Genomic DNA, 57,671 nt, shown 5'->3' on the forward strand with positions numbered 1-57,671 from the left:
ATATACGGTAGAACAATAATTTTCTGTCCGTCTTTGGTCTGCGACTGCACACGCCATTCGATTTCCTGCGTAGTGATCGGAGCGGTTAAGATGTTTAATTCCATTAGTAGATGCGTTAAGATTGCCCTGTAAATATACGAGGTTTTTATATTTTTACAATGTTTTGAAAAATGTTTTGATTAAAAATATTAAAAATGTTTTTATAGCTTTGAGTCATGGAACAGGAAACTAAGCGCAGAGGTCGGCACAAAAAGCCCGATGCCTCTAAAAAGAAAGCTCACCAGGTATACGCTACCGATAGTGAATGGCAACAGATCGTTAGTCGGGCTGGCGAGGCTGGCAAAGAAATAAGTCCTTACATTATTGAAAAAGCCCTCACCTAGTTGCGTCAGGAATAACCTTACCTTTGCTGAATAATTAACGGACTGTCGTTCGGGTTTCGCCAATCGCTTACATAACGATTACAGTAGCCTAAATTAAAAACAAGGCTAATCTACTATGAATCAATCAGTTATTACCTCAAATCTTGACCTTACAAATAAATCTCTTCTGATTACGGGTGGCACCGGCTCATTCGGCAAGAAGTTTGTCGAAATGGTGTACCAACGTTACCCGGATGTTAAACGTGTCGTTATTTACTCGCGCGACGAGCTCAAGCAGTTCGAAATGTCGCAGTATTACCCACAGTCGAAATACAAATCCATCCGTTTTTTTATTGGTGATGTGCGCGACGGTGAACGGCTCAAGCGGGCCTGCGAAGGCATCGACATCATTATTCATGCTGCCGCGCTGAAACAGGTTCCAGCCGCCGAGTACAATCCGATGGAGTGCATCAAAACCAACGTATTCGGAGCAGAGAACGTAATTAATGCCGCATTAGACAACGGCGTTCAGCGCGTAGTAGCTCTCTCGACCGACAAAGCAGCCGCGCCCATCAACCTCTACGGAGCGACTAAACTTTGCTCCGATAAACTATTTGTTGCCGCCAACAATATGAAAGGCCGACGCGATTTGCGCTTTTCGGTGGTACGTTACGGCAACGTAATTGGGTCGCGGGGATCGGTTGTTCCGTTTTTTCTGGACAAACGGAAAGATGGCGTTTTGCCAATAACCCATCCCGACATGACGCGGTTTAATATTTCACTGGAAGATGGTGTCGAGATGGTACTGTATGCGCTCGAACACGCCTGGGGCGGTGAGATTTTCGTTCCGAAGATTCCGTCGTACCGCATCACCGAAATGGCCGAAGCCATTGCTCCCAACGCCGAGCAACGTATCGTGGGCATTCGGCCGGGCGAGAAACTGCACGAGGAAATGATTACCGAAACCGACTCGCTGAACACCATCGAAACGGATAAGTACTACGTCATCACGCCCGCAGCTCCGCTTTGGTGGACAATGGAAGAATATGCACAGGCTTTTAACGGAAAGATGGTGGAGATGGGTTTCAAGTACAATTCTGGCACCAATACCGACTGGCTCAACGTAGCACAACTGCGCGATCAGATTCGGGAGCATGTTGACGCTGATTTTAGTGTATAATCGGGGCCGCCCGTGCGGTTGAATGTAAAATGAATAATGACTTGCACCTCATTCTACATTATTCATTAACCATTATTCATTTATGAACTCAATTCCCTACGGACGCCAGCACATTACCGACGATGATATTGCCGCCGTGAATGCTGTGCTACGTTCCTCGCACCTGACGCAGGGCCCGAAAATTGGCGAACTCGAAGAGGCATTTGCCCGCTACGTTGGTGCTACGTATGCCGTTGCTGTTGCCAATGGTACGGCAGCCTTGCACTTGTGCTGTATGGCGCTGAATGTCGGGCCTGGAACGCGGGTCATTACGACGCCTATTACGTTTTCGGCTTCGGCCAATTGCGTGCGCTATTGCGGTGGTGAAGTTCATTTTGCTGACATAGACCCTGACAACGTACTACTTGATCCCAAAGCAGTACGTTCGCTACTTGAAAGTCATCCGAAAGGTTATTTTTCAGGGATAATTCCGGTCGATTTTGCGGGATATCCGGTCGATATGGCTGCTTTTCGGGAATTGGCGGATGAGTTTGGGCTTTGGATTATTGAAGATAGTTGCCATGCGCCGGGTGCTACGTTCGTTGATAAAAATGGAGTGACGCATCGTTGTGGCGACGGGTCGCTGGCGGAACTTGCCATCTTTAGTTTCCATCCTGTCAAACACATCGCGGCTGGCGAAGGAGGCATGATTACAACCAACGATAAAGAGCTTTATCATCACCTGCTTCGGCTTCGAACCCACGGTATCACAAACAAACCTGAAGAACTGACTCAGCCTTACCCCGACGAACCCGAACGCGGAGGCTGGTACATGGAACTTCAGGAATTAGGTTATAACTACCGCCTGACTGATATACAAGCTGCCCTTGCACTGAGCCAAATGAACCGCGTCGACGCCATGCTCGACCGTCGACGCGAGTTGGCTGCCCGCTACGATGCGGCTTTTAGTGAAGCCGCTACCAGTGGACTTCCGATACAAATTATAGTTCCCCCGGCTGGCATCGGGCACGCTTACCACCTGTATGTGATTCAAACGCCAGACCGCAAAGGTTTGTACGATTCGTTACGGACGAAAAACATCTTTGCGCAGGTGCACTATATTCCGGTTCACCTGATGCCTTATTACCGGCAGTTCGGCTGGAAACCCGGCGATTTTCCGCATGCTGAGCATTATTATGCGCAGGGTTTGAGCCTGCCGCTGTTTCCAACATTGACAGACGACGAGCAGAATTATGTAATAAATCAGGTTTTGGGATTTCTACACGTTAAATCATTTATAAACCCGAACTGAACCGATGCGCACGTACCAGAGTCATCTTCAGGCCACCCAAAGTGCGGGCGAGACGTTAGTGGCAAATCGAAAGCCAGTGCTACGTTCGTCGGCGATTTTTCCGGTGCTGCATACCAATGTGTATTCCAGTAAAGTCATCTTTATGGGGTATTGGCTGCTGAAACGTAACATTCGCGAAGTTGGTCTGCTCTATACGCTACGTAATCAGGCTGGTACGTTGCTTTCGCGAAAATACGTCCTGATTGACTCTGCCAAAGCCTGGTCGGTGCAAATGAGCGAATACGCTGATTTACTACGTAAAAATGATGAGGCCGAAAACTTTACAGGTTCGCTCGAACTGGAGATTTTCTCGACGCAAGATTTAGTATTCCCATATCCGGCCTTTGTGCTGGTTTATTATAATGCTACGTCCAGCAGTGTGGTGCATACGGTTGGACGCGTCTACAACGACATTGAAGACCTGCAACAAAACACTGAATACCAAGTAAGTGAATCCGGTTTTGATATTTATGGCCGGGATGAATTAGCCCCATTTCTCAGTTTTACGAACGGACCACTACCTTCTGAGCAGCCAACCGTTACTTACGAAATCGTTGATACCCAGCATCGCACTACATCTGGTACGTTCACTTTACCTGATCTTAAGCCCTACGAAACTGTTTTTTTATACCTAAAAGAATATATCGACCTAAAATCGCTGCTTGGTGACGAGCCGGGTATGATTCGGTTTGGGCATAATTTTTCGGGATTTTTCCCTCGTTTTCTGGTGGGAAATCTGGACCAGAAGGCACGTAGCGTGAGCCTTACGCACTCCTATTACGACAGTTCGAGCGTGGCCGATAGCAAAGCGTACTGGCCCCGACAGGACGACCGTTTTTGGGATTCGTCGATGTCCATTCCCTTGTATTTGACCGATGGCTTTTTCACCAAATTGGTCGTTTATCCTGTTTTCTCGCCCTCCGATTTTTCGCTGTCATTCCGATTTTTCGACGCAGATGGAAAGCTTTTGGGGGTAGTGTCTGACGCAGAACATTTCCATTCAGGTAGTAATCAGTACGTTCAGATTGATTTGGGCGATCTGGCAAATCAGGCGAACGTATCATTCGAACGGGCCAAAACGGCACAGATAGTTGGCCATTGGCCGGATGAAACGCGCATTCCAACCCGGCTCAAATTCGGCCTGAACGTAGGACAAAACGGGCGTCTGTCGGGTTTGCCGAGTAACGTTTGTTTTTCGCCCCAAGTGGGCAATCCGAAAATTCTGGACAAACCCGGTACGTTCAAATGGGCACCGTTTGTGAATGTAGGAAACTCAGAAATCGCTCTGACCAACTCGGCTCCCTTACGCGACTACGACCGGCGGGCCAACGTAACGCTGTCGTTTTATCGCGAAGCCGACGAAACGGTGTTGGAACGTAGCTGCGTCGTGCCGCCAAACGGTCTATACACCATTCGATTGTATGACGACAATGAACTTCGACAATTTTTCGGAGACACCAGTGGCTGGATGACCGCCCGCGCCGACAACCCGTTTCTAAACGGCTATTACTTTGATTTCCACCCAGAAGGCGCTGTAGCCGCCGATCATTTATTTTAAATTCATGATTCAACTGCCCGATTTCTCCCGCTCATTCGAGTACGAAAATAATTATTACTGGTCTTCGGACGTCAACCGAATGGCGAAAGTGATGGCCCATTACGAACTGTATAAACAGACAATCGACGTACCAGGTGCCATCGTGGAGTGTGGTGTGTTTAAGGGCGCATCGTTGATTCGACTCGCTACGTTCCGGCAGTTACTGAATAATCCGGCTGCCAAGAAAATCATCGGATTTGACGCCTTTGGCCCATTCCCTGAAACTGAATTTGCGGATGACAAAGCCTGGCGCGAAAAATTCATCAGCGATTCGGGCGACGAAGGCATTGATACTGAGCAACTCATGACTGTGCTTCATCATAAAGGCATTGGCCAGAACGTTGATCTGGTTCAGGGCGATGTTTGTCAGACCATTCCGTCCTATCTGGAAAAGCATCCCGAACTACGTATCAGCCTGCTCAACATCGACGTCGATGTATACGAACCGACGAAGGCCGTTCTCGAACATCTTTACGACCGGGTTTTGCCAGGGGGCGTGATTATGCTGGACGACTACGCCAACGTATTTCCCGGTGCGAATGCGGCTGTTGAAGAGTTTTTCAAAGATAAATCGGTTGAAATCAAGCGTTTTCCTTATGCCGTAACGCCCTGTTATCTTGTCAAAAAATAATCCAAACCATCCGGCATGAGTAACGTAGCGATCATTACGGCGCGGGGCGGCAGCAAACGGATTCCGCGCAAAAATATTCGCCCTTTTCTCGGAAGGCCCATCATCGCTTACGTCATTGAAACCGCTCTTGCGTCTCATCTTTTCGACGAAGTCATGGTATCGACCGACGACGAGGAAATTGCGGACGTAGCACGCCAGTACGGTGCCTCGGTTCCGTTTTTGCGAGCGGCCGTAACCTCTGATGATTTCGCTACGACTGGTGACGTATTGAATGAAGTACTAAGTGACTATAAACAGACAGGTAAAGTGTTCGATTTTGCCTGCTGCCTCTATCCTACTTCCCCTTTCATAACGTCGGACCTTCTGCAACGAGCTTTTACGTTACTTACTGAAAAGCAGTTTGATACGGTATATCCTGTGCAGCATTTTGGATTTCCAATTCAACGGGCAGTGATGCTAAAGGATGGGCAAGTAGAATGGTTTCAGCCTGAACACGCCCTGACACGCTCGCAGGATTTGGAACCGGCTTACCACGATGCCGGTCAGTTTTATTTCTTCAACGTAGCAGCGTTCCAACGAAAGCAGCTACTCATTACAGATAATTCCGGAGGTATTGTCATTTACGAAATGGCGGCACATGATATTGATAATGAGACCGATTGGCAAGTTGCGGAACTCAAATACAAAATAAACAACGAATCTCGCTAGTTTTCGAAAGCCCATGTCCTCATGAAGAAACTCACTTTTCGTGCTGATGGGAATGCGCAGATTGGAATGGGGCACGTTATGCGGTGCCTGGCGCTGGCCGATATGCTGAAAAGTGAGTTTTCGATGCAGTTTGCAATCACGGAGCCTGACCATTCCGTTCGTTCATTGGTCGAGCAAGCCGGCCTGAGCGTTGTTACGTTACCTAATTCAGAAAATCAATCCTTTTTTTTGAGCCAGATTCATCCGGAAGATATAGTCGTTGTGGATGGCTATTCGTTCGATGAAACCGCTCAGCGTTCTATTCGGGGGCGAGCTAAAAAATTAGTCTTTATCGATGATTTGATCACAGGTCATCAAGTGGCCGACGTAGTAATTAATCACGCCGGTGGCGTTACGTCGCAGGATTATGATGCTGAAGCGTACACACAGTTTTGTCTAGGGCCTTACTACGCATTGCTACGTCCCGAATTTCTACGTAGCGAAGGCTTTGGTACGTTCCCCGATGATGGTCACATTTTTGTTAGTTTGGGCGGTGCCGATTCACAGAACGTATCGCTCACAGTTTTAAAAGCTATTCAACAGGTCAACGCCGGCTTGCCCGTTCATCTGGTTTTGGGGCCATTTCACCCAAATCGCCCAGCTATTGAAGCCTTTCAAAGTCAGTTAACGAACCTTACAATTCTGCAAAATCTTACGGCGAGTCAAATGGTCAACGAGATACAGGGGTGCCGACTGGCTATTACGTCTTGCAGTACCATTAGTTATGAGGTTTGTGCGGTAAATCGACCTCTAATCGGCATTGTTACTGCCGAAAACCAAGACCGGCTAGCAGGGTTTCTAGCCGAAGAAAAACTGGCGCTATCAGTCAATTTCCCGACTCTGCTAACACGACTCACACCTGTGCTGGCTCTCGACCAGATGCTGAAATTAGCCATTCAATCGTTTACGTTCTCACCCGAAATGATCGCCCAAACAGTAACCAATCAGGGTCGTTTTTTTGATGGTCGTTCACCAGAGCGATTTCGGAAATTATTTCAAGAATTAAGTGCTTAATTAGTCGGGCAAAATCACGAGCCCTGTCATGTTTACCTACCGAACCGCTCAACCTGCCGACTCCCGTCTTTACTTCGCCTGGGCAAACGACCCCGATACGCGAAAATGGTCGTTCAATTCAACGCCAATTTCGCTGGAGACACACACGGCCTGGTTCACCCGTAAACTCACCGACCCAAACACGCTGTTGTTTCTCTTTTTCGATGAAGCGAAACAGCCTGTTGGTCAGGTACGTTTCGAGCGTAAGTCAGTAGCGGATATGCCCGACGAAATTATTATCAGTACGTCTGTCGATGCTCGCCAGCGGGGGAAAGGTTATGCCACACAACTCATTTCACAGGGTTGCGCTATTTGCCGGAAACAGTGGGGTGTCGTTACCATTCACGCTTACATTAAGCCTGAAAATCAGGCGTCGATACGTGCCTTTGAACGGGCAGGTTTCAAATTGTCGGGCGAAAGCAGTAAATTTGAGGATTCTGCTTTGCTTTACCTTAAAACCTTTTAGCCGGGCCGCCATAGCGGTATTTGAACCGCAAAAGGTTTGTTGAATATGACACATTCTCAACCGATTCAGGTTGCCCAGTTTACCATAAGTCCGTCGCATCGGCCGTTTGTGATTGCCGAAATGTCGGGAAACCATAACCAGTCGCTGGAGCGGGCGCTGGAAATTGTAGATGCCGTTGCCGATGCCGGTGCGCACGCGCTCAAACTCCAGACCTACACCCCTGATACCATTACGTTCAATGGAGCGTCGGAGGAGTTTTACATTCGGGATGCCAAGTCGCTTTGGGCCGATAAGAATCTTTATAAGCTGTATCAGGACGCTTATACGCCCTGGGAATGGCACAAACCGATTTTTGACCACGCCCAGAAGCGGGGCATGATTGCCTTCAGCTCGCCCTTCGATACGTCCGCCGTCGATTTTCTGGAGTCGCTGAACGTACCATTATACAAGATTGCCTCCTTCGAAAATACCGACCACATTCTGCTTAAAAAGGTAGCGCAAACGGGCAAACCGGTCATCATGAGCACGGGTGTAGCCTCTGTAGCCGACCTTGACGAGTCAGTAAAAGTGCTACGTGCCAACGGCTGCAAAGACCTCGTTTTGCTCAAATGTACCAGTACGTATCCGGCCACGCCCGAAAGTACCAATCTGCTCACGATTCCACACATGCGGCAATTATTCGACGTACCGGTGGGTCTTTCCGATCATACGATGGGTATTGGTGCAGCCGTAGCAGCGGTGGCACTCGGCGCAGTCGTACTCGAAAAACACGTAACGTTACGTCGGGCTGACGGTGGTGTCGATTCGGCTTTTTCGCTGGAACCCGATGAGCTGAAAAACCTTGTCATCGAAACCGAACGGGCGCATCTAGCCATGGGGCAGGTTAATTATACCCTAACCCCCAAAGAAGAAAAAAGCCTGCAATTCAAGCGGTCTCTCTACGTAGTGCGCGATATGAAAGCGGGTGATACGTTCACACCCGATACGGTACGTAGCATTCGTCCGGCCAATGGCCTGCACACCCGCTATTACGACAACATCCTCGGCAAAACCGCAACACAAGACATCCCCGCCGGCACTGCGCTGGACTGGAATCTAATTGCGAATGAGTGAATGAGTGAATGAGTGAATAGGGCTGGCGCAAGAATTTCTGCCGAACTGTATTCACTCATTCACTCATTCACTCATTCGCTCATTGAAAAATGGGTATCATAAAACGGCAAACCATTCAGAGTTCGATTTACGCCTACGCGGGTGTAGCCGTTGGTTTTTTTACGCAGGGAATTTTCTTTCCAAATTTGCTTAGTGAAGCGCAGGTGGGGCTGCTTACGCTCTTGATTTCGCTGTCACAAGTACTGTCGCAGGCGTCGAATCTAGGGCTGAACGGCGCGGGTGGACGTTATTTTCCGTACTTCCGCAATGCAGATCGACAACATAATGGGTATCTGCTCATTACATCGCTCATTACATTGCTGGGCTTTGGTATATGCGTGCTGGCACTTTGGCTGGCACGTCCGTGGGTTGTCGATTTTTACCAGAAAGAGTCGTCACTATTTGTCGAATACTATTACCTGCTTATTCCGCTGACGCTCTTTACCGTGTATTTCACTGTCTTTGACAATTACGCCCGATTACTCTATGATCCCGTCACCGGTACGTTATTGCAGCAATTTGTGCAGCGCGTATTAGTTCTAATTGCTGGTGGGCTATACTGGCTGGGCTGGGTTACGTTCCCGCAATTTCTGGGCTTTTGGCTGTTCGCGTTTTTTATGCCGCTTATTCTGATTATTATCAGCGTAGCACGCGACGAAGCTTTGTTTTTCAATCGAACGTTTGTCTCAATCAATGCGAATTTGCGCCGGAATCTGATACGTTACGCCGGGCTGACGCTTACTTCGGCCCTATCGACCCAAATCGTATGGACGATTGACAAGGTGATGATAAACAGTAAACAAGGCCTGGGCGATACGGGAATTTATGGTACGGCGTCCTATTTTGCTGCGGTTATCGCCATTCCAGCGACGGCGCTGTACAAAGTGTCGGGTACGCTCATTGCTGAATCCTGGAAGAGTAACGATTTGAAAAACATCGCTACTATTTATCGCAAAAGTTGCCTGAATCAGCTAATTGCGGGTTGTCTGGTGTTTGTCGGCGTAGCAGCTAATTTGCCCAACGTGTTTCGGTTTCTGCCCGAAAGTTATGCTGCCGGATACTACGTTATCCTCTGGCTCGGGCTGGGCAAGTTGATTGATATGGCTACGGGTGTGAATGGCATAATCCTGTATACCTCGCGGTTTTATGCGTATGATTCGCTTTTTTTTGTGATTCTTATTTTCATTACAATTGCCGCCAATCAGTACTTAATTCCTCTATATGGCATCAACGGGGCCGCTATTGGTGCTGCGTTCGCTACGTTCCTCTACAATCTGGTTCGTACTTTGTTTGTGGGGTTTGCCTTTAAGTTGCAGCCGTTTACCTGGCGGAACGTAGTGGTTATCGCGTTGGCGCTTGGTGTCTGGTGGGTGGCCGTCCAGTTTTCCTACCCGGAAGCTGATTCCCCAAAATGGCGTACGCTTGTCGATATGGGCTGGCGTTCCATGTTGATTACTGGGTTATTTGGTGGTTTAGTTGTCGTTTTGAGATTATCATCGGATATTAATGAGACGGTGGCGGGGTTACGAAAACGTTTTAAAAAATAATTGGGACACAGAGATGCACTAAGACACACGGAGACACACAGCGGTTTTCTATAATTTTCTCTGTGTATCTCCGTGTGTCTTAGTGCATCTCTGTGTCCTAGCAAAACATCATGTGGTTCTTTAAATTTTTATTCACCGAAACCGCCCGGCTGCTACGTTCAGTAGAAGGCCGTCGATTGCTGTGGATGGCATTACGTTACGGCGATCAGCCACGAAATCAGGCGCTCGACGTAACGTTTGGAGCGTATCGGTTTCGGGTGCCGGATGCACTTTCGTTTATCTGGCAGTATCGGGAGATTTTTGTCGATGAGTTCTACCAATTTCCGACGACCAATCCGAATCCGGTGATTTTCGATTGTGGTACTAACATTGGCACCAGTATTGCTTATTTCCGGCAAACGTATCCAAGTGCACGTATCATCGCGTTTGAAGCCGATGAGCAAATCAGCACCATCCTGCAGAACAACCTGAAGCAGAACCAGATTACGGGCGTAGATATTATTACAAAGGCGGTTTGGACTAATGAAGAAGGCATCTGGTTTGGCAGCGATCAGGCTGATTCTGCGTCGATTTACTCGCAAACCGACCGAAAACTGGTTCCTTCGATACGTCTGCGCGATTATCTGCTTCGTGAAACACGCATCGACATGCTCAAAATGGACGTCGAAGGAGCTGAAACCGACGTATTAACCGACTGTCAGGATGCGTTGTCTCATGTCCAGAATATGTTCGTCGAGTTTCACGCTTACCTCGACCATCCGCAAACGCTGGCTGACGTAGTGACTATTCTGGAGAAAAGTGGTTTCCGGTACTACGTCAACACCAGCCAATATCGACACGCACCGTTGGTAAACCGTCGCTACAAAGGCAACGACAGTATGGACCTGCAATTGAATATCTTTGCGTACAGAAAATAGTCGATAGTCATAAGTCGTCAGTCAATAGTGTTATTAACACCACCATACAACTGACTAGTTATTGATGACTGTCGACCGCTCCGGCGGCCCGGTAACGACTCTTTTATGATCGACAAAATTCTTTCCCGTCCTGAGTTTCAACAAGAGCCGCCCGTGTTGGTGGATATTGGGGCGTCGGGACAGTTACATAATCGCTGGAAAACGTTTGCCAAATATTCAGTCTGTATCGCCTTCGACGCCGACGACCGCGATTTTGGCTACGTTGAAAGTGAGTCAGGGCATTTTCGGAAATTGTATACGTTTAACCATATAGTTACCTCGACCGACACGCCAAATGATACGTCCGATTTTTACCTGACCGCTTCTCCCCACTGCTCCAGCCTGCTACGTCCGCGACCTGATTTAATTGAGGAATACGCCTTCGCGCCCAAATTTGAGCCGACAAAAGTTGTTCAACTGAAAACGCGTAGCCTTCGATCGACGCTCGACAGCCTGAATATTGCTCAGGTCGACTGGTTCAAAACCGACTCGCAGGGCACCGACCTCCGTTTGTTCCGCAACCTCGGCGATAATCGTATGAAAAACGTATTGACTGCCGAATTTGAGCCCGGTATTACGTCGATTTATGAGGGCGAAGATAAGTTGTATACAGTGTTGCAAGTCATGGAAGAGACGGGCAGCCACTGGCTGGCTGAATTGCTGCCAAAGGGGTCGCCACGTATTACACCAGCGTTGCTGGATAGTTTTACGGCGAATCCACTGTTGAAAAAATTTGTGCTCTTTTCGCTCAAAAACAGTGCTGTTTGGGGTGAGATGACGTATCTGAATCGCTTTTCGGGCGAATCGACGCTGACATTACGTAACGTATTGCTGGGTTGGGTGTTTGCCACTACGTTGAAGCAACACGGTTTTGCGCTGATACTGACACAAAAGGCAAAAAGCTGTTTCTCAGACCCGATTTTTGCCGAAATGGAAGCTTATTCACGTCGGCGCATCTGGGGACGTGTATTCGGGCTGGGCTTCTGGCCTGAAGTGGTCAAGAAATTCGATAAACTTCTGGGGCGGTGAGAGTTACGCACCTTAGCACGTATCACTTGTTTGGCGGGGCGGCTGTGGCCGCAAACCGGCTTCATCGGGCTTTGCAGAAACAAATCTGGAAAACTCCGTCAGTTGAAAGTACGATGCTGGTTGGTACGCCCAATCGACTGGAAACGCATCGTCCGGAACCGGGTGTTACGTATTTGGCTAACAACTTTCTGGCTGAACAAACTGCTTTTGGGCGTTTCGTAGCCGAACGGCTGTATTTTTTGCCCCACGAACGGGATAATTCCGTTCGTTTTCAGTTTTCGCCAGCACAGTTTGGAGCCAATTTGAGTTTTCATCCGGCTATTCAACAGGCCGACGTATTGCACCTGCACTGGATTAATTTCGGCTTTTTATCCATCAGTACGCTACGTTCACTGTTCGACTTAGGGAAACCCATTGTCTGGACGCTGCACGATCAATGGGCGTTCACAGGTGGCTGCCACTACGCACGCGGCTGCGACCATTTTCTGACGCATTGTCGCCAATGTCCCTACCTGAAAAATCCAGCTGACCAAGATTTATCGTACCGCGTTTTCGAGAAGAAGTTACGTCTCTTTAACAGTGCCAACGTACATTTTACGCCACCAAGTCAGTGGTTAGCGAATGAAGGGCAACGTAGCGCGTTGTTACGTAGTTTTCCATTTACAGTCATTCCGTACGCAATTGACCAGAGCATTTTTCGCCCCATCGAACGTAGCGAAGCCAACGCCCGCTTCGATTTGCCGTCGGTTAATCAACCACGTATTTTATTTGGGAGTGCCAACGTAACGGATACTCGTAAAGGCTTCCGCTATTTTGCCGAAGCCATTACGTTATTGCATCAACAGCAACCGAATCTGAAGCCAGAAATTCTGGTGTTTGGCAAAGGGCGGTCGTATTTGTTCAATGAATTACCTTACCCAATCCGACATCTTGGCGTTTTAACGTCAGAAAATGATATTGTGGCTGCTTACAATGCCGCCGACGTAATGGTAGTACCATCACTGGAAGACAACTTGCCTAATACGGTAATTGAGTCGTTGGCCTGTGGTACGCCTGTCGTTGGTTTCCGGACGGGCGGTATTCCTGAAATGATTGACCACGAGCAAAACGGTTATCTGGCCGACATGCACAACGCTCAGCAGTTAGCCGACGGAATGGCATTTGCACTCACTCACGATAACCCTCAAAATCTACGAAATAACGCACGTCAATCCGCCGAAAACCGCTTTTCTGAAGACGTAGTAGCCCGTCAACATATTGAGTTGTACCAACAAATAATGAGCGAAAGAGTGAATGAGTGAAATCGGCCCGCCGAAGCGGAACGAAGCCATCCGGATGGCTTTCAACATCCGTTACGGCACTCTTTCACTCTTTCACTCTTTCGCTCTTTGCAACATGCCAACCGTCTCTATCATTACCATTACGTACAACGCTGAGCAGTTTCTGGAGCGCACGATTCAGAGCCTTGTCGCTCAGCAGGCAATTGATTATGAATACATTATTGTGGATGGAGCGTCGAAAGATGGTACGTTGGATATTGTTGGAAACTATGAGCAATACGTTACCCGCTGGGTTTCGGAGCCGGACAAAGGACTGTATGACGCCATGAATAAAGGCTTAGCCCTGGCAACTGGTAAATACGTCTGGTTTATGAATGCGGGCGATGAATTGCACGATACCCAAACGCTTCCAAATCTGTTGGCCCGGATAAAAGCCACCCAGGCCGATGTCTATTACAGCGATGCGTTATATGTACGTAACGATGGCACAACTGTTGGGCTACGTAGCAAAGTCACTCCGCATACGTTGCCACAGCAATTGACCTGGCGCGATATGGCGCTCGGCATGAAAGTCTGCCATCAGGCCTTTGTGGCTAAACGCGCTATTGCACCCGATTATCCAACCAACAATCTGAGCGCTGATCTCGACTGGGAAATTCGGTGCCTGAAAGCAGCCAAAACGATTGAGTATCTGCCGTTTGTTTTATGCAAATACCTCGTCGGTGGATTATCTGTGCAACAGCATCGCCGGTCGCTTACCGACCGTTTTAAGGTATTGGTAACTCATTTTGGATTAATGACTACCCTCTGGAACCACTGGCGAATTATTCAACGAGCGAATCGATTCAGCAGAAAATAATTTTGTTCAGCTATTAACTGTGCCGAAATAGTCGTTAATGGCATTTATTCCAGTAGCACATTTTAAAAGACAATGTTGGCAAAACATCATATTGTGCAATTTTTAAATTTTGTATGAAATAGAAGGGATAATTGCAAAACGGATACCTTTAGATTGGGAAATGCGGATAAATTTGCGGGGTTTAATATGACTACCTACTGACCTTTTTGTGATATTTCTTTAAAAAATTGAATTGACCTATGAAACGAATAGCTGTTTTTACCTCGGGTGGCGACGCGCCGGGTATGAACGCCTGTATCCGAGCGGTTGTTCGGGGGGCTGTCTACCACGGTATCGAAATATTCGGCATCCGCCGGGGGTACAGCGGAATGATAAATGGTGATATCTTTCAGATGACCTCGCACTCGGTGAGTAACATCGTCCAGCGTGGGGGGACCATTCTGAAATCGGCCCGCAGTAAAGAATTCATGACGCCCGAAGGCCGCGCTAAAGCCCACGAACAACTCAAAAAGTTTGATATTGAAGGACTTGTAGCTATTGGCGGTAACGGTACGTTCACCGGTGCTACGCTTTTCTACGATGAATACGGCATCCCGACGGTTGGTGCACCGGGTACCATCGACAATGACCTGTATGGCACGGATTACACGATTGGCTTCGATACAGCCGTAAATACCGCTCTGGAGGCCATCGACAAAATTCGTGATACGGCCGACTCGCATGACCGTATCTTTTTCATTGAGGTAATGGGACGCGACTCGGGCTATATTGCCATTCAGTCGGGTATAGCCGGGGGCGCTGAAATGGTGATGGTTCCTGAAGTATTGACACCTATTTCAGAGGTTGTCGAAGCCTTAAGATCGGGCTGGAGCCGACAGAAATCATCGTCTATTGTGGTGATTGCCGAAGGCGAAGAAGCTGGTAATGCGGTGGTTATCTCAGAAAAAATACGCCAGCAGATTGATACAGATATCGATATGCGGGTCACTACGTTGGGGCACATTCAACGGGGCGGCATTCCAACCGCCTACGACCGGATTCTGGCAAGCCGGTTAGGTCTGGGGGCACTGGAAGGACTCATGAACGGCGAGAAGAACGTAATGGCGGGTATCGTCAATAACGAACTCATTTACACGCCTTTCCGTGATACTATTCGCCTACCCAAACCGATTAACGAGGACTTACTGAGAATGGTGAAGATTTTGAGCGTTTAGCAGATGCATGATTGTAAGTTTAAAATGAGTTAGCCCGCTGATGCGGGCTAACTCATTTTAGGGCAAGTTTGGAAAACTAAATTTAACTACCCACCTTTATCCATGAATTTACAAGACTACTAACTATAACTGTTCGTGTGTTCCTCCTGATAGCGTTGTTATCTGCTTAAATCTGTTTCCCAGCATGGCTTCATCAAAACCATCGCCTGTCACCAATTCACCGGAAAACCTAACCCACGTAACGTATCAAATCGCGGGTTTCGACCGGCTTAATTTCGTCAGTGATATTACCCAGGCTGTACCTCAATCTGATAATTACCTCATACGAGCCATTTGTTTCGAGGCTGATGGCGTGCAGGCTAACGGTTTGTTAACCGTACAAATGCAGGGCGATACGTCTTTTGCCGACAAGCTGATTCAGCGGTTGCAATTGGTACGGGGATTAGTGAGCGTACGAACACTGGTTCAGTAATCTAACTTATTTGTTTAGTTTCTTGGTTTTCCTGGCTCGCGTCGGCTAGTTTGCGTAGAGTTGCCGGAATACGTGTTTCATGAATAACAAACAAACGTATGATGCCGTTGTAGTAGGGTCTGGCCCTAACGGACTCAGTGCGGCTATTACGTTGCAACTAGCTGGACTTTCAGTATTATTGCTGGAAGCTAAAGATACCATTGGTGGGGGCCTCCGTTCGGCTCAGCTTACTCAGCCCGGTTTTGTGCATGACGTTTGTTCGGCCATCCATCCGCTGGCCGTGGGCTCACCATTTTTTCAGAAGTTGCCGCTGGCTGAACATGGTCTGGAGTTTATCAATCCCCCAATTTTAGCGGCTCACCCGTTCGATGACGGAACGGCTGCTGCACTCAGGCAATCGCTCCCGGATACGGCCAGTTCGCTCGGAACAGATGCGCTGACGTATTATAGCCTTCTTGAGCCATTAGTACGTAGCTGGCCAACGCTGGCCCCTGATGTGCTGGGACCACTACGTTTCCCCAAACACCCCATCGATTTGGCCCGGTTTGGTTTGGATGCTCTGCTTCCGGCCACGCAATTACTGAAACGATTTACGACTAAAGAAGCCCGTGGACTTCTGGGTGGTATGACGGCTCACTCCATTCAGCCACTCACGAACCTTACTACGTCGGCCATTGGGCTGGTTCTGACTGCTGCCGGTCATCTATACAGCTGGCCCATTCCGAAAGGTGGCTCGCAGGCAATTGCCAATGCGCTGGCATCTTATTTCACTACGTTAGGTGGCGTCATTGAAACAGGAAGATTGGTTCAGTCAATGCAGGATATTCCAAAGGCGCGGGCAGTGTTGTTCGACGTAACGCCTAAGCAACTTATACGTATTGCGGGCGACCGCCTGTCTGCTACGTATCAGAAGCGTTTGGAAACGTATCGATATGGCATGGGTGTATTTAAAGTCGATTGGGCGCTTAGCGAACCTATTCCGTTTACAGCTCCCGAATGTCGGGAGGCTGGTACGGTGCATATTGGTGGTACGTTCGAAGAAATTACGGCGGCTGAACAGGCAACTTCGGATGGTCAACACCCCGACAAACCATTTATTTTATTAGCACAACAAAGCCTTTTCGACACAACCCGCGCCCCCGAAGGTAAGCATACGGCCTGGGCGTATTGCCACGTTCCCAACGGCTCCACCGTCGACCGAACCGACGCGATTGAACAGCAGATTGAACGGTTTGCGCCCGGATTCCGCGATTGTATTCTGGACCGTCATACGATGAATTCAGTACAAATGGAAGCTTATAACCCGAACTACATTGGTGGCGATATCAACGGAGGTATCAGCGATATCGGTCAGTTGTATTCGCGCCCAATCGTTAGTTTTTCGCCTTATAAAACCTCAGCGCCGGATATTTTCATCTGCTCATCATCTACCCCACCGGGTGGTGGCGTGCATGGCATGTGTGGGTATCATGCCGCTCGAGTAGCGCTACATAGCGTTTTCGGTTTGCACGTTCCTGTTACGATTTAAAGAGCGAAAGAATGAAAGAGCGAACCTACCGAACGGCAAATCGTGCCGGATAGCTTTCGCTCTTTGAATCAGTACTTTATCATCAACTCGCTCAGGTTTGTATCTGCATCCAGATTGAGTTTTTTGCGGAGTCGATATCGCTTCAGTTCTACGCTACGGTGGGTGATGTTCAGCAGCTGCGCAATTTCTTTAGTCGACAGGTTCATGCGGAGGTAAGCCGCCAGCTTTAAATCGCCCTGCCCCAAATCGGGGTATTGTTCGAAAAGCCGTTTCAGAAACTGCTCGTGTACTTTATTGAAGTTCGTCTCAAAGATTTTCCAGTCTTGCTCGCTTGATATATTGTTGTCAATCAGCGTATTTATTCTGCCAAAATCATCGCTGGGCAATCGACCGCTCACCTTCGCTTTTGTCTTGTTCAATTCTTCCTTGAGTTGCAGCAGTAATTCGTTTTTCTGAATCAGTGCCATTGTCGAATTGGCTAACTCTTCCGACTTCTGAATCAAGCCCTGCTCCAGTTGTTCTTTTTGCAGGAGAATAATTTCGCGCTGACTTTTTTCTTCCTGCCGACGCAATTTCGTTTCCATCCGCTTCTTCAAACGGCTTTGCTGACTAGCCACCCGACGCAGATGCAGTACATACATCAATCCGCAAAATCCAGCCAACAGCATCAGATACAGAAGTTTACTCCAGGTTGTCCAGTACCAGGGCGAACGTATTTCGAACGAAAGCACACTTTCGGTAGGGCTCAGGTTCGATTTTAAGTGGAATACGTAGTGGCCGGGTGGCAGACTATTAAATTCTTTCTGATGGCCAGTCGTGTAGGACGACCAACCTCTTGTACTGTTTTCAAGCCAGTAACTATACTTGACAGGCTGAGTATAGTAAGGTGTCGAGAACGTAATGAGCAGATTCGATTGGTCGTGGGCAAACGACATCTGAGTAATTAACTGTGTACCCCAGAACATATTACGTTCCTCTTGCTCATCTACGGTTGTGACCATACGAATAACGGGTGCCGGTACTGAACGTAGCGGTCGATGCAATTCGTTTCGGGGTACTAAAGCAAATCCATTCTCACGGCAAAATGCTACGTAGTCAGCATCCAGCTCCGCTATTTTTTCGTAATCCTCGACCCATTGATTGATTTGCACAGGCACATCCGCCGAAACCCGACCATTTGTTTTTGTCCATCCGACCGTACCATCCTGCCGAAGTAGAAATAGACTGGAGTCGGACATGGGGAAGATTTTTCGAATATTATTTTCTGCCCACGGGAACGTACTGGAAGCAGATATGAAACGGTCATTGGGGCTGTCGTAGAGTTGCAAACCTTCCGTCGACGTAACGATAATCCGGTTCTGCACACGGCAAAGATTAAGCGCAGAACCGTGTATCTTATCGTTGCCATAATCTTTGGTCGTTACGGCTCGGGACAAGTCATCGGATAGCCGAATCCGCTGCAAACCCAGATTGGATGCTTTATTGACCCATATAATTCCGGAACTGTCTTCGTTTAACTGACGTACTGGTCCCGAAAAGTCAGCAATTTTATTCAGAAATGCCCATTTTCCCCGCTGGTCTTTCTGATAGAGGCAAAGGCTCGTGTACGTTCCCTGAATAAGCTTATCGGGGTGTTGTTTCATGCGATCTAACACCCATCCCCCTGTTACGTTGGAAAGGAGTTGCGCCTGTGTTCCTTCAATTCGATACGTTCCTTTATTATGACCACAAAGCAATTGATTATCAACCACAGCCAGATCCCAGACTTGCCCCTGCGTTCCCTGAATGAGCGAAAATGGCGTATTAGAGCGCTCCAGAGGCTTTTGGTATAAACCCTGATTTGTTCCCAGATAAAGCGTATTCCCATGTCGGGCAATATCGTAAGGTGTCCCTAAACTACCGTCTATGTCGGAGAAGTAACGTACCGGCGAGCTTAAGTTGATCATGTCGATACCTTTATCCAGCCCTACCCACAAATTGCCATCAATATCAGTACGTAGCGATAAAACCGTATTGTTTTGCAGGCCGGTTTTCTGGTTGATGTGATGCCGTATCTGGCCAGCCGCATTGGTGATGAAAACCCCATTCAGCAACGTACCGAACGCATACAGACCTGGCTTGATTAATACACCCCTATTAAGCTGATCATGCTGTAACAAGGTATTAAGTTGCTGATTGAATGGTTTGAACTCATTACCATCGTAAGAATAAACGGCTCGATCGGTCCCGATGAGCATCTTTTTATCGTCCAGCGGGAGTATTGTCGTGACGGTTTCCCGTCCCAGAAACCCGCTCCCCTTTATTAGCTTATATTCATTACCCCGCAACTCGTATAGCCCCCTGCCCATTACTTCAAGCAAGAGCCGATTATGTACCGGGTGAATAAAGAGAATAGTGGCTGGTGGTGGTAAAAAGTGCATCTGGCCAAGCTCGTACCGATACACGAATGCGAAAGACTGGAACAAAACTCCCTGTTTCGTAATCAGAATATTCCAGATTTCTTCCTGCAAAAACTGCTTTTCCCGAATCAGTGGCACCAGCGAGTGATACGTTAAAGCACCATTCGGGCCGGGAAACCAGTACCCAAATTCGCCCAGTGCGCCTGTAAAGATCCGTCCCTCCGGGTCGATGGCTACCGATCGGACACGTTGTTTTCGAGGCAGTTCGTACACTTTCCAGTTACTGCCATCAAATTCAAGTAATCCTTTCGAATTGGCAAAGTAGATAAACCGGGTTCGTGGATGTTGTGCGGCTCCCCAGTTCTGATTATATGCCCCGTAGCTCTGGCGAGTGTACTGGATTAATTCAGGCTGGCAAAAACTATAGTTTGATTGCGCTGATCCTGGTACCTGAGCGGTAATGAATAGTAACAAAACAAAGCTGAGTAGCCGCCCGGAAGTGCACAATTTACTACTCTTACTATTCTTCATAAAATAGGGCCGAAAGAACGGCATGATGTAATAAAATCATCAAAAACAGGCTAAAAAAGCCGGTATGATGTGGTAATGATGTACCCCTAAATTCACCACGAATGTACTTACTACGTACTTTTGTACAAAAAAATAGTAGAAAAATGTTGCGAATTTTCGTTAGCTATTTTAGCAATCACTTGATGCTGGCTAACTGATGTTACGCGAAGCAACACGAATCTTAACCTGACAACTTATGGAATTTCTTCATCTACCTCTAAAAACAAAAAGGCTGGTGAGGTTGCTCACTACACTTTTTTTCTTTGCATATGCTCAGATGGCCTGGGCTGCACATGCGCCTATTCGGATAGCTGGTAAAGTTACTGAGGCAACTGGTCAGGGGCTTCCGGGCGTTACGGTGCAGGTAAAAGGCACCACGACGGGTACGGTGACCGATGGCACTGGGGTTTACTCGATTCAGGCTGACGAAACCGCTACGTTGGTTTTTTCGAGTATCGGTTTTCAGACAATGGAAGTCGCCGTGGGAGGACGTACTGCTATCGACGTAACACTGGTTGAAGACACCAAATCACTGAGTGAAGTAGTGGTAGTGGGATATGGTACGCAACGTAAATCGGACGTAACGGGTGCTACAGTCACAATCAAAGGTGAAGAACTGGTAAAACAACCTGTCCTGACGGCCACGCAGGCTCTTCAGGGGAAAGCTGCTGGTGTTCAGATCATTAGTAGTGGTCAGCCCGGTACGTCGCCAGTCATTCGGATTCGCGGAACCAGTACGGCGCTGGCTGGAACGGCCGCTCTGTTCGTCGTGGACGGTGTATTGACCGACGATATTTCCAACATTAATACGGCTGATATCACCAATATCGACGTATTGAAAGATGCTTCAGCAACAGCCATTTATGGTGCTCGTGGTGCCAATGGTGTAGTGATTATTACGACCAAGCGCGGCACTGTGGGTAAAATGACGGTGAATTATTCGGGTAATGCGGGCTTTCGCTTACCAACTAACCTGGTTCAGATGGCGAATGCCGCCGAATATGCCAACTACGTCAGTACGGCAAGTGGTACTGTTGTTAGTCCCGGTACTACGTCGACCGACTGGTACGGGCAGATTCTACGTACCGGCTTCCAGCAAAATCATGGCTTGTCGGTGAATGGCGGTACGGACAAATCGACGTACTTCCTGAGCGCGGGCTACTTTACCGATCAGGGTATTGTCCTCAACAATGTCTACAAACGCTTTACGCTACGTGCCAACAACGATTTCACATTCAATAAATTCGTAAAAGCGGGGATAACAGCATCGTATTCAAACGGAAATAACCAGATTGCCAATTTAGGGTCGGCCTACAACAATGCGTATCGGGCCGCTCCCATTATTCAATCGAAAGTTGGCAATAAATACGGCAATACGTCTGTCTATCAAAATGTTGGCAACCCGATTCTGGACATTGACAATAACGATAATAACGAAAAGGATAACCGCCTGTTGGGATCAGCTTATCTGGAACTTAAGCCGGTTGAATGGCTCACGCTACGTAGCAACATGGGGGGTGACTGGACTAACCTGAACAGTCGGGTTTATAATTATCAGTTTAACAACGATACCACTACGTTCATCAATTCCGGTGGGAATCAGCGCAATCCAGACAGTAACCTAAAGTTTGAGAACACGCGTACCTTCCACTGGACCTGGGACAATCTCATTACGTTCAGTAAAAAGGTTAATAAACACGCCATCACAGCCTTAGTTGGAACGACTGCTGAAGAGTATACGCAGGTGAAATTTTCGGCTTATCGAAAAAATGTACCAGCAACCCCCAGCTTATGGTATATCGGTACGGGTAACGCTAATACGTCAACCAACGACGGTACTGGCGACAAATACACCCGAAACTCGTACATCAGCCGGTTAAACTACAATTTCGACGACAAGTACCTGTTTACGGCTACGCTACGTATCGACGGTTCGTCGCGGTTTCCGAGCCAGAATCGCTGGGGCTATTTCCCGTCGGTGGGCGCTGGCTGGTTGATCTCCAACGAGTCGTTTATGCAGAACCAGAACGTGTTCGATGTGTTCAAACTGCGGGCCAGTTGGGGACGGGTAGGTAATGACCGGGTTCCCTCGGATTCGTACACCGTAACGGTGCAACCGAATTTAGCTTATCCGTTTGGCGGGGGCATAGCGACACCGGGTAGCGCGATAACCCAGATTAAAGACCCCAACCTGAAATGGGAAACGACCGAAGAACTCGATTTTGGCGCTGAGTTCTCCGCTCTCAACGGACGCCTGACGGGCGAAATCAACTATTACGACAAAAAAGCCCGTGACCTCCTGATCAACGTAAAAGTGCCTTCAGTAACGGGCGATGCTGATGGTGTAGTGTTAACCAATGCGGCATCGATTGCAAATACGGGTTTGGAGGTGACGCTGAACTGGCGGGGCAAAATCTCGAACGACCTTTCCTATCGTGTGGGTGGAAATGCAACCCTGAACAAAAACAACGTAATAGGTCTGAACGGTGGCCAGCCGATTCTTGACGGGGGCGTTGGAGCTAATCAGCAGTATACGACCCGCACCGATAATGGGCAGCCAGTTGGTAGTTTCTACGTACTTCAGGTGCTCGGTGTTTTCCAGAGCGACGAAGAAATTGCCAACTACAAAAATACGGGTGGTCAGGCAATCCAACCTACCGCTTCACCAGGTGATTTCCGCTATCAGGATACCAATGGCGACGGCCGAATTGACGATAACGATCGAGTATTTGTGGGGTCTTATCAACCCAAAGCTTACTTCGGCCTGAATCTGGGATTGACCTTCAAAGACCTTGATTTCAGCGTTGATTTTTACGGAAACGTAGGCAATCAGGTGTACAATGGTAAGCGGGGTGTCCGGCAGAACGTACTCGACAACGTAGAGCGCACAATGGCATACAATCGCTGGACCCGCTCGAACGCTTCTCAGACCGAACCAAGAGCCAACAGTGGGAATCTGGCTCCGTCGACCTACTTCGTGGAATCTGGCTCGTTTGCCCGGATTAACAACGCTACGTTAGGCTACAAGCTTCCAACAACCTGGCTAAATAAAGTTCATGTGAGTAGCGCGCGGGTATTCGTAACAGCGCAGAACATTCTGACGATGAAGAAATTCAGCGGTTTTACTGCCGAACTGCTATCGGATTCACCGACGAAGCAGGGTATCGAGCTGAACGCGTACCCGACTACACAAACGTATGCCATTGGTCTTAACGTAGGCTTCTAAACTCAACAAACATGATACGTAATACATTCTTTCTATCCGGTATGTTCGTGGCTGCTACGTTGCTGATAGCTTCCTGCTCGAAAAGCTTTCTGGACGTACCGGTTCAAGGGCAAGCGACTACGGCTACTGATCCCAATTTAGCAGTCAACCTGGTGACAGGCGTTTATAACAGTATGTACAACAGCGAAGCGTTTGGCGGGGCTGGGGGCGACGTTCACGGAATTAGTTTCATTGCGGCTACCAACATCATTTCCGATGATGCCGACAAAGGCAGTACCGCTGGTGACCAACCCTCACTGGTTGACATTGATAATTTCGCTACTACGTCCACCAACAATTTCGTAGCGGCTCTGTGGAACGGGTACTATAGTGGAATTTCGCGGGCTAACCAGGCACTAGTCGCTTTAGAAACTTCTTCGTTAACGCCAGCGACAAAAAACCAGTTGATTGGCGAAGTGCGGTTCATTCGGGCATACTATTACTTCAATCTGGTACGTTTCTTCGGGCCGGTACCTAAGGTAATTCGGGTTCCGAAAGATGCGCAGGACGCCAATAATGACCCGGCTTTCCAGACGCGGGCTCCCCTCGATACGATTTATAATGTAATTACACACGATTTGCAGTTTGCGATTGCTAACCTACCGTTACGTGCGCAGTCGGCGGTGGGGCATGCTAACAAGGGAGCGGCTCAATCGCTGCTGGCCAAGACGTATCTATATCGCAAAAACTGGCAGCAGGTACAGGCACTTACGCAGGAAGTGATCAATTCTGGCCAGTATTCGCTGGTGCCCGATTACACGACCATCTGGCGCTACGTCGGCAACAACAATGCTGAATCCATTTTCGAAACACAGAGTGGTACGTTCAACAATGGCGACATTGCCGTTGGCGGCTACTCCACCTGGCAAGGCCCACGGGTAGGTCCGCTGGGCGGCTGGACTGACCGGGGTTTTGGCTTCTGTACACCTTCTACCGATTTGGTCAATGCCTACGAGCCGGGGGACAAACGGAAAGAATCGACCATCATTACTATCGACCGGAGTGGTCGTGGTGTCGGTACGGTATTGTATGACGGCTTCCGCATTCCGAGTGGTGATTCGGTGCAGAACAATTATTACAACTACAAAGCTTACGCCAGCGAAAATCCCAGCATCGAGCCCTATCTGGGTAATCGGGATAAAAAGCAGAAAAACGTCCGTTTACTACGTTTTGCCGACGTATTGCTGATGAATGCCGAGGCCAACAATGAACTGGGACAGACGGCAACAGCTATTACACAACTAAACCGTATCCGTACCCGTGCCGGTTTAGCGGCCACCAAAGCAGCTTCGCAGACTGACGTTCGCGAAGCTATCTGGAAAGAGCGACGTATTGAGCTAGCGATGGAACACGACCGTTTCTTCGACCTCGTCAGAACGGGCCGGGCCGCTCAGGTGATGCGAGCCGCCGGGAAAAACTTTGTGGCTGGCAAGAATGAGTTACTGCCCATACCGAGTCTGCAAATACAGCTCAGCGGTGGTCAACTGACCCAGAATAGCGGGTATTGATTGTTTGTCATGCTGGCGCAGGAAGCATTTTAAGGCTTCCAAACGAGCTAGCAGGGATACTTTAAGAGGCTGCATAACAAACAATCGAAATAAAGTGCATTAACCTGATTATCTAATAAATACAATTCAAAACCAATAAACCATGAAAACCAAACAAATCACAGCGTGGGTGGCGGCTGCAGCAGTAATGAGCACTGTGTTCACTTCATGCAAAAAAGATGACGGCACTGCTACGTTGCCAGACATCGGAGGATACCAGAGTTCGAATGACATTGCCAGCGCTAATCTGCTGGCTCGCTGGACGTTTGAAGGGACTCAAAATGAATTAGTTTCCAGTACTGCTCCGAGCAATACCTATGGTACAGTAAATTATGTCACAGGATCTTCAGGTTCGGGTCAGGCTCTTAATCTGGTTACCGGAGCGGTGGTTTATCCGGCTATACCTAAGCTTAACGCAGCTGACGCGTTGGCAAGTTATACGCTAAGTATGTGGGTAAATGTTAAAAACAACAAACAGTTCTTTACCTCATTCTTTGGGCTTTTCCCAACGGCAAAAAAAGATGCGTTTGGAAACTTAAGTGGTGGTGCTGAAACCGGTTGGTTCGCTGCAAGTGCTACCCCTGATACGTTGGTTCTAAAAGCAAATTATAGTTCCTTGCTTGCAAATGGCAACTTTAATGGGCAAGACAATAGACCTGATCCGAGAGGTAAACCTCCAGTTGGCGTATTTAAAGGTGCAGGTGTATGGAGCCATTTTGTGATACGGTTTGACCCAAATACGCATCAAATCAATGTCTTTGGAAATGGGCAATCAATTGGGGCCTATAATGACAGAGGTGTAAATACGGTCGCTCTCAACATGATGACTCCATGTCAGGCAGTAATCGGAAGTTTAGCAAGTTCTGAGATTGGCTTTGCCGCTGCAGGGCCTTTACCATCCTACACAACAAGGGGGACTTTCGCAATCGATAACATCAGAGTATATAACAAGCCTTTATCTGATGGCGATATCAACTCCTTGTACCAGCTTGAGTTAGCAGGTCGATAAGCTTCAATTAAAAATCAGGGGCTGTTTTCTGAGTGAAAACAGCCCCTGTTACTAACGTTCTGAAAAACGAAATGAATACAACCAACATAGTGGTAATGCTACTGGTTCTCCTTAGTTTCTCGTGCAAGAAAAACGAGGACGTTGAACCGCCAAAACCATTTAATTTCCGTACTGTACAGGTAAACGGTCAGTCGTTGACTACGACTAATTTTCGAAATCTGGGACTGACTCCAACGATCACGGTGTCGTTTTCGGCCCCAGTTCAGAAAGAGAACGTAGCAAACCATATTAAGCTAACGCAGGGCACTACGTCGGTGCCGTTACAGATTGCTTTTTCGGGTGGTGATACGTTGCTAACCATTACGCCCCAAAATCCGCTCAATCCACTGACGAGTTATTCATTCACAGTCTTGCCAGCACTTACTTCGCAGCAGGGTGCCCTATTCAGTTCTACACTTAATCTAGACCTGACAACGGCCCCTGACAACACCGACAAATTTCCACGTATCAGCGACGAAGCTCTGCTTGATCTGGTTCAGAAACAGACGTTTAAGTACTTCTGGGATTTCGGTCATCCGGTGTCGGGGCTGGCGCGTGAACGGGATGCGTCGGGCGACGTAGTGACTTCGGGCGGAACTGGTTTTGGTATTATGGCTATCGTGACCGCTATCAATCGCCAATTTATCAGTCGGGCAGACGGACTAGCGCGGTCGCTAAAAATAGCTAACTTTCTGAAAAACAACGCAAAACGATATCACGGCGCCTTCCCACATTGGCTTAATGGTGCTACGGGCGCCACGGTTCCGTTCAGTGCCAAAGACGACGGCGCTGATTTAGTCGAAACGTCATATCTGATGCAGGGGCTACTCACGGCCCGACAATATTTCAACAGCCCGACCAATGCCGACGAAATTGCGTTTCGTCAGGTGGTCAATGAGTTATGGGATGGAGTCGAGTGGAATTGGTTCACCAAAAATGGCGCGGAAACAAACCTGTACTGGCACTGGTCGCCCAACTACAACTGGGACATGAACCTGCCAATTCGCGGCTGGAACGAAGCCCTGATTACTTACGTATTGGCGGCTTCATCAAATAAAAGTGCCATCGCCAAAACCGTTTACGACAATTCATGGGCGCAGAACGGAAAAATGGCAAATGGCAACAGTTATTACGACATCAAGCTTCCGCTTGGACCCGCTTACGGAGGGCCGCTGTTTTTTTCGCAGTATTCGTTTCTGGGAATTAATCCGCACGATTTAAAGGATGCTTATGCTGATTATTGGGCGCAGAACACAGCGCACTCGCTTATCAACTATACCTACTGCAAAACCAATCCCAAACAATTCAACGGGTACAGTGCCGACTGCTGGGGCCTCACCGCCAGCGATCAGCAGGACGGTTACTCAGCCCGCGACCCCAACAATGATAACGGCACCATTGCACCGACGGCGGCACTGGCAGCCATGCCGTTTACGCCTACTGAGTCGATGCAGGCGCTTCGATTTTTCTATTACAAACTGGGCGACAAAATCTGGAAGCAATACGGCTTTGTGGATGCTTTCAACCTGACTACTATCTGGTTTGCCAACTCGTTCCTGGCCATTGATCAGGGACCTATCATCGTGATGATAGAAAATCAGCGTTCTGGTCTACTTTGGAACTTATTTATGAGTTGTCCCGAAGTGAAAAAAGGTATGAAAAACTTAGGATTTCAAAGTCCGAATCTGAATTGAATGTAATGCGGCCGGGCTAACATCAACCTCTTGTCCGCACAATCACTGAAGTTGCTTAACGATGTAGACAATACGTCCGTATTAGCTTATGAAAACAACGTTATTCTTCTTTTTAGCCCTTTCCATTGGCTTTGCCCAACCGAAGCCATACACGTTAACCAAAACCGATAACACGTTCCTGGATAGCCTCCAGCGCGATACGTTCCGCTTTTTCTGGGAAACCACGAATCCAGAAAACGGGCTTGTACCGGACCGGGCTCCCCGAACAGGCTTTGCGAGCATTGCCGCTGTTGGATTTGGACTAACCTCGTATCTGGTCGGTGTGGAACGTAGCTATATTACTCGCCAGCAGGCCGCCGAACGTACCGTGAAAACACTACGTTTCTTCGCGAAGGCTCCCCAGTCCGACAAAGCGACGAACGTAACGGGCTACCAAGGTTTTTTCTATCATTTTCTAGATATGAAAACTGGCGAGCGGTTCAAGCAGGTCGAACTTTCAACTATTGATACCGCCCTCCTACTCGGCGGAATTCTGAGTGCGCAGACGTATTTCGATAAGAATACACCCGTCGAAACAGAAATCCGGCAGTTGGCCGAGCAGATTTATAAACGGGTCGATTGGACGTGGATTCAGCCCCGAAAACCTTTTGTGTCGATGGGCTGGCATCCTGAAAAAGGATTCATTGACGCTGATTGGAAGGGGTATAACGAAGCCATGTTGCTCTACGTACTGGCCCTGGGTTCGCCCACGCATCCGGTAGGGCCAGAAGTTTGGTCGGCTTGGACGAAATCGTATCCCTGGGCTACCTTTTACGACCAGACACACGTCAACTTCGACCCCTTGTTTGGGCATCAATATTCTCATTGCTGGATTGATTTCCGAGGCATTCATGACGATTATATGCGTAGCAAAGGCATCGATTACGCCGAAAATTCGCGCCGGGCAACCTACGCCAACCGAGCATATTGCCTGAAGAACCCCGCCAAATGGCAGGACTATGGCCCAACAATCTGGGGATTAACGGCCTGCGATGGCCCCAAAGACACAACGGTAGCTGGACGAACATTTTTCTCATATCGGGCACGGGGAACCGCTTCAACGCAAATCGTAGATGATGGGACCATCGCACCTACTGCGACTGGTGGGTCACTAGCGTTTGCGCCGGAGATTTGCCTGCCTGCCCTGCGAGCCATGAAAACAAAGTATGGGGCAAAGCTGTACGGAAAATATGGCTTCCGCGATGCTTTCAACCCAACGTATCGGTACAGATCCGAATTCGCAAATGGCCCAACCACCAAAGGCTGGTTCGATATCGATTACCTCGGCATCGATCAGGGACCGATTCTGATTATGGCCGAGAACCTACGTAGCGGATTCATCTGGAACCTGATGAAGAAGAATCCACACATTCGCAAAGGCTTGCAACGCGCCGGATTCACGGGCGGGTGGCTGAAGTAGGCTCCGACAGGCTCTGGCCGCTTCGGCGGTCCGATGTTGGAGTCGCGCTAGCGACTAATCCTGTAGCTATAACCGACAGCCAGAGCCTGTCGGGGCCTATCAGCGCGTCTTATTCTTCAGCAAAATTAAGGGCAGGTGTGTATCCCAGGTGGGCTTCAAATCCTTCTGGATAATGAATGTCTTTGAAAAATTGCCCAGCACTACGTCGGCGTCTCCATCCTGATCGAAGTCGTTTACGTCCATGCAAATCCAGCGACCATACGTAGTGATTGGTAACGTATGTGGAAGAAACTTCATCGGCTCCTGCTGCTCGAAATACAAGCAGCCCTCGGATGGATTATCCTGAAAGTCAGCGAAAAAAGCGATGGACATGATATCCAGGTCGCCATCTTTGTCGAAGTCGGTGGCTACGGCTTTGGTGCACCCGTTGATCGGATAAAAATACGCCTGCTTATACCGAAAATCGCCCTGATTCAGGTAGATGTAAACACCGTGGTAAGGTTTCAGTATGGGCGAATAATCGCTGTTATCGCCACAAGTGTAGAGAATATCCTGACGACCGTCTTTATTAAAATCCACCAGTTGAAAGCTGGTTGAACCATATACCGCCGGGAAACGTAGCACATTACGTTCGCTAAATCCTCCTTTTTTGTTGTTCAGAAACAGCCAGATGCCTTCGTCAGCATGGGCGAACAGGACCATCAGATCAGACCAACCATCGGCATTGAAATCATTAACGATTGTCTGAAGTGGTCCTGCTACGTCCCGAATGGATTGTCGACTAAATTTTCCGTTTGACTCTTGCTTCAGCCAGTATAAGCCTCCCTTTGAGTGGCCGAAACCACAAACTACCCAGTCGGTCAATCCATCTTTATTAATATCGACCGGAACGGATTGTAGCGGGCGGGGCAAATCAGTGGAAATAGTCGAAGAATCCGCAAGCTGGTTGTCTGAAAGTCCCAGCGAAACGACCTCTCCTTTCATTCCATCAATGGCCCGCATGGTACCCATACTGGTGAATACGCCCTGTCGATTCCCTTTTGCATCGGGAAGGAATTGCACATTTACCGCAGCGGAAGGCAATTGCCTGAACTTTGTCGGTTGAAGTTGTTGATTCCAACGGGTTAAATCACTACGTATACCATCACTGGAAAAGAGTTGATGCCCAGCCGTATCCATCGCAACCAAAGTCGTAATAGCTGTCTGCGACGTATCGACCTGGGGTTTTTGAAGCGAAAAAATCGCCCAGTCTTCTTCCGGATCAACAGGAACCTTAGCTGGTTTGAGTTTAATCGGGGCCAGTGCCTGATAATAAGCCACCAGTTTTTGCCAATCGTTAAATGAAATGGCCGCGTCCCTTCCTGCGTAGTACTGCCCGCCCGGATAAGACTCTAATCCAAGTTTAGGGGCCATGGCAGGTAGTATGTGTTGTATCCAGGTTTCTTTGTCCAGCAAATCAGGCGCTGGGAACTGATGACAGTTACTACAGTGCTTCTGCGCCAGTTGCTGACCTTCTAACAGAATCGGGTCACGTAGTTTATCCGAATTATCGACCCGGCAACTATTTATGACCAGACAAGCGATAATGAAACTAAGCAAATAGGGAGAATAGGAAGTAATACGTCGCTGGCGGATATTCATACACGAAAGTAACAGACTCATACTATTGCCAAACGATTATCCAAAGAATCCGCTAAACGTATCAAAATCACTTGCTTTCCGAATTCGGTACGTTTTCAGAAAAGCTTTCATCTGTGCTGGATTCGATAAATCTTTAATGTCTTTCCGGGTTGCCTTAATGTCCTGTTTTAACGCCCGCACATCGTTATTGAAACTAAATTCCAGGCTCAGAGCAGAACCAACCATCATGAGTGGCTTATTTAATGCTGCCGAAAGTTGACTTTGCAGTCCGTATAATTCCGCGTCAAGCTCCTCGGCCTGTTGTTTCAGGATTTTGTTATAATACCGTAACTGGTCTTCGGCCAGTGTTTCGAGATTCTGCTGGTCAATGCGATTGAATTCAAATTGGAGCCGAAACAAGGCGAGCAGATCACTTTTCTCGTATGCTTCCGTTACGCGCTTCATAATTTCTGTTTTGCGAACTTTCTCATCCTCATCGGGTTCCCGGTCAGGATGGAAAGCTTTCACCAAATCCATGTACAGCGTTCTGACCGCTTTTGTGATGTTACGTTCTTCCAGTTGTTTTTTTGCCTCGCGTTCCTGTTGTTTGGCCGATTTTGGCTTTTTCGCCTTACGTTCTTCAGCTTCCTGCTCAAGCTGCTGATGTTCTGTTTGCTTCGCCCGCATTTGTTCGTCCAGATAGGCCATAAACTTATCCTTCGTGCTGACGTCCACGTCTTCGTCGAACTGAATGCCATACATCGCACTGACCATTTCTTTCATTACTTCCGAAACCTGCTCATCGGCTTCAGCATCAGTAGCATCAAAACCATCGGCATCATACTTATCGAATATAGGCTTAAGCTCCTCCAGACCATGCTCACTAATGAGTTCGTAGGACAGATTCAGAATTAAATCCACGAGTTTTTTGCGTTCGGTCTTTGTGGTTTCGGGCCGATCATGCGCCCGGTCGAACACTCGCACGAGGTCGGCCCGAAGCCTGTTGAAATCACGTAGCAGGGGTTCATATTCCGTATAGATACGTTGCTGAATCTGGGTAGCGGCTGCGCGAAACTGAGTCAGTTCAAGTTCCAGATCGTCAATTTTTTTCGTCAGCCGATTGAATTCTTTCTGCGCTTTTGATAGGGGCGCTTTATCTTTTCCAGGTGTCGGAATACGAACTAGTTGAGGCATACAAGGTTGATTTACAAACGACTCACTTAGGAGCCTGTTTAAGCCATTTTTGTCATGCTGACGAAGGAAGCATCTTAAAGCATGCCAGCTAGTGAGTTAGGAAAGGTTAAGATGCTTTCTTCGTCAGCATGACAAAAATGGCTTATTGTCGAAAGATTAAACAACTAAAAATCAACTTACTGCCGCTCTCCAACCAGATTTAGCATGAAAGCGTATTCCAGAGCTATTTCTTTTAACGCCTGAAACCGGCCCGATGCACCACCATGTCCGGCTTCCATGTTGGTGTGCAGCAGCAGTTGGTTATTGTCCGTTTTCATCGTACGGAGTTTGGCTACCCATTTGGCGGGTTCCCAATATTGCACCTGCGAATCGTGCAAACCCGTGGTTACGAGCAGGTTCGGATAAGCCTGTTTCGTTACGTTGTCGTAAGGCGAATACGACAGCATGTAGTCGTAAGACGCTTTATTTTTGGGATTTCCCCACTCTTCAAATTCACCCGTTGTAAGCGGAATACTTTCGTCGAGCATCGTAGTCACTACGTCGACGAATGGTACGGCAGCCACTACGCCCCGATAGAGTTGCGGAGCCTGATTGACAATGGCGCCCATCAGCAAGCCACCGGCGCTACCGCCCATTGCAAACAACTTGTCAGAGCTGGTATACTTGTTTTTAATGAGGTATTCCGATACGTCGACAAAGTCGTTAAACGTATTTTTCTTCTTCATCATTTTGCCGTCTTCGTACCACCGGCGCCCCATCTCCTGCCCTCCCCGAATGTGGGCGATGGCAAAAATGAAGCCCCGGTCAAGCAGACTCAAGCGCGTGGAACTGAAACCGGGGTCCATCGAAATACCGTAGGACCCATACGAGTATTGAAGCAGGGGCGCTGACCCATCTTTTTTCGTCCCTTTCCGATACACCAAGGATACCGGCACCTTAACCCCATCGCGGGACGTAGCGAATACCCGCTCCGACACGTAGTTGTTCTTATCAAAGCCGCCCAGCACTTCCTGCTGTTTTTTCAGCGTTTTTTCCTTCGTGTCCATGTTATAATCGAAGGTGGAGTTGGGCGTGGTCAGCGAGGAGTACGAGTAACGTAGTACGTTCGTGTTGAAATCAGGATTGTAGCTGATGCCCGCTACGTAGGCCGGTTCACCAAAATCGAGGTATTCGTCGGCTTTCGTTTTCTGGTTGATGACGCGAATGTTAGTCAGTCCCGCTTTACGCTCACCGAGTACAAGATGATTCACAAATACGTCCATGTTGGCGAGGTACACATCCGGGCGATGAGCGATTACTTCTTTCCAGACGGTACGATCGGTGGTTTTGCCTTCGGGCACTTCCATCAGCCGGAAATTTTCGGCTTTCCAGTTTGTGCGGACGTAGAACTTATTCTGGTAATGCACGATATCGTACTCATGCCCTTTTTCGCGGGGCAGAAACACCTTGAATTCGCCCATTGGCTGGCTGGCTTCCAGCAATCGGTATTCGGTCGATACGCCGTTGTGATCAGAGCCGATGGTGATGTATTTCTTTGATTTTGAGCGACCGAGGCCCATATAAAACTGGTTGTCTTTTTCTTCGTAAACCAGTACGTCGGTTTTTGGGTCGGTGCCCAATACGTGCCGATACACTTGATAACCCAGTAGCGTTTGCGGGTCTTTTTTGATGTAAAACAGTGTCTTATTATCAGTCGCCCAGGCAAAACTACCCGCTTCGGTATCGGGAATGATTTCGGGATAAATCTTACCAGTTTTCAGATTTTTGATACGTAGCGTATACAGTCGGCGACTAACGGTATCTTCAGCGAAAATGGCGAGTTCGTCGTTATCCGATACTTCATAACCGCCAAGTTGGTAGTAGTTATGTCCTTTAGCCAGTACGTTCCCATCAAACATTACTTCCTCAGCGCCTTCCAACGAACCTTTTTTCCGACAATAAATCGGGTATTCGCCCCCCGTAACGTAGCGAGTGTAATAAAAGTAGTTGCCTTCTTTGTACGGTACCGATTCGTCCTGCTGCTTGATACGTCCTTTCATTTCATCGAACAGCTTCGTTTGCAGGTCTTTAACGGGAGCCATTACGTGGTCGAGGTACGCATTTTCAGCTTTGAGGTAGTTGATAACCTCCGGATTTTCGCGCTCGTTGAGGTAATAATAATTGTCGATACGTTTATGGCCGTTCGTAATGAGTTCTTTCGGTTTGACAGCCGCTTTAGGCGGAGTTGTTTGTCCGTTAGTCATTGTATAAATCGTAAGTGAAAGGAGAAATGATAGGTAGATTCGATTCATAGTCGTCGGTTGCTGAAATGAAGAAGATTTTTGTAAAATTAAGCTCTATCGAAACGAAACCTAAACAGTGCCAAAAACCTTTTGGGCCATTTTTGTCATTCTGAGGAACGAAGAATCTTAATGTATCCTTACTCTCAAATTAGGGAGCCTCAAGATTCTTCGTTCCTCAGAATGACAAAAATGGCTTTCGGAATATCATCCTGGCACTGTTGAAAAGCTTTTAGATGCTTGAACTTGTAGTTGCTCATTACACCGAAAACCTGAACTGGCTGGGCAATCTACCTGCGGGTTTGCCGGTTACGGTTTATGACAAAAGTCCTATCGATACGTTCCCCGGCGCGATTTCTCTACCTAATATCGGTCGCGAAGCGCATACGTACCTGCACTACATCGTTAGCCGCTACGATTCGTTGGCTGACTGGACAATCTTCTGTCAGGGCAAACCCTTCGACCATGCCTACGATTTCAAGAAATCACTACGTGCCTTTGTTGATGAACCGGAAGCGATTAGCCCGACGGGTTTCCGCTGGCTGGGCCATCTCATTGATACTGATGACAATCAGGGGCATCGACTGTTCAAACCGTGGAGTAAAAACGAGGACGGACGTGGACTCGATTTACAGAAATTTCATCATGCATTATTTGGAAACGACGGGCCTGATACGTACACATTTGTGTTAGGTGCTCAATTTGCGGTGCAACGCAACGTTTTGCGGCAACGCCCCGTATCGTTCTATGAAAATGCGCTGGAAGTTTCCAGTACGTTTCCTGATGCGGCTCACTGTTTCGAACGTAGCTGGGATCACGTATTTGGGCTGGTCGGTATTGATCGGGACTGGCTCGCAGGGCGCTCAACGGTTCAACTGAAACCGATGAAAAATCAACCAAAAACTGATACGTGGGTATAGTTAGTTTTTGTCGATTTTTTCCTATTCTTTTGAACGCTTTTTCTAATTCCTGTGTCTAATCATTCGGTGCTGAAAATCCAGTAAATTTTCCATATATTTAGCAAAGACTTCTACTACCCAACTCATGGCCCGGACACTCTACGTGCCTCTACACCGGCTCGTTCTGTTCTGCATCGGCACTGCCGGTTTCTTAACTGCTTTCCAACCCCCAAAAACTTCTTTCCAGAAAGCCTTTACCCGAATCAATAAGGAGGTATCGGATAATAGTCGCGCCTACGAGACGCTGAGTGATGTTTCGCAGAAAGTAGGTCACCGACTCACCGGTAGCCCCAATGGCACGCGGGCAGAAGCTTATGTATTTGACCTTCTGACTTCGTACGGCTTCCGTGACATTCGTTACGAACCATTCGAAGTAGAAGCCTGGATGCGCGACACCGTTACGTTGGCGGTAGTACCAAACCGGAGCGATAATTTTCGCGACGTACCCGTAGTTGCGCTGGCGCATTCGCCCGTCGATGCCCATGTACAGGGAGAAATTGTGGATGTTGGCAACGGCCTGGAAGGTGATTTCGCGGCCCTGAAAGACAAGCTGAAAGGTAAAGTAGCACTCGTAAATATCGGGCTGGCTGCGCCCACAAAAGGAGCCCGGAATTTGCATCGCTCTGAAAAAACGGCGCTGGCAATTCAACACGGCGCATCGGGCGTGATTATGGTCAATCTGGTGCCGGGTAACGTATTGCTGACAGGTACGGCTTCCGTAACAGGCAAGCTCATTCCGATTCCGTCGGTCTGTATTTCGCTCGAAAGTGGGCAGGCGATACGTGCCTGGATGCAGGAAGAACACGGGAAACTGCACGCGCTGATCAATATGACGAACAAAAGCCGGAAAATTCGTGCCAGGAACGTAGTGGCTACATTGAAAGGTTCGAAATTCGCTGATGAGAAAATTATTGTTGGCGGCCATCTGGACTCCTGGGATTTGGCAACCGGCGCCATTGACAATGGAATTGGCTCGTTCGCCGTCATCGACATTGCCCGTACGCTTAAAGCCCTGAAGGTAAAGCCGAAACGTACCATCGAATTTGTGCTGTTCATGGGTGAAGAACAGGGGCTTCTTGGTTCGAAGGCGATGGTCGAGAATCTAAAAAAAGCGAATCAATTAGACAATGTCCGTTGTATGGTCAATCTCGATATGACCAACGATCCGACGGGCCTTAATGCCTTTGGACGTAGCGACATGGTCCCTTTTCTGAATACTATTGGCGAAGGGATGAAAGACATAGAACCGACGTTTGCCAATCAGATGCAGAATCAGGCCGGCCTTCACTCTGACCATCAGCCGTTTATGCTCGAAGGCGTACCTGTAGTCGGGATGAATGGCCATTTGGCGCGTGAAGTACTCGACTGCTACCACGCCAACTGCGACCGTATCAACCTCGTCAACGCTGATCAGTTAAAGAATACGGTACGTTATTCGAGCATGTTGCTCTACGCCCTCGCCGATAGCGACGACATTCCGACCCGCCGTCAGACGGACACCCAAACCCGTGATTATCTGGTGACGCAAGGGTTGCGCACTCCGTTGCAAATCGCCAATGAGTGGCGCTGGAAAGAGTAATTCACTACGTTACGTAATGGACGTAACAAAAAGGGGTCGGCTAATGATCGACCCCTTTTTGTTACGTGTTACCCCTAAATCCCCTGGAGGGGACTTTACTAGCATTTGGACAAAGTCCCCTTCAGGGGATTTAGGAATTAAAGGCAGGTTTCATTAAAGGGTAACACTAGTAGAGAACGCTACGTAGTGCTGAATAGTAAAAATTCCCAGACTGACTCTTTATCTGTAAATCATCGAAAAAGGCTGCTGAAGCCGTATAGTGTATGTCACACGAAAAAAAATCAACCGTCTCGCGGAGAAATTTTCTCGATTTAACGGTCAAAGGAACGGCCCTTATTGCAGGCTTTCCGACTATCGTACCGGCTTCAGTTTTTGGCAAAAATGCCCCCAGCAACCGCATCAACGTAGCAGCCATCGGTACCGGACGTATTTCGCGCACGCACGATATGCCGGGCGTCTGGCGATACGATAATGCGCTCATCATGGCCGTTTGCGACCTCGACAGCAAGCGGGCCGAGGACGCCAAAAAACTGGTAAACGGATATTACGCCAAGAAATCCGGCAAAGATTACGACGGCGTTCGGGTTTACACGGATTATCGGGAATTACTGCTCAATAAAGACGTTGACGCCGTGATTGTCAGCACGCCCGACCACTGGCACGCGCCCATCGTGGTCGACGCGGTTCGCGCAAAGAAAGATGTGTACATGCAGAAACCGGCTTCACTTACCATTTCCGAAGGCCGAATGATGGCCGACGCCGTGAAGCAAACCGGTCAGATTGTGCAGGTTGGTAGTCAGCAGCGTTCATCGGAACAATTCCGCTACGCTGCCGAACTGGTACGTAACGGACGTATCGGAGACCTGAAAATGGTTTACGTTGGTTTGCCCGGCGACCCGTCTGGCAATGAGGAACCCCAGATGCCGGTTCCCAAAAATCTCAACTACGACATGTGGCTTGGTACTACGCCAGAAGTGTATTATACCGAAAAACGAGTCCATCCACAGGCCGATTACGACCGTCCAGGCTGGCTACGTTGCGAGCAGTTTGGTGCCGGGATGATTACGGGTTGGGGCGCTCACCACATCGACTGCGCACACTGGGCTATGAATACTGAGCATACCGGTCCAATCGAAATCTGGGGCAAGGCCGATTTCCCGAAAAGTGGTCTGTGGGATGTACACGGTATTTTCCGCACGGAAGCGCTTTACGGAAACGGCGTTCATATGGTAGTGAGCAACGAAATTCCGAACGGAATCCGGTTTGAAGGTACCAAAGGCTGGATTTTCGTATCGCGGGGTGATGGTTCAGTGACAGCTTCTGATCCAATTGCCAAGCAGAATGCCGCCAAGAAACTCGACGCCAGCGATCCCAAAATCATGACATCGGTAATCGGCCCGAGCGAAGTACATCTGACGGTCAGCAAAGAACACCACGGCAACTGGCTGGAAAGCATCGCCAGCCGGAAAGAGCCGATTGCCCCTGTCGAAATTGGTCATCGTTCGTGTACGGCGTGTTTGCTTCACCATGCAGCCATGAAGCTGAATCGCAAATTGTATTGGGACCCGAAAAAAGAGCAATTCAAAAACGACCCCGAAGCCAACAAGCTCCTGACGCGCCCACAACGCGCCGAATACGCCATTAAAGCTGTAGCTTCGGCCAAATAAACAATGAGCGAAAGAGTGAATGAGCGAATGCCATCCGGCAGAGTAATTTGCGTCAGCCACTCTTTCGCTCATTTACTCTTTCGCTCTTTAAAAACATGAAGTTATCCCCCATCGTAGGTTGCCTATTCATGGCTACGTTGCTTTCCGCTTGTCAGTCGTCCGAGAAGAACGCTACGTCTAGTGGCGAAATCCACCTGATTACGTTAGATCCTGGTCATTTCCATGCCGCGCTCGTGCAGAAAAATATGCTCGATGGCGTCGATTCGGTTGTGCACGTCTACGCACCCGATGGACCTGATTTACAGCTTCATCTGGATAAAATTCAGGGCTTTAATACGCGGGGCGAAAACCCTACACACTGGAAAGAAGAAGTCTATAAAGGCGACGATTTCTTCGATAAGATGATAAAAGACAAGTCAGGCAACGTAGTGGTGATGGCCGGCAATAACCGTCTGAAAACCGATTACGTTCAGAAAACTGTCGGGGCTGGCTTTAACGTATTGGCCGATAAACCGATGGTAATCAGCGCGTCAGAATTCGACAAACTGAAAGAGTCATTTGCGACCGCTGAGAAAAACAAGGTGTTGCTCTACGACATTATGACCGAACGTTACGAAATCTCGACCATGCTCCAGCGGGCGTTTTCGCAGCAGGCCGGTGTTTTTGGTACCTTGGAAAAAGGCACACCCGAAAATCCTGCTGTTACGAAAGAAAGTGTTCACCATTTCTACAAGAACGTATCAGGCAGCATCCTCACGCGTCCGGCCTGGTTCATGGACGTAGAACAACAAGGCGAAGGCATCGTCGACGTAACGACCCATCTTGTGGACCTTGTGCAGTGGGAATGCTTTCCAGAGCAAGTTATTGATTATCAAAAAGATATTAAACTCAACTCGGCCCGTCGCTGGACAACGGACATGAGTCTGAGCCAGTTTAAAGCGATTACTAAACAGGACGCTTTTCCCGATTATCTGAAAAAGGACGTAGTGAAAGACAGCGTTCTGAGAGTTTACAGTAACGGTGAAATAAATTACCAGCTTCGGGGTGTCAACGCGAAAGTTTCTGTTACGTGGGCCTACAAAGCGCCAGAAGGCGCGGGTGATACGCACTACTCAATTATGCGCGGCACTAAAGCCAATCTGATCATCCGTCAGGGAGCCGAACAGAAGTACAAACCCACGCTGTATATCGAATCTGCTTCGGGTAATAAAACGTTGGAAGCCGATGTAAAAGCAGCCCTTCCGGCCATTCAGCAGGAATTTCCGGGCGTTGAGGTGAAGAAAATCGCATCAGGTTGGGAAGTCGTTATCCCGGAAAAATACAAGGAAGGGCACGAAGCGCACTTTGGCCGGGTAGCTCAGAAGTACCTGGATTACCTGAAAGCGGGTAACCTGCCAGCCTGGGAAGTTCCGAACATGATTGCTAAATATTACACAACCACCCAGGCACTGGAACTAGCGAAGAAATCAAAATAAACTAAGTAGCCTGGACGTCCACGTTCGGGTACAAAAAACCTACTTTCCCCGGACGTGGACGTCCAGGCTACATCTTATGAACGAATCACAAGCCAACCGTCGTAACTTTATTAAAGAGAGCCTTGCTACTGCTGCTGGCTTAGTGACTTTGCCTTCCCTGTCAAACGAAATTATCGGCGCACCTACTATTATCCCAAGTCAGTCGCTGGATATTGCCCGTCAGCCGAAGGGTGCAGCCCGCATTCGATTTTCGGTCATTGGCATGAACCACGGGCATATATACGGACAAGTCGGTGCCGTTACACGTGGTGGCGGAGAGCTTGTATCGTTTTATGCCAAAGAACCTGAATTGGTGGCAGAATTCGCCAAGCGTTTTCCACAGGCCAAACAGGCCAAAAGCGAAGCGGAAATCCTGGACGATAAAAGTATCCAACTGGTGCTCAGTTCAGCCATCGCCAACGAACGTGCCCCGCTTGGCATCCGCGTCATGAAGGCCGGAAAGGATTTCATGTCCGACAAGCCCGGTATCACAACGCTCGACCAATTGGCCGAAGTCCGTAAGGTTCAGAAAGAAACGAAGCGGATTTATTCCATCATGTACAGTGAACGGCTTGAAAATAAAGCCACCGTGAAAGCGGGTGAGCTTGTCAAGGCGGGAGCCATCGGCAACGTAATACAAACCATCGGACTTGGGCCGCACCGCATGAATCCGAAAACGAGACCGGCGTGGTTTTTCGAAAAGAAACAGTTTGGCGGAATTATCTGTGATATTGCCTCGCACCAGTTCGACCAGTATCTGTTTTTCACCGGATCGACCAAAGCAGATATTGTGGCGGCTCAGGTAGGTAATGTCCATTTCCCACAGTACCCAAATTTTGAAGATTTTGGCGACGTAATGCTACGTGGTGATGGTGGTATGGGCTACATCCGTGTCGATTGGTTCACGCCCGACGGTCTGAAATCGTGGGGTGACGGGCGGCTGACAATTCTGGGTACGGAAGGGTTTATCGAGATCCGTAAAAACATTGACCCCGGCGGGCGTGAAGGTGGTAATCACTTGTTTATCACCGATCAAAAAGAAACACGCTACGTCGATAGCAGCAAAGAAAATCTCCCCTATGGCGAACAATTGGTAAACGACGTACTGAACCGGACAGAAACGGCCATGTCGCAGGAACATTGTTTCCTCGCTACGGAGTTATCACTGAAAGCCCAGAAACAGGCGCAAGTGATCAACCTAAAAAAATAACGTTGGCGGCTACCATTCTGATTATTGACGACGAGTCACGGTTGCGTCAGTTGCTGGCGCGTATTCTGGAACTCGAAGGTTATACCGTGCTCGAAGCCGAAACTGCCCGCGCAGGCTTGAAGGTTCTTGAGCGCGACGAAGTGCAGCTGGTTATCAGCGACGTAAAGTTGCCTGACAAAAACGGCATCGAGCTTTCTGCCCAAATCAAGGAGCTTTATCCGGCCACCGAAATCATCGTATTAACAGCCTACGGCACCATCGCCGACGGTGTGACGGCTATTAAAAACGGCGCGTTCGATTACATCACCAAAGGCGACGACAACGACCGAATTATTCCGCTCGTGAGTCGGGCGGTGGAGAAGGCAAATCTTCAATTCCGGATTAAACAACTGGAAGAACAGGTTCGGCGTCGGCACGGCTTCGAGAGCATTATCGGAAATTCGAAAGCCATTCAGCAAGCCATCGAATTAGCGCGAAAAGTAGCGGTTACCGATACAACTGTATTACTGACGGGCGAAACCGGTACGGGAAAAGAAGTATTTGCTCAGGCCATTCACCAGGCCAGTCCGCGACGTGGAGAGCCGTTTGTGGCCATCAACTGCGGGGCACTGGGCAAGGATATTCTGGAAAGCGAGCTCTTTGGTCACCGCGCCGGGGCATTCACGGGGGCCAGCCGCGACCAGAAAGGACTATTCGCCGAAGCCAACAAAGGCACTATTTTTCTGGACGAAATCGGTGAAATGCCGCTTGATTTACAGGCCAAGTTACTACGTGTGCTCGAAACGCATGAGTTTCTGCGTGTCGGCGATACGAAACCCACCCGAACCGACGTACGCGTTATTGCCGCCACCAACCGGAGTCTGGAGCAGGAAGCCAATCTCGGCCATTTCCGACTCGATTTATTTTACCGGTTGTCGGTATTTCAGATTGAACTGCCCCCGCTACGTAGCCGTCCCAACGACATTGTTGATTTAGCCCTCCAGTTTGCCAGGCAGTATGCTACCAAAATTGGCCGCCGGGACGTAGTATTGACCGATACATTCGTGCAGAAGCTCCAGCATCATGCGTGGAAAGGTAATATTCGTGAACTCAAAAACGTCATCGAACGGGCAGTTATTTTATCCGATTCACCGCAAAATAGCCCACTCGAGCTGACGGTTTCGCTGCTTCCTTATGAACTGCAACACGCTACATCGGCAATCGAAAATACGGACGTAGCGGCAATGGATTTAGCGACGGTCGAACGGCAGCACATTCAGCGCGTACTACGTCATACGAACGGCAACAAAACCGAAACGGCCCGGCTACTGGGTATCGGCCTGACAACACTCTACCGAAAACTACAGGAAATAGGATTGGGAGAATAGATATGACTGGACAAAGCTGGAGCGATCTGTTTTCGTCTTAAACTACGTTTATTGCCAGACTTTAAAATGCTTGATAGCAATGCTGATTGACTCAGTATTATCACGAATTCCACCACGGTGCCCAATGAAAAGGCCCACTTTACCCTTTCCGGCCGTTTCCAGAAATTCATCGAAAAGTACTCTACCGTTAACGCTGATCGTTAGAATTTTGCCAAACCGCTCAACACGTAGTAACTGAATATTTTCACTCGCAATCAGGCCACCCAGGTTGTAACTTTCTTCCTCCCCAGCTTCCACGTATAATCGATTGGGCGACGAATAAGCTACCTGATAGCGCGATGGGTTTTTAGTACCGTTTGGTTGACCATCCCAAAAAATTCCGGCATGACAATCTGTACCCCAAATAGCAATCTGTGTTTCAGCCACAAAATCCCCAAAATCACCACTTGAGCTAATAAAATAGTTCTGCGCATTTTGCCCTTTGGTTAGCAGGCCAGAAAATTCAAATTCATTTTTCCCAAATTTGAAATAGCTGATATTACCGTCATTAAAGGCTAGTTTTTCAAATCGGTTGCTGGCAAAATTCTCGTCAATTACGAGTTTGAGTAAGCCTTTTTTCCGTTCGATTTCTTTTCGGGCAGCAGCCTGTTCAATGAGAAGGGCAGCTTGCTTTTTTTCATCCTCTATTTTTTGGATTGCTTCACTAGCGCGTTTTTTCTGTAAAGCCTCAACATTTTCCGGTTTGTTTGCCCATTTTACAAACAGGTAGCCGAGTGCAATAATAACCAGAAGCGTGATGACAAAAATTTTCATGGATGATTTGCTACGTTGTTAATAAACATAAGCAAACCTACAGTAAGTATACCAACGGCAACTGTCGATCTTACTGACCGGCGGCATCGGTATTAATCTGAAAGTTAAAAATCGGCGTTTTGAATTTGCCGTACAGACGAACCCAGATGGGTAGCAGCATTTCGGTTGCGCGGGCGTTTGTGATATCACCCAGGTCGATGATGGAAGCTGATTTCCAGCCAAAAACTTCTAATAGTTTAGCCGTTTCCTGCTTTGCGCCCTCATCATTACCACAGACAAAAACCGCATGATCACCAACTAACAGTGCAGGATTGACCATCAAAGCTGCCGTCATCGTATTCAGTGTTTTCACAACACGTAGCGACGGAAAAGCACGTTGAATTTCTTCAGCTAGTGAATTGGTGTTACAAACTGAAAGCGACGGCGGAAATCCATTCGAAAAATCCAGTGGATTCGCTACGTCGATCAAAATTTTCCCGTCAAGATTCTCGGCACCAGCCGCCGTCAATACGTCTACAGATGCGTCGCCTTTGGTGCAGTTAAACAGAATCGATGCCTGTTGCGCGGCTTCGGTAAAGGTAGCCAGACGTATCGTATTACGTTCCTCCAACCACGTAGTAAGTGGTACGTTGCCAGATGAATCGGTTTTCGTTTTGACCAACGTATCATCGACGTTACGTGTGCCGATTGTTACGTCATAACCCAATGAAGTTAAACGTTCGGCGAAGGTTCTGCCTACTGAACCTGTTCCCAGAATAGCTATTTTTTGTGCCATGATTGCTACTATAATTTTTATAGTGGCAAAACTATTTATAGCTTTCCGGTCATACAATAACTATCAAAAATGGTAGTACCACCTTTTTTTCAATTACTAACGCAACGTATCAGATGAAAATAAACGATCAGGAGGTGGCTTTCGAAATTGAGGGAAAACGCTACCACTGCGCCATGGATATTACGATGGATTACATCGGCGGAAAATGGAAAACGGTGGTGCTTTGGTATCTGCGTAACGATAAAAAACGCTTCGGCGAACTGCGTCAGTTGATTCCGCAGATAACCGAACGGATGCTGAGTATCCAGTTGAAACAATTGGAAGAAGATGGTCTGGTACGTCGGGAAGTATTCGCCACCAAACCACCTTTGAAAGTTGATTATTCACTGACCGATTTTGGCCGAACGTTGCTACCCGTACTGGAAGCCGTTGCCAAATGGGGACGCGAATTAGGTCACTCAAAAGGCGAATTGGTTGAGATTAAATCGGGATTAAATAAAGGCTAGACTGCCCCGAAACAGGCCACGAACAAAAACATAAATGACTTATCCTTGTAGTTTTAACGCGCCACATAAACGTAATCTATGATTCATGTCTTCTTCATCGCTTAATAAAGTTTCTGCTCAAGGCTTACTGGTAGCAATTGGTATTGTCTTTGGCGATATTGGTACATCTCCACTATACACATTATCGGCAGTGATGCGCGGGCGTGAACTGTCCGAAACACTGGTGCTCGGTACGTTCTCCTGCATTCTCTGGACGCTTACGTTGCAGACAACGATCAAGTACGTAATCATAACACTACGTGCCGATAACAAAGGCGAAGGCGGCATTTTTTCCCTATACACCCTCGTCCGGCGATTTACGGGGAAATGGCTCATGTACCCGGCGGTTATTGGTGGTTCGTTTCTGCTGGCTGATGGGCTGATTACGCCACCGATTTCGGTTTCATCGGCCATTGAAGGACTGTTGATTTTTTATCCGAATCTCGACACTGTTCCCATTGTTATTGCGATTCTGATTGTCCTGTTTGTCAGCCAGCAATTTGGTACACAGCAACTAGGCAAGCTGTTTGGGCCAGTGATGCTCATCTGGTTCACGTTTATTGGTGTTATTGGCCTATGGGCGCTGTGGAGCCAGCCATCGGTACTCAAGGCTATCAACCCGTATTATGCTATTCATTTTCTGCTAACGTATCCGAGTGGATTCTGGCTACTTGGCGGTGTATTCCTATGCACAACCGGGGCCGAAGCGCTTTATTCCGACATGGGGCACTGCGGACGTAGCAACATCCGCGTGAGCTGGGTCTATGTGAAAACAACGCTGGTGTTATCGTATGCGGGTCAATCGGCCTGGTTGTTACATCATCTGGGGCAGCGTCTGGGCGAAACCAGTCCGTTTTACAGCATCGTCCCGCCTAGTATTACGGTCTTCAGTATTGGCCTCGCTACGTTGGCAACCATCATCGCTTCGCAGGCTCTTATCAGCGGCTCGTTTACGCTCGTCAGCGAAGCCATGCGCCTGAATCTGTGGCCTCGGCAACGGATCGGTTATCCCTCTAACGAGCGGGGTCAATTATACGTACCATTTGTCAACTGGGGTCTGATGGTCGGTTGCTGTCTGATCGTCCTGCACTTCCGGGAATCGAAAAATATGGAAGCCGCTTTCGGACTGGCCGTTACGTTGACAATGCTGATGTCGACGGTGCTCATGAGCATGTACATGCGTGTGAAGCGGTTTAATGTGATTCTGCGGCTTGGCCTGACGGTTATTTTTCTGGCCGTAGAAACCACGTTTCTGATTGCGAATCTGGTAAAATTTGAAGAAGGTGGCTGGATTTCCATTACGTTGGGCGTACTGATTATGGCCATGATGCTGTTCTGGCGCGAAGGCGAAACCATCAAACAAAGCCTGATACGTTACGATTCGCTGCCCGACAACCTGCCCATTCTCAAAGCACTCAGCAATGACTTAAATATCCCAAAATTCGCTACGCATCTGGTGTACCTCACTACGTCCGACACGAGCCAACGTATCGAATCCGAAACACTTTACTCCATCCTGAACCGGGCACCTAAACGGGCAGATATTTACTGGTTTATTCATGTATTCGTGGAAGACGAGCCTTACGTCATGCGCTATAAAGTGGAAACGCTGGCCGAGGAAGATGTGTACGTCATTACGTTCTATCTGGGTTTTCGCATCGAGCCACGTATCAATCTGTTATTCAGGCTGGTAGTTGAAGATCTGGTCGAAAATAAAGAAGTGACTATTGACAGCCGTTACAAATCGCTCAATACGCACCGGGTTCCCGGCGATTTTCGGTTTGTACTGTTTCGGCGCTTTTTATCCTATGAAAACGACCTGACTACACGCCAGCAGGTTATCATGTCTGGTTACGCGTTACTCAAAAAAATCGCCCTTGATCCACAGGCAGCTTACGGGCTGGATACCAGCAACGTACTGATCGAAGATATTCCATTGGTTATTACTAAGCCCAAATCGCTCCCGCTGAAACGTATCAATATCAAAAACAGCTAGATGACGTGAATTATGGCCAGGTGAATGTATTGCTGACGCGAGGGGCTTCGACAGGCTCAGCCTGACAAACTAGTTTATTCAACAACTTTAAATAGACTGTCAGGCTGAGCCTGTCGAAGCCCCTCGCGTCAGCAATACATTTAAATGATTGTCCTGTAAATTATCCATAACTCACGTTAGATAACTCTCTCGCAGCAGCCAACCCTACCATTTTGAAAAGCCGACCCTACCATTTTGGTAGGGTCGGCTTTTCATTTATAACTATTGCAAAAGGCAACAACAATACCAATTTATTGAAAATCAGCAATATAACTACCTAATATGTACCATTAAGTTTTAGTGGAATAGAGTTTGGCATAAGCGATTTCACAACATTTAATCAACATGTTTTATGAGTCTTGCCCTGCTGCTCCTGATGTTGGCCCTGCTCTGCTTCGCCATCTTTTACAAAACCATCGACTGGTTCGAAAATATTTAAAGAGCAAAGAGGCTCAATCACTCTTGCACTCTTTCGCTCATTCACTCTTTCGCTCTTTAAAAATGCTCTCTTTCGTTTTTATTATCTCGCTGCTGGTCTTCGCCTACATGCTGTATGTGCTGATACGACCCGAAAAATTTTAATTAACTACCTGTATGACAACTGAATGGTTAGGCGTGATTGCCATGTATGCCGTCGCGGTACTACTGGCGATTCCGCTGGGCAAATACCTGGCCCGTGTGTTTAAAGGTGATCCAACGCTCACCGATTTTATGAAACCGCTGGAGCGATTTATTTATCGGCTTGGCGGTGTTTCGGAAACAGCCGACCTGAACTGGAAGCAAAACCTGGCTGCGCTGCTGACTATCAACGTAGTATGGTTTCTCCTCGCCTTCGGATTCCTATTATTTCAAGGCATTTTACCGTTGAATCCCGACGGAAACCCATCGCAGACGCCCGATTTGGCGTTTAATTCAGCCATTTCGTTTCTGGTCAACTGCGATTTACAGCACTATTCCGGCGAATCGGGTGCTACGTATCTGACTCAGTTAGCGGTGATGATGTTTCTGATGTTTGTGTCGGCGGCTACGGGCATGGCGGCAGCGGTGCTATTGTTTCGCTCTTTTCTGCCGGAACGTAGCGAAACGGTTGGTAATTTCTACGTACTGTTTACCCGTTCAATTACGCGTGTTTTTCTGCCCGGTTCGCTAGTTATTGCGCTCATTCTGGCCTTCAATGGTACGCCCGCTTCGTTCGACGGTAAAGACACAATCGTTACGTTGCAGGGCGACACCGTCAACGTATCACGCGGACCGGCGGCTGGCATGATTGCCATTAAACACCTGGGGACCAACGGCGGTGGCTGGTTCGGTGCTAACTCAGCCCACCCGCTCGAAAACCCGAATTACCTGACTAATATGGTGGAGATGATCGCGCAGATGGTGCTACCGATTGCCATGATTTTCGCGCTGGGATTTTTCATCAACCGCAAACGATTTGCGTGGGTGATTTATGGCGTCATGACGGTCGGTATGCTCTTACTCCTGATTCCAACTATCGTTACCGAACTGCATGGAAATCCGGCCATTGCTCAATTGGGTATCGCTCAGCCAACGGGTGCGATGGAAGGTAAAGAGGTTCGGTTTGGGCCACTGGCATCGGCCTACTGGAGTATCATCACGACCATTATTTCAACAGGTTCCGTCAACTCGATGCATGACTCATCGATGGCTCTCTCGGGTGCGATGGAACTCCTGGGCATGATGGTCAATGCGTTCTACGGCGGTGTCGGTGCGGGCTTGCTCAATTTTTATTACTTCCTGATTATCACGGTATTCATATCCGGCCTGATGGTCGGTCGAACGCCTGAGCTTTTCGGACGAAAAGTAGAAGCACGCGAAATCAAGATTGCCTCACTGGTTGCTCTCCTGAGCGCCCTACTAGTGAAAGGTGGTACGGCACTGGCAGCCTGGGTATTTATCCAATACAACAACGTCGATTGGGTTGTAAAACCGTCTGCCTGGCTCAATAATCCAGCTTTTCATGGTTTCTCAGAAATGCTCTACGAAATGACGTCAGCCAATGCCAACAACGGCTCCGGCTTTGAAGGGCTAGGTGACAACAACATTTTCTGGAACGTATCGACAGGGTTCATTCTGTTGCTGGGACGCTACGTTCCGATCATTGGTCCAGTAGCCATCGCGGGTTTGCTGGCGAAAAAGAAATACGTCCCTGAATCGTCTGGTACGTTGCCAGTGGATACTGCTACGTTCGGCCTGATGATTTTCGCGGTGATCGTCATTCTAACAGCGCTGTCGTTTTTCCCGGCGCTGGCGTTGGGCCCACTGGCCGAATACTTTAGTCTGAAATAATCTGAACCAAGATTTTAACAAGATTGAAAGGATTAGCAGGATTTTACTTTCCGCTCCAATCAATCGCTGCCACATACATAATCTTGTAAATCTTTTAAATCCTGAAAATCCTGGTTCTGAAATAAATTAACCAAAATGGCAAAGCAATCTTCTTCCCCAGCTCTTTTCCAGCGTGAACTCGTTGGAGCAGCCATTCGGGAATCATTCATAAAATTGAATCCCACTATACTAATTAAAAACCCAGTCATGTTTACCGTCGAAATCGGTACGTTCATCATGATTTTGGTAACGCTATACATCGCTTTCTCGGGCGATACGTCGCAGGGGTCGCTGATTTATAACCTGACTGTTACGTTTGTTCTGCTTATTACGGTTCTGTTTGCCAATTTCGCGGAGGCCATTGCTGAAGCACGAGGCAAAGCACAAGCGGAATCGTTACGTAAAACCCGGCAGGAAACACCCGCCAAAGTGATTCGCCCAGTTGGCGAGTACAAACTCGATGAGGTTCAAACCATCTCATCAGCGCAGCTCAAAAAAGGCGACGTATTTCTCTGCGAACCGGGTGACATTATCCCTTCCGATGGCGAAATCATCGAAGGCTTAGCCACCATCGATGAGTCGGCCATTACGGGCGAATCGGCGCCGGTGATACGTGAAGCGGGTGGTGATAAATCGTCGGTAACGGGCGGTACTAAAGTGCTGTCGGACCGTATCAAAGTGAAAGTGACTACACAACCGGGAGAATCATTTCTGGACAAAATGATTGCGCTGGTTGAAGGGGCATCTCGCCAGAAAACGCCGAATGAAATCGCACTGACGATTCTGCTGGCTGGCTTTACATTGATTTTCATCATCGTCTGCGTGGCCTTAAAACCCTTCGCCGATTACGCGAATACGTCCATCACTATTGCCGCTCTGATTTCGCTGTTCGTCTGCCTGATTCCGACCACGATTGGCGGACTGCTCTCGGCCATCGGTATTGCTGGTATGGACCGTGCGCTACGTGCCAACGTAATCGCCAAATCGGGTCGGGCGGTGGAAACGGCGGGCGATGTCGATACGTTGCTGCTCGATAAAACGGGGACAATTACCATCGGCAACCGGAAAGCAACGAATTTTTACCCGGCTCCCGGTATAAAACAAGTCGACATGGTACGTATTGCAGCACTCAGTTCATTGGCCGATGATACGCCAGAGGGCAAATCGATTGTTGAACTGTCTGGTAATGAGGTAACCCGGAATCTAAACACAAACGGCGCCAAACTTATCAAGTTTACGGCCGAAACGCGTTCATCGGGAATCGATTTACCGACCGGCGAACGTATTCGCAAAGGCGCTACCGATTCGATTCGAAATATCGTCGAACGGGCTGGAAATCAATTTCCGAAAGAGACAGAAACGAAAGCGCAGGAAATTGCCGCGAATGGAGGTACTCCGCTGGTAGTTGCCCTTAACGAAGAAATTAAGGGCGTTATCGAATTGCAGGATATCATCAAACCGGGCATCGCCGAACGCTTCGACCGACTCCGCAAAATGGGCGTCAAAACAGTAATGGTTACGGGCGACAACCCATTGACTGCCAAATTCATCGCTGAAAAAGCGGGCGTCGATGATTTCATTGCCGAAGCCAAACCCGAAGACAAAATGAACTACATCCGTCGCGAGCAGACGGGCGGCAAACTGGTAGCGATGATGGGCGATGGCACGAACGACGCTCCCGCGCTGGCTCAGGCCGACGTGGGCGTAGCCATGAACTCAGGCACACAGGCCGCCAAAGAAGCCGGCAACATGGTCGATCTCGACAACGACCCAACCAAACTGATCGAAGTAGTCGAAATTGGGAAACAGTTGCTTATCACGCGCGGAACACTCACTACGTTCAGCATCGCCAACGACGTAGCGAAATATTTCGCCATCGTTCCGGCGCTGTTTGTGGTCAGCATTCCAGCTTTGCAAAGTTTGAATTTAATGCGTTTGCACAGCCCGGAATCGGCCATTTTATCGGCGGTTATTTTCAACGCAATCATCATTCCGCTCCTGATTCCACTGGCGCTACGTGGTGTAGAATACAAACCGATTGGAGCCAGTGCACTGCTACGTCGGAACCTGTTCATCTACGGCTTTGGTGGCCTCGTAGCGCCCTTCATCGGCATTAAACTAATCGATTTACTCGTCGGAATATTTGTATAAAAAAGTAGGCTCCGACAGCCAGAGCCTGTCGGAGCTTTAAAATCTTCAAAATCATGAAAACTCATCTTAGTACAGCCATTCGACTCACGTTGGTCATGCTGGTTTTATTGGTCGTTATTTATCCGTTGGTTGTTGCAGGAATTGCGCGACTGGCTCCCGGAAGTGGGAAAGGAGAAACTGTTACAGTTAACGGTAAAATTGTAGGCTACAAGCTTATTGGACAGGCGTTTACGCAGGATCGCTATTTTAACGGACGTCCGTCGGCGGTGGATTATAATGCGGCCGGATCAGCCGGTTCCAACAAAGGGCCGAGCAATCCCGATTATCTGAAAACGGTTCAGGCACGTATCGATACGTTTTTGGTGCATAACTCAACCGTTCAAAAATCGGCCATTCCCGCCGAGCTGGTAACCGCTTCCGGCTCCGGCCTCGACCCCGACGTATCGCCCACAGCGGCCAAAATTCAGAATGCTCGCATTGCTAAAATTCGCGGTCTTTCGGCTGAACGACTGAATCAACTGGTTGACGAACAAACTAAAGGCCCGCTGCTGGGTTTATTCGGTCCATCGACGGTGAACGTATTAGCATTGAATATCGCGCTGGATACGCTTAAATAAAGCGATTCGATTTCGATTACTACGTACAACAAAACATTCATGAAAACCTTTCTAAATCTGTTGCTCAGTACGTTCGGTTTAACAACGATTTTGCCCACGATGGCGCAGTCTTCCTCCGATTCAACAAAGTCGGATGCTACGTCGGCGCTAAACGTTAGTGGCTATGTCGAAGCGTATTATGTACACGATTTTACGTCTCCGAAAACCGCGCAGGAACGGCCGGAATTTCTTTATAATCACAAGCGCAACCGCGAAGTAAATGTGAATCTGGCGTTCATAAAAGCCGCTTACTCAAACGAGCGCGTGCGGGCGAATCTGGCCTTACAAGTCGGTACGTATGCTCAGTATAATTATGCCGCCGAGCAGGAACTACTGAGGCACATTTTCGAAGCTAATGCAGGTGTGAAGTTGTCTAAAAGTCGCGATTTGTGGCTCGACGCAGGTATTTTCACATCGCACATCGGTTTTGAAAGTGCGATATCGAAAGATTGCTGGACGCTGACACGTAGCCTGTTAGCCGAAAATTCGCCCTATTATCTGGCAGGCGCAAAACTGACCTACAATACGCCGAACGGCAAATGGACATTGTTAGGTTCCATCCTCAATGGCTGGCAACGTATCAAAAAAATGGACGGATACAGTGGCCCCGCCATCAGCACACAAATTCAGTATAAACCGAGTTCAAATCTGATCCTGAACTGGAGTACGTTCATCGGTTCTGATCGGCCGGATTCGCTAAAACAAGGGCGTTTTTTCAACAACCTCTACGCCATCATCAATCCGACTGGTAAGCTGGGCGTTACATTAGGTTTCGATATTGGCGCTGATCGTAAACCAATCGCTGATGGGCGAACGGGTCGACGTATGGGCGATGGTTCGTATGTATGGTATTCGCCTGTTGTGATTGCCCGGCTACGTACGGGCGAACGTAGCAACATGGCCGGACGTATCGAATATTACGACGACAGAAATGGCCTGATTATCAGCACAGGAATCGCATCGGCGAACCGACCAAATGGTTTCCAGACATGGGGCTATTCGCTCAATTACGATTACGCTATTTTGCCAAACGCACTCTTCCGAATTGAGGGAAAACTGTATTCCAGTAAAGACCCTATTTTTGAAACCCGGAGCGGGTTGAGCAAAACAAATACGTCGCTGACAACGAGTCTAGCGGTTAGTTTTTAATTATTAGGCCCCGACAGGCTCTGGCTGTCGGGGCCTTTTCACGCTACGTTTCAATGACTTCCAACGACCAATCGGCAGAGAACTTTCTTCGGCTCATTCAGGAGTCGCGCCGGGGTAAATTCAAGATTTACATCGGTATGAGCGCGGGCGTCGGTAAATCGTACCGAATGCTTCAGGAAGCACATGCCCTGCTACGTAGCGGTATCGACGTAAAGATTGGCCTCATCGAAACGCACAACCGAACCGAAACACTGGCCCTTACTGAAGGATTGCCAATTATTCCGCGCCGAAAACTATTTTACAAAGGCCGTGAACTCGACGAAATGGACGTACAGGCCATCCTCAACGCACACCCCGAACTGGTTATTGTGGACGAACTGGCGCATACTAACATCCCCGGTTCGAAAAACGAAAAACGCTGGCAGGACGTACTGGAAATTCTGGACGCCGGTATCAATGTAATCAGCGCCGTAAATATTCAGCACATCGAAAGCCTCTACGACGAGGTTCACAGCATTACCAACATCGACGTAACGGAGCGCGTCCCCGACCGCGTTTTGCACGTAGCCGACGAAGTAGTAAATATCGACCTGACGGCTGATGAGCTTATTAATCGACTCAAAGAGGGCAAGATTTACGATAAAGCGAAAGTGCAAACGGCGCTGGCGAATTTCTTCCAGCCCGAAAAAATTCTGCAATTGCGCGAACTGGCGTTACGTGAGGTAGCAACCGCCGTCGAACGTAAAATCGAAACTACGGTTCCCACAAACGTTCAAGCCAAACCCGAGCGATTTCTGGCCAGCATTAGCACGAATCCGGAAACGGCGCGTCGGGTTATTCGCAAAACGGCGCGGTTAGCGGCTTATTACAACTCGCGGTGGTACGTCCTTTACGTGCAAATGCCTGCCGAAAGCCCCGATCGCATTCGACTTGATTTACAGCGGCATTTGATCAACAACCTCAAACTAGCCACTGAATTAGGCGCTGAAGTGATTCAGGTGAAAAGTTCGAGTATTTTTAAGAGTATTGTCGACGAAGCCGAAAAACGGAACGTAACAACTATTTGTATCGGTAAACCGCATTTTACATTACTTGAAGTTATTCTCCGAACAAATGCATTTAACCAATTATTAACCAAGCTCTCAGCCTCTGATATCGACCTGATTATTTTATCGTGAAATGAATAATGAACAATGCTCTTACAACTGATTATCAAACGAATAATTATTCATTCCACCGGACGGGCGGCCCGATTATTCATTAAATCCTATGACACTCAAGTCCAAAATATCGCTCTCTCTTACGTTTCTGTTCAGCATCATTTTGCTGCTTGGCGGGCTGGGTGTGTATTACCTGAATCGCCTTTCCGACGATTCGCAGGCTATCTTGAAAGACAATTACATATCGGTTGAGTTTACGGCGAATATGCAGAAAGCGCTCACTACGCCAAACGACCGCGACGCCCTAACCGACTTTGAGGAGAACCTGACAAAACAGGAACGTAACATCACCGAAGTTGGCGAGGAAAAGATAACTCGAATGATACGTCGGGACTTTGATCGACTACGTATCAACAACCGTGATTCTCTGACAATCAGTCGGATTCAACAGAATCTATTCGCGCTGGATGAGTTGAACAGGGAAGCCATTGTCCGGAAAAGCGAAACCGCTAAACAGACCGCCGACGATGCGTTGCTCTGGCTGACGGTGGTTGCTACGTTGTGCGTGCTGATTGTGTTTTCATTCGTGGTGAACATTCCGAGCTACATTGCCAATCCGGTCCGTGAATTGACGCGGGGTATCAAACAGATTGCCAGCCGCAATTTCGAACAGCGGCTTCATTTTAAATCAAGTGATGAATTTGGCGAACTGGCTCGCTCGTTCAATTCGATGGCGCAGAAATTGGATGAATACGAACACTCGAATCTGGCCCGCGTGCTGTTCGCCAAGAAACGTATCGATACGTTGGTTCAGATTATGATCGACGGTATTATCGGACTTGATGAAAAACGTAGAATTCTGTTTGTCAACCCTGTTGCCAGCCGACTTCTGGGCGTTTCGGAAGCGCAGTTAATCGGCAAATACGCCCCCGACGTAGCATCGACCAACGATTTGATGCGGACACTCATTCAGGACATTATGCTGGATGAAGATGATGAACCGTTCATAAATACGCAACGTAGCGATACACCTGCTACGTTGCTGAAAATCTACGATCCTGGGATGTCTGGTCAGGGGAAAGAAAGCTATTATACAAAACAGATTCAATCGGTTGACGTAACGCCGACGGGCGAACAGCAGTCCGTTCAGGCGGGCTACGTCATTGTTTTACAGAATATTACAGCGTATAAAGAACTCGATCTTGCCAAGACAAATTTCATTGCAACGGTATCGCACGAGCTAAAAACGCCGATTTCTGCTATCAAAATGAGCCTGACGTTACTGGCTAACGAACGTGTCGGGACACTGAATGAAGAACAGCAGCAGTTGGCAAAAAGCATCCGTGAAAACGCCGACCGGCTACTGTCAATTACGGGCGAACTCACCAATATGGCGCAGGTAGAATCGGGGCAGATTCAATTGCAGGTTCAGGCAGTGTTACCTAACGATTTGATTCAGACGGCCACTAACGCGCTACGTACGCAGGCCGAGCAGAAAAACATTCGTTTTAACGTAGCGCTACCAAACAATCTCCCCCCCGTAAAAGCCGACCCCGACAAAGCTTCGTGGGTGCTCATCAACTTTCTCTCCAACGCGATACGTCATAGTCCTGATGACAGTCAAATCGATATTTCGGCGCAACAAGATGACGCTCAGGTTGAATTTTCGGTACGTGATTTCGGTCCCGGCCTGCGTCCCGAACATCGCGAACGGGTTTTCGAGCGGTACTTCCGCGCACCCGGCCTAAACGGACAACTCAGCGGTACCGGACTAGGGCTGGCGATCTCCAAAGAATTCATTCAGTCGATGGGGGGCGAGGTTGGTCTGCACAATGACGCAACACCCGGTGCTTCGTTTTTTTTCCGGCTGAACGTAGCGTAGTAAATGAATAATGGACAATGAAAAACAGGTTGGATAGCAACACCTTACATTCTTCATTTTAAAGTATCCATTATTCATTTCCTGTAAAGCGTAGATTGATCAGCTTCCAGACTTATAGAAGCATCAACTTCTTTCAGAAAATGGCTCGATTAGTCAACGTACTCATTTCCAGTTTTACAATTTGCTTACTTACGCTAACAGCAGGCTGGAGCCAGGAGGTAAACTGGAAAAATGTTAGAGTGCTGGTTTACACCAAAAATGGCAAAGGCTACGTTCACGACAACATTCCAAATGCCAAGTTGTGCATTCAGAAACTGGGCCAGCAATACGGTTTTGGCGTCGATACGTCGGCACAACCAACTGTCTTTACAGAAGCCAATTTGAAGAAATACACCCTGCTCGTTTTTGCCAGTACGAATAACGACGTTTTCGACACCGACGAACAGCGACTGGCGTTCCGGCGCTACGTTGAAGCGGGGGGCGGTTTTGTGGGTATTCACTCGGTCATGGGCACCGAACGTAACTGGACGTGGTTCAAACGGATGATCGGTGGTACGTTCGCCTGGCACCCGAAATTCCAGAAATTCCGTATTGAAGTGCTCGATACCAAAAATCCGTCGATGCAGTCTATTCCGAAAAGCTGGGAGCGGGAAGACGAATTTTATTTCACCAAGAATATGTCGCCGGGGCCAACGGTTATTATGGCGAACGACATAACGACACTCAATCAGGACGAACCCGAAAAAGTGAAAATGTTCGGCGGCTCCTACACTGAATTATACCCTTCGGCCTGGTACTATAATTTTGATGGAGGCTATACGTGGTGCACAACGCTCGGTCACGCCAAAACCGATTATCTGGGCGACGAGCTGTTTATCAAGCACATTTTTCAGGGCATTCGCTACGTAGCGGGGCAGGTTAAAAAAATCGATTTCAGCAAAGCTTACGCCGATTCGCGTGATACGCCGATTCGATAAATGGACGTAGCAATTGGTATCGTTGCCGGTAACGATTGCGTAAAAAAAGAGCCGTATTCACTTGAATGCGGCTCTTTTTTTGGGTCAATTTATGGTAAAAAAACAACGACAGACGAACTGCCATTCAGGCGTTTAGCTTAAAAATTAGTCGTTTTATTTCCTAAATCCAATGAAACTGATCGCTGGCTCTGCCTTATTTCTTATCCTGACTGCTTTTTACCCCGCCCCAACCGATAAATCGGCAGGGAACGGTGTCGATTTACCCCAGGTTCAAACGCCCACTTTTAAAAAAGATACGGTAAGTATCAGCAAATTTGGGGCGGTGGCCGATGGACTGACACTCAATACGTCGGCGATTAACAAAGCCATCGAACAATGTAACCGCATCGGTGGAGGTGTGGTTCT

General features: G+C 48.4%; 45 protein-coding genes (1 of these 45 running past the window's edge). 39 read left to right on the plus strand and 6 right to left on the minus strand.

What is annotated here, in order from left to right; genetic code table 11:
- The first annotated feature begins 215 nt into the window (after positions 1-215).
- The 17 genes from IC229_RS23745 to IC229_RS23825 all read left to right on the plus strand — a co-directional run bounded on the left by IC229_RS23745 (position 216) and on the right by IC229_RS23825 (position 17,403).
- Positions 216-383, plus strand: coding sequence for a hypothetical protein (locus tag IC229_RS23745; RefSeq protein ID WP_190889526.1), 168 nt, complete (start codon positions 216-218; stop codon positions 381-383).
- Positions 384-498: 115 nt separating this feature from the next.
- On the plus strand, positions 499-1,542 hold the full coding sequence (gene pseB / locus IC229_RS23750; RefSeq protein WP_190889528.1) for a UDP-N-acetylglucosamine 4,6-dehydratase (inverting): 1,044 nt from the start codon (positions 499-501) through the stop codon (positions 1,540-1,542).
- A gap of 82 nt (positions 1,543-1,624) precedes the next feature.
- Positions 1,625-2,833, plus strand: coding sequence for a UDP-4-amino-4,6-dideoxy-N-acetyl-beta-L-altrosamine transaminase (gene pseC, locus IC229_RS23755; RefSeq protein WP_190889536.1), 1,209 nt, complete (start codon positions 1,625-1,627; stop codon positions 2,831-2,833).
- Between the two features lie 4 nt (positions 2,834-2,837).
- Positions 2,838-4,430 (plus strand): hypothetical protein, encoded by a 1,593-nt coding sequence (locus tag IC229_RS23760; protein ID WP_190889538.1) that lies wholly within the window; start codon positions 2,838-2,840, stop codon positions 4,428-4,430.
- Positions 4,431-4,434: 4 nt separating this feature from the next.
- Positions 4,435-5,100, plus strand: a complete 666-nt coding sequence (locus IC229_RS23765) for a TylF/MycF/NovP-related O-methyltransferase (protein WP_190889539.1) — start codon at positions 4,435-4,437, stop codon at positions 5,098-5,100.
- A gap of 15 nt (positions 5,101-5,115) precedes the next feature.
- On the plus strand, positions 5,116-5,808 hold the full coding sequence (pseF, locus tag IC229_RS23770; RefSeq protein ID WP_190889541.1) for a pseudaminic acid cytidylyltransferase: 693 nt from the start codon (positions 5,116-5,118) through the stop codon (positions 5,806-5,808).
- Between the two features lie 21 nt (positions 5,809-5,829).
- Positions 5,830-6,861, plus strand: a complete 1,032-nt coding sequence (pseG, locus tag IC229_RS23775; protein WP_190889549.1) for a UDP-2,4-diacetamido-2,4,6-trideoxy-beta-L-altropyranose hydrolase — start codon at positions 5,830-5,832, stop codon at positions 6,859-6,861.
- 28 nt (positions 6,862-6,889) lie between these two features.
- Positions 6,890-7,366, plus strand: coding sequence for a GNAT family N-acetyltransferase (locus IC229_RS23780; protein ID WP_190889551.1), 477 nt, complete (start codon positions 6,890-6,892; stop codon positions 7,364-7,366).
- Positions 7,367-7,411: 45 nt separating this feature from the next.
- A complete protein-coding gene (gene pseI / locus IC229_RS23785; protein ID WP_190889553.1) occupies positions 7,412-8,479 on the plus strand; it encodes a pseudaminic acid synthase in 1,068 nt (355 codons plus the stop codon).
- A gap of 89 nt (positions 8,480-8,568) precedes the next feature.
- Entirely contained in the window at positions 8,569-10,065 is a 1,497-nt protein-coding gene (locus IC229_RS23790) for a lipopolysaccharide biosynthesis protein (RefSeq protein WP_190889555.1), read from the plus strand.
- A gap of 110 nt (positions 10,066-10,175) precedes the next feature.
- Complete coding sequence (locus IC229_RS23795) at positions 10,176-10,982, plus strand: FkbM family methyltransferase (protein WP_190889557.1); 807 nt, start codon at positions 10,176-10,178, stop codon at positions 10,980-10,982.
- 105 nt (positions 10,983-11,087) lie between these two features.
- Positions 11,088-12,050, plus strand: coding sequence for a hypothetical protein (locus IC229_RS23800; protein ID WP_190889559.1), 963 nt, complete (start codon positions 11,088-11,090; stop codon positions 12,048-12,050).
- Complete coding sequence (locus IC229_RS23805) at positions 12,047-13,351, plus strand: glycosyltransferase family 4 protein (protein WP_190889561.1); 1,305 nt, start codon at positions 12,047-12,049, stop codon at positions 13,349-13,351. Before IC229_RS23800 ends, IC229_RS23805 begins: the two co-directional genes overlap by 4 nt.
- A gap of 94 nt (positions 13,352-13,445) precedes the next feature.
- A complete protein-coding gene (locus IC229_RS23810) occupies positions 13,446-14,189 on the plus strand; it encodes a glycosyltransferase family 2 protein (protein ID WP_190889750.1) in 744 nt (247 codons plus the stop codon).
- A 239-nt stretch (positions 14,190-14,428) separates the two neighbouring features.
- Entirely contained in the window at positions 14,429-15,403 is a 975-nt protein-coding gene (gene pfkA, locus IC229_RS23815) for a 6-phosphofructokinase (RefSeq protein ID WP_190889563.1), read from the plus strand.
- A gap of 184 nt (positions 15,404-15,587) precedes the next feature.
- A complete protein-coding gene (locus tag IC229_RS23820; RefSeq protein WP_190889565.1) occupies positions 15,588-15,875 on the plus strand; it encodes a hypothetical protein in 288 nt (95 codons plus the stop codon).
- A 79-nt stretch (positions 15,876-15,954) separates the two neighbouring features.
- Positions 15,955-17,403 carry a phytoene desaturase family protein gene (locus IC229_RS23825; protein ID WP_190889567.1) on the plus strand — a complete coding sequence of 483 codons (1,449 nt, stop codon included), beginning with the start codon at positions 15,955-15,957 and terminating at the stop codon, positions 17,401-17,403.
- A 68-nt stretch (positions 17,404-17,471) separates the two neighbouring features.
- On the opposite strand, the gene IC229_RS23830 is transcribed toward IC229_RS23825, so the two are convergent.
- The gene (locus tag IC229_RS23830; protein ID WP_190889569.1) at positions 17,472-20,276 is read right to left on the minus strand and encodes a two-component regulator propeller domain-containing protein; all 2,805 of its coding nucleotides are present in this window, start codon (positions 20,274-20,276) and stop codon (positions 17,472-17,474) included.
- 292 nt (positions 20,277-20,568) lie between these two features.
- Here IC229_RS23830 and IC229_RS23835 point away from each other — a divergent pair, with 292 nt between their 5' ends.
- From IC229_RS23835 to IC229_RS23855, 5 genes are all read left to right on the plus strand, one after another.
- On the plus strand, positions 20,569-23,598 hold the full coding sequence (locus IC229_RS23835) for a SusC/RagA family TonB-linked outer membrane protein (protein ID WP_223834165.1): 3,030 nt from the start codon (positions 20,569-20,571) through the stop codon (positions 23,596-23,598).
- Between the two features lie 11 nt (positions 23,599-23,609).
- The gene (locus IC229_RS23840; protein ID WP_190889571.1) at positions 23,610-25,145 is read left to right on the plus strand and encodes a RagB/SusD family nutrient uptake outer membrane protein; all 1,536 of its coding nucleotides are present in this window, start codon (positions 23,610-23,612) and stop codon (positions 25,143-25,145) included.
- A 142-nt stretch (positions 25,146-25,287) separates the two neighbouring features.
- Positions 25,288-26,193, plus strand: coding sequence for a LamG-like jellyroll fold domain-containing protein (locus IC229_RS23845; protein ID WP_190889573.1), 906 nt, complete (start codon positions 25,288-25,290; stop codon positions 26,191-26,193).
- Positions 26,194-26,264: 71 nt separating this feature from the next.
- A complete protein-coding gene (locus IC229_RS23850; RefSeq protein WP_223834166.1) occupies positions 26,265-27,926 on the plus strand; it encodes a glucoamylase family protein in 1,662 nt (553 codons plus the stop codon).
- Between the two features lie 88 nt (positions 27,927-28,014).
- Positions 28,015-29,385 (plus strand): glucoamylase family protein, encoded by a 1,371-nt coding sequence (locus IC229_RS23855; RefSeq protein ID WP_190889574.1) that lies wholly within the window; start codon positions 28,015-28,017, stop codon positions 29,383-29,385.
- Positions 29,386-29,484: 99 nt separating this feature from the next.
- Here the strand turns inward: IC229_RS23855 and IC229_RS23860 are convergent, their stop codons facing one another.
- The 3 genes from IC229_RS23860 to IC229_RS23870 all read right to left on the minus strand — a co-directional run bounded on the left by IC229_RS23860 (position 29,485) and on the right by IC229_RS23870 (position 34,490).
- Positions 29,485-31,026, minus strand: coding sequence for an FG-GAP repeat domain-containing protein (locus tag IC229_RS23860; RefSeq protein WP_190889576.1), 1,542 nt, complete (start codon positions 31,024-31,026; stop codon positions 29,485-29,487).
- A 36-nt stretch (positions 31,027-31,062) separates the two neighbouring features.
- On the minus strand, positions 31,063-32,199 hold the full coding sequence (locus tag IC229_RS23865; protein WP_190889578.1) for a hypothetical protein: 1,137 nt from the start codon (positions 32,197-32,199) through the stop codon (positions 31,063-31,065).
- 176 nt (positions 32,200-32,375) lie between these two features.
- Positions 32,376-34,490, minus strand: coding sequence for a S9 family peptidase (locus tag IC229_RS23870; protein WP_190889579.1), 2,115 nt, complete (start codon positions 34,488-34,490; stop codon positions 32,376-32,378).
- Between the two features lie 224 nt (positions 34,491-34,714).
- On the opposite strand from IC229_RS23870, the gene IC229_RS23875 reads away from it, so the two are divergent.
- The 6 genes from IC229_RS23875 to IC229_RS23900 all read left to right on the plus strand — a co-directional run bounded on the left by IC229_RS23875 (position 34,715) and on the right by IC229_RS23900 (position 42,774).
- A complete protein-coding gene (locus IC229_RS23875; RefSeq protein WP_190889581.1) occupies positions 34,715-35,398 on the plus strand; it encodes a DUF3431 domain-containing protein in 684 nt (227 codons plus the stop codon).
- Between the two features lie 124 nt (positions 35,399-35,522).
- The gene (locus IC229_RS23880) at positions 35,523-37,016 is read left to right on the plus strand and encodes a M20/M25/M40 family metallo-hydrolase (RefSeq protein WP_190889583.1); all 1,494 of its coding nucleotides are present in this window, start codon (positions 35,523-35,525) and stop codon (positions 37,014-37,016) included.
- 263 nt (positions 37,017-37,279) lie between these two features.
- Positions 37,280-38,683, plus strand: coding sequence for a Gfo/Idh/MocA family protein (locus IC229_RS23885; protein WP_190889585.1), 1,404 nt, complete (start codon positions 37,280-37,282; stop codon positions 38,681-38,683).
- A 95-nt stretch (positions 38,684-38,778) separates the two neighbouring features.
- Positions 38,779-40,158, plus strand: a complete 1,380-nt coding sequence (locus IC229_RS23890; protein WP_190889587.1) for a putative oxidoreductase C-terminal domain-containing protein — start codon at positions 38,779-38,781, stop codon at positions 40,156-40,158.
- 76 nt (positions 40,159-40,234) lie between these two features.
- Positions 40,235-41,407, plus strand: coding sequence for a Gfo/Idh/MocA family protein (locus IC229_RS23895; protein WP_190889588.1), 1,173 nt, complete (start codon positions 40,235-40,237; stop codon positions 41,405-41,407).
- A 2-nt stretch (positions 41,408-41,409) separates the two neighbouring features.
- On the plus strand, positions 41,410-42,774 hold the full coding sequence (locus IC229_RS23900; protein ID WP_190889590.1) for a sigma-54-dependent transcriptional regulator: 1,365 nt from the start codon (positions 41,410-41,412) through the stop codon (positions 42,772-42,774).
- A gap of 48 nt (positions 42,775-42,822) precedes the next feature.
- Here IC229_RS23900 and IC229_RS23905 read toward each other — a convergent pair whose 3' ends face one another.
- A complete protein-coding gene (locus tag IC229_RS23905) occupies positions 42,823-43,587 on the minus strand; it encodes a hypothetical protein (RefSeq protein ID WP_190889592.1) in 765 nt (254 codons plus the stop codon).
- A 70-nt stretch (positions 43,588-43,657) separates the two neighbouring features.
- A complete protein-coding gene (locus tag IC229_RS23910; protein ID WP_190889594.1) occupies positions 43,658-44,362 on the minus strand; it encodes an NADPH-dependent F420 reductase in 705 nt (234 codons plus the stop codon).
- 113 nt (positions 44,363-44,475) lie between these two features.
- Here IC229_RS23910 and IC229_RS23915 point away from each other — a divergent pair, with 113 nt between their 5' ends.
- The 11 genes from IC229_RS23915 to IC229_RS23965 form a co-directional block, all read left to right on the plus strand.
- The gene (locus IC229_RS23915; RefSeq protein ID WP_190889595.1) at positions 44,476-44,868 is read left to right on the plus strand and encodes a winged helix-turn-helix transcriptional regulator; all 393 of its coding nucleotides are present in this window, start codon (positions 44,476-44,478) and stop codon (positions 44,866-44,868) included.
- Positions 44,869-44,953: 85 nt separating this feature from the next.
- Positions 44,954-46,903, plus strand: coding sequence for a KUP/HAK/KT family potassium transporter (locus IC229_RS23920; protein WP_190889597.1), 1,950 nt, complete (start codon positions 44,954-44,956; stop codon positions 46,901-46,903).
- A gap of 540 nt (positions 46,904-47,443) precedes the next feature.
- Positions 47,444-47,524, plus strand: a complete 81-nt coding sequence (locus IC229_RS23925; RefSeq protein WP_190889755.1) for a potassium-transporting ATPase subunit F — start codon at positions 47,444-47,446, stop codon at positions 47,522-47,524.
- 12 nt (positions 47,525-47,536) lie between these two features.
- Positions 47,537-49,252: a potassium-transporting ATPase subunit KdpA gene (kdpA, locus tag IC229_RS23930; RefSeq protein WP_190889599.1), complete on the plus strand. Its 1,716-nt coding sequence runs from the start codon at positions 47,537-47,539 to the stop codon at positions 49,250-49,252.
- Between the two features lie 135 nt (positions 49,253-49,387).
- Positions 49,388-51,442, plus strand: coding sequence for a potassium-transporting ATPase subunit KdpB (kdpB, locus tag IC229_RS23935; RefSeq protein ID WP_190889600.1), 2,055 nt, complete (start codon positions 49,388-49,390; stop codon positions 51,440-51,442).
- Positions 51,443-51,495: 53 nt separating this feature from the next.
- Positions 51,496-52,059, plus strand: a complete 564-nt coding sequence (locus IC229_RS23940; protein WP_190889602.1) for a K(+)-transporting ATPase subunit C — start codon at positions 51,496-51,498, stop codon at positions 52,057-52,059.
- A 39-nt stretch (positions 52,060-52,098) separates the two neighbouring features.
- On the plus strand, positions 52,099-53,247 hold the full coding sequence (locus IC229_RS23945) for a porin (RefSeq protein ID WP_190889604.1): 1,149 nt from the start codon (positions 52,099-52,101) through the stop codon (positions 53,245-53,247).
- A 53-nt stretch (positions 53,248-53,300) separates the two neighbouring features.
- Complete coding sequence (locus IC229_RS23950) at positions 53,301-54,425, plus strand: sensor protein KdpD (RefSeq protein WP_190889606.1); 1,125 nt, start codon at positions 53,301-53,303, stop codon at positions 54,423-54,425.
- A 91-nt stretch (positions 54,426-54,516) separates the two neighbouring features.
- A complete protein-coding gene (locus IC229_RS23955; RefSeq protein WP_190889607.1) occupies positions 54,517-56,289 on the plus strand; it encodes a sensor histidine kinase in 1,773 nt (590 codons plus the stop codon).
- 140 nt (positions 56,290-56,429) lie between these two features.
- Complete coding sequence (locus IC229_RS23960) at positions 56,430-57,266, plus strand: ThuA domain-containing protein (RefSeq protein ID WP_190889609.1); 837 nt, start codon at positions 56,430-56,432, stop codon at positions 57,264-57,266.
- A 169-nt stretch (positions 57,267-57,435) separates the two neighbouring features.
- Positions 57,436-57,671, plus strand: partial view of a glycoside hydrolase family 28 protein gene (locus IC229_RS23965; RefSeq protein ID WP_190889611.1) — the beginning only. Its footprint extends 1,414 nt past the window's final position; only the first 236 of its 1,650 coding nucleotides appear in the window; it begins with the start codon at positions 57,436-57,438; its stop codon lies beyond the right edge, outside the window.

Origin of the sequence: Spirosoma profusum (assembly GCF_014699005.1) — a bacterium.
Taxonomy (GTDB): Bacteria; Bacteroidota; Bacteroidia; order Cytophagales; family Spirosomataceae; genus Spirosoma; species Spirosoma profusum.

Coding starts and splice junctions, on each gene's coding strand:
- IC229_RS23925 (WP_190889755.1), top strand. CDS start 47,444: ATGCTCTCTTTCGTTTTTATTATCTCGCTGCTGGTCTTCGCCTACATG.
- IC229_RS23845 (WP_190889573.1), top strand. CDS start 25,288: ATGAAAACCAAACAAATCACAGCGTGGGTGGCGGCTGCAGCAGTAATG.
- IC229_RS23745 (WP_190889526.1), top strand. CDS start 216: ATGGAACAGGAAACTAAGCGCAGAGGTCGGCACAAAAAGCCCGATGCC.
- kdpA (WP_190889599.1), top strand. CDS start 47,537: ATGACAACTGAATGGTTAGGCGTGATTGCCATGTATGCCGTCGCGGTA.
- IC229_RS23800 (WP_190889559.1), top strand. CDS start 11,088: ATGATCGACAAAATTCTTTCCCGTCCTGAGTTTCAACAAGAGCCGCCC.
- kdpB (WP_190889600.1), top strand. CDS start 49,388: ATGGCAAAGCAATCTTCTTCCCCAGCTCTTTTCCAGCGTGAACTCGTT.
- IC229_RS23790 (WP_190889555.1), top strand. CDS start 8,569: ATGGGTATCATAAAACGGCAAACCATTCAGAGTTCGATTTACGCCTAC.
- IC229_RS23810 (WP_190889750.1), top strand. CDS start 13,446: ATGCCAACCGTCTCTATCATTACCATTACGTACAACGCTGAGCAGTTT.
- IC229_RS23865 (WP_190889578.1), bottom strand. CDS start 32,199: ATGCCTCAACTAGTTCGTATTCCGACACCTGGAAAAGATAAAGCGCCC.
- IC229_RS23760 (WP_190889538.1), top strand. CDS start 2,838: ATGCGCACGTACCAGAGTCATCTTCAGGCCACCCAAAGTGCGGGCGAG.
- IC229_RS23880 (WP_190889583.1), top strand. CDS start 35,523: ATGGCCCGGACACTCTACGTGCCTCTACACCGGCTCGTTCTGTTCTGC.
- IC229_RS23765 (WP_190889539.1), top strand. CDS start 4,435: ATGATTCAACTGCCCGATTTCTCCCGCTCATTCGAGTACGAAAATAAT.
- IC229_RS23835 (WP_223834165.1), top strand. CDS start 20,569: ATGGAATTTCTTCATCTACCTCTAAAAACAAAAAGGCTGGTGAGGTTG.
- IC229_RS23960 (WP_190889609.1), top strand. CDS start 56,430: ATGGCTCGATTAGTCAACGTACTCATTTCCAGTTTTACAATTTGCTTA.
- IC229_RS23895 (WP_190889588.1), top strand. CDS start 40,235: ATGAACGAATCACAAGCCAACCGTCGTAACTTTATTAAAGAGAGCCTT.
- IC229_RS23885 (WP_190889585.1), top strand. CDS start 37,280: ATGTCACACGAAAAAAAATCAACCGTCTCGCGGAGAAATTTTCTCGAT.
- IC229_RS23795 (WP_190889557.1), top strand. CDS start 10,176: ATGTGGTTCTTTAAATTTTTATTCACCGAAACCGCCCGGCTGCTACGT.
- pseB (WP_190889528.1), top strand. CDS start 499: ATGAATCAATCAGTTATTACCTCAAATCTTGACCTTACAAATAAATCT.
- IC229_RS23825 (WP_190889567.1), top strand. CDS start 15,955: ATGAATAACAAACAAACGTATGATGCCGTTGTAGTAGGGTCTGGCCCT.
- IC229_RS23860 (WP_190889576.1), bottom strand. CDS start 31,026: ATGAATATCCGCCAGCGACGTATTACTTCCTATTCTCCCTATTTGCTT.
- IC229_RS23905 (WP_190889592.1), bottom strand. CDS start 43,587: ATGAAAATTTTTGTCATCACGCTTCTGGTTATTATTGCACTCGGCTAC.
- IC229_RS23820 (WP_190889565.1), top strand. CDS start 15,588: ATGGCTTCATCAAAACCATCGCCTGTCACCAATTCACCGGAAAACCTA.
- IC229_RS23920 (WP_190889597.1), top strand. CDS start 44,954: ATGTCTTCTTCATCGCTTAATAAAGTTTCTGCTCAAGGCTTACTGGTA.
- IC229_RS23850 (WP_223834166.1), top strand. CDS start 26,265: ATGAATACAACCAACATAGTGGTAATGCTACTGGTTCTCCTTAGTTTC.
- pseI (WP_190889553.1), top strand. CDS start 7,412: ATGACACATTCTCAACCGATTCAGGTTGCCCAGTTTACCATAAGTCCG.
- pseC (WP_190889536.1), top strand. CDS start 1,625: ATGAACTCAATTCCCTACGGACGCCAGCACATTACCGACGATGATATT.
- pseG (WP_190889549.1), top strand. CDS start 5,830: ATGAAGAAACTCACTTTTCGTGCTGATGGGAATGCGCAGATTGGAATG.
- IC229_RS23875 (WP_190889581.1), top strand. CDS start 34,715: ATGCTTGAACTTGTAGTTGCTCATTACACCGAAAACCTGAACTGGCTG.
- IC229_RS23950 (WP_190889606.1), top strand. CDS start 53,301: ATGACTTCCAACGACCAATCGGCAGAGAACTTTCTTCGGCTCATTCAG.
- IC229_RS23870 (WP_190889579.1), bottom strand. CDS start 34,490: ATGAATCGAATCTACCTATCATTTCTCCTTTCACTTACGATTTATACA.
- IC229_RS23910 (WP_190889594.1), bottom strand. CDS start 44,362: ATGGCACAAAAAATAGCTATTCTGGGAACAGGTTCAGTAGGCAGAACC.
- IC229_RS23890 (WP_190889587.1), top strand. CDS start 38,779: ATGAAGTTATCCCCCATCGTAGGTTGCCTATTCATGGCTACGTTGCTT.
- IC229_RS23855 (WP_190889574.1), top strand. CDS start 28,015: ATGAAAACAACGTTATTCTTCTTTTTAGCCCTTTCCATTGGCTTTGCC.
- IC229_RS23940 (WP_190889602.1), top strand. CDS start 51,496: ATGAAAACTCATCTTAGTACAGCCATTCGACTCACGTTGGTCATGCTG.
- pseF (WP_190889541.1), top strand. CDS start 5,116: ATGAGTAACGTAGCGATCATTACGGCGCGGGGCGGCAGCAAACGGATT.
- IC229_RS23955 (WP_190889607.1), top strand. CDS start 54,517: ATGACACTCAAGTCCAAAATATCGCTCTCTCTTACGTTTCTGTTCAGC.
- IC229_RS23945 (WP_190889604.1), top strand. CDS start 52,099: ATGAAAACCTTTCTAAATCTGTTGCTCAGTACGTTCGGTTTAACAACG.
- pfkA (WP_190889563.1), top strand. CDS start 14,429: ATGAAACGAATAGCTGTTTTTACCTCGGGTGGCGACGCGCCGGGTATG.
- IC229_RS23915 (WP_190889595.1), top strand. CDS start 44,476: ATGAAAATAAACGATCAGGAGGTGGCTTTCGAAATTGAGGGAAAACGC.
- IC229_RS23840 (WP_190889571.1), top strand. CDS start 23,610: ATGATACGTAATACATTCTTTCTATCCGGTATGTTCGTGGCTGCTACG.
- IC229_RS23780 (WP_190889551.1), top strand. CDS start 6,890: ATGTTTACCTACCGAACCGCTCAACCTGCCGACTCCCGTCTTTACTTC.